We start from the raw sequence: 57,671 nt of genomic DNA, 5'->3' as shown, positions 1-57,671 counted from the left end.
AAAGGGCATAATAAAGCTGATCCCGATTCTGGTGGGCATTGCCGTGGGATACATTGTGGCCCTTGTCATGGGCATGGTCAGTTTTGATGCCGTGGTCTCGGCGCCCTGGTTTGCCATGCCCGCCTTTGTTCTACCCCAGTGGAACCTTCATGCCATCTTCTATATTATTCCCGTGGCCATTGCCCCGGCCATTGAACATTTTGGTGATATCGTGGCCATCGGCCGGGTCACAGGCAAGGATTACTTAAAAGATCCCGGCATCCAGAACACCATGCTGGGAGACGGTGTTGCCACGTCTCTGGCAGCCTTGCTGGGCGGCCCACCCAACACCACCTACTCCGAGGTCACAGGTGCGCTGACCCTGACCCGGGCGTTTAACCCGGCCATCATGACCTGGGCCGCCATCACCGCCATCCTGCTGGCCTTTATCGGTAAACTGGGGGCATTGCTGCAGACCATCCCCTCCCCTGTCATGGGCGGTATCATGCTGCTGCTGTTCGGGGCCATTGCCGTGGTAGGACTGAACACCCTTGTCCAGGCCCAGGAAGATCTTGTGGCACCGCGGAACTTGAGCATCATTGCCCTGATTCTGGTTTCCGGCATCGGGGGGATGGCCATCAAATTCGGCAATTTTGAATTGTCCGGCATCGGTCTTGCCGGTGTGCTTGGCGTTCTGCTCAATATGGTGCTGCCAAGACTTAAAGATTAGAAACCAAGCGACGTTTAAACAAAAAAACAAAACCGGCCTGCAGCGCGTTTTTTTTGCTGCAGGCCGGTTTTGTTTTTGCTGAAACCGGATAATTTTTATCTGTCATGACGTCTCCTTTTTAAACCTTTTTCCTGTTATTATTGATGGTTCTCTTAAGGCGTTATCAATAAGGCTTTTGACTTGATAATATAAAGATTGATTTTCGTTCAACGCTAACACAATTTTAGTAATTCACTGATATACATACAACATTGTTTTGACTCAAAACATAACTGATATGAGACAACCCCCATGGGCCGCAAGACCACAACGAACAATGAAACTAAAGACGCCAACAATGCGGGGCTAAAATGGGCGCCCCAGGCGCTTCGCCCTCTTGTTTCCTGTATCTTGTCTCTAGTTTTTTATAATGATATATGATTGTTAAAGGAGCGGTGGAATACGCATGCAAACGGATACGGATGTAGAGGAAACCAATTTAGAAGAAATCATTGATGTGACCACGACCAATCGCTATATCAACAGGGAGCTTTCCTGGCTCCAGTTCAACCGCAGGGTGCTTGAAGAAGCCCTGAATCCCAACCACCCCCTGATGGAACGTGTTCGTTTTCTGTCCATTTCCGCCTCCAATCTGGACGAATTTTTCATGGTCCGGGTAGCGGGTCTCAAAGCCCAGGTTAACAAAGGCGCAGCAAGTGCAAGCCCGGACAATATGACCCCATTGGAACAACTTAAAGCCATAGAAGAAGCCGTCATCAAGCTCAACGACATCACCCGGGACTGCATCAGGGGTCTGACCAGAGATCTGGAGGCAGCCAATGTTTTTGTTGTCAGGCCCGAACAGCTTACCATGGAAGACCGGGAAAACCTGCTCCTGGAATTTCAGACAAAACTGTTCCCCGTACTCAGCCCCCTTGCTGTGGACCCTGCCCATCCATTTCCCTTTATTCCCAACCTGGGCCATGGCATGATCATGGATCTTATAGATGAGGAGAGCGGGGATGCCATGTTCGCCCTTGTAATCCTTCCGTCCCAGCTCAAACGCTACATACGGATACCCGGCAAGGCCATTCGCTTTATCCGTCTGGTATCGGTAATCAGCATGTTCTATGATCACCTGTTCCCCGGATACCGGTTGACGGGATCAGGGGTTTTTCAGGTCATCCGCGATTCAGAACTTGAAATCGATGAGGCCGCTGAAGACCTTGTACGTACCTTCCAGTCCGCTTTGAACCGTCGCCGCCGGGGCAATGTAATCCGCCTGCGGGTGGATACCGGCACGCCGGACAATTTAATCACGTTTATCACGAATCAGTTTGAAATGAATCCCGAGGATGTGTTCAAATCAGATCATGTGGAGCTGTCCGCCATCAAGGAACTGATCTGCGATGACCGCCCTGATCTGATGTTTAAAAAATACCATGCCAGGTTCCCGGAGCGAATCCGGGATTTCGGCGGGGACTGCTTTGAGGCCATCTTAAAAAAGGATATTGTTGTTCACCACCCCTATGAAAGCTTTGATGTGGTGGTCCAGTTCATCCGCCAGGCCAGCCAGGACAGCAACGTGGTCTCCATCAAGCAGACGCTCTACCGCACCAGCAAGGATTCTCCCATTGTCCAGGCCCTGGTGGAAGCGGCAGAGGCGGGAATAAATGTTACCGCCATGGTTGAACTCAAGGCGCGATTTGATGAAGAGGCCAACATTGAACTGGCAAGAAAGCTGGAACTTGCCGGGGCCCAGGTGGTTTACGGCATCATTGACCTGAAGACCCATGCCAAGCTCTCCCTGGTCGTGCGCAGGGAAGACGGAAAGTTTACATCCTATGCCCACCTTGGCACAGGCAACTACCATCCCATCACGGCCAAAATTTACACCGATCTCTCCTTTTTCACCCATGATCCGAAAATCTGCTCCGAAGTGATGCAGATCTTCAACTACATGACCGGATATGCAAAGCCGGCCAGCCTTGAAATCCTGGACATTGCGCCCCTGACCCTGCGCAAACGCATCGTTGAAAATATAAAAAAAGAAATCGAGTTTGCCGAACAGGGGAAGCCTGCCCATATCTGGGCAAAAATGAATTCCCTTGTGGATCCCGAGATCATTGATACCCTTTACCAGGCATCCCAGGCAGGAGTTGGGGTGGACCTTGTCATCCGGGGCATCTGCTGCCTGCGGCCGGGCATCCCCGGCGTCAGCGAAAACATACGGGTAAAATCCATTGTGGGACGGTTTCTGGAACATTCCAGGATTGCCTGCTTTGGCAATGGTCATGAACTGCCTTCTCCCCATGCCAAGGTGTATATATCCTCAGCAGACTGGATGCCCAGGAACCTTGACCGGCGCATTGAAACCCTGGTGCCCATCCTCACCCCCACGGTCCACCGCCAGATCCTGGACCAGATTATGGTGGCCAATTTAAGGGATAATGAACAAAGCTGGATCCTGAATAATGACGGCACCTACACCCGAACCGTCCCGGGCAAAGAGGCATTTAATGCCCATAACTTCTTCATGACCAATCCCAGCCTGTCAGGCAGGGGGTCGGCCCTGCGTCCGGAATTACTGAAAACCCGGCAAAAACGGTTCCACAAAGCCGGAAAAAAGGCAAAAAAACCTTGATGTAAAAACAATGGACCGGGCAACCTATGCTACACCAACAACCCGGATAATCCGAACCTTGATTTAACCCCGGCTTGGTGTTAAAGTCCGCTGAAATGATTGATTCCAAACTCATATCCCTTCATGGCGGCCATTCAGGCCAGTTCTGCTGCCATGCCCAGGACAGCCTTGAAGACCTGATAAAAGCCTATATCAGCAAAGGCTTCAAAGCCGTGGGCATCAGTGAGCACATGCCCCCGCCCGAACACCGCTTCCTCTACCCGGATGAGCTTGAGCAAGGCCTTTCGGTCAAGGCGCTTGGGGACCGGTTTTCAAGGTATTTCCTTGAGCTGGAACGGCTCAGGCAAAAATATAAGTCAGATATCCGGATATTTAAGGGATTTGAGACCGAAACCGTTACCGGAAGCCCTGCCCAGGTGCGGTCATTGATCCGGGAATTTAATCCCGACTATATTGTGGGATCGGTCCATCATCTCAATGACAGATGTTTTGACTATTCCAGGCAGGACTATGAGGCCATTGCCAATGATTTCAACGGCTTTGATGCCATGTATATGGCCTATTTTGACACCCAGTATGAAATGATCCTGGACCTGCATCCTTTTGTTGTGGGCCATTTTGATCTGATACGCATTTACGATCCGGACTTTGAAGCACGGCTTGGCAAACCCGAAATTGGTGAGCGTATCCAGCGCAATCTTTCTATGATCAAGGATCTTGGGCTGGTGCTGGATTACAACCTGCGCCCCCTTGCCAAAGGGGAAAAAACACCTTATCTGGCCTCGACAATTCTGGCCAGGGCAAAGGCCCTGGGCATCCCTGTGGTTCCCGGAGATGACGCACACAGCAAAGAACAGGCAGGCATGTTTGTGGACAGGGCTGTTCAATCCTTAAAAAATATGGGCTTTTCCACAACCTGGCCCAGGCCCCGGTGCATGACGCCCGCCTGAATTTTTTATCCCCCGGATTTAAAACGGAGAAATCTTCAAGGAGACCCATGAAAGCCATTGTCCAACGGGTTAAAAAAGCCCGCGTTACCGTAGACAACACGATCATATCCAGCATTGGCACAGGACTTGTGGTACTTTTGGGCGTGGCCCGTGGCGACGAAGAAAAAGATGCCGAATATCTGGTGGATAAAATTATCAACTTAAGAATTTTTGAAGATGACAAGGAAAAAATGAACCGGTCTCTTGTTGATGTCAAGGGCGAGCTTCTGGTGGTCTCCCAGTTTACGATTATGGGAGACTGCCGCAGGGGACGGCGCCCCTCGTTCACGGATGCAGCACCCCTTGAGCCTGCATGCCGGCTTTACCGATTTTTTGCCTCAAGGGCAGCCTCACTGGGCGTTGCAGTCAAGAAAGGAAAATTCCAGGCCAATATGGACGTGTCATTAATCAACCAGGGGCCTGTCACCCTGATTCTGGAATCCCCCGGAAACTTAAAACCCAATGCCCAGTGATAAAAACACCATGGACCATCTCACTGTTATCCTGGTCCGTCCCCAGGGCCCCATCAATATTGGCGGGGTATGCCGGGCCATGATGAACTTCGGCTGCACCCGGCTGCGTCTTGTCAGCCCCTGCAGTGCCTATAAATCCCTTGAAGCCAAAAAAATGGCCCTGTCCGCCTTTCATATTCTTGAACAGGCGCAAATATTTGACACCCTGGAACAGGCGCTTTCCGACGTCCATTCCGCCTATGGCACCACCCGCAGGTTCGGCAAGTACAGAAAAGATTTTTTAACACCTGCCACGGCAGGGGCCAGGATACAAGCCCAGAAACAGGAACATCACAGCGCCCTGGTTATGGGACCGGAGGATACCGGCCTTGAGACAAAGGATCTGGCCCTGTGCCGGTATTTTATCACCATCCCCACCCATGACAGCTACCCGTCCATGAATCTGAGCCACGCCCTGGCTGTGCTGCTCTACGAAGCATCCCTTAAATCCGGGGCTGCAAAAAATTTCCAGGACCCCGGGGTTAAAGCCCCTGCCCGGGGAGAAGAACTGGAATCCATGTTTGCCCACATGAGAAAAACGCTTTTAGACATTGATTACCTGGACCCCCAGAACCCGGATCATCTGCTGCGGACCTATCGCAAAATTTTCTCCAACGCGGGTCTGTCATCCAGGGATATCAGAATTATCCGGGGGCTTTTAAGCCGCATTGACTGGACCGAATCCCAGCGCCGGTTAAATCAAGCAACGTAAGCCGAAAAAAAATCAGGGGGCATCGGACAGATGCAGCAAAGCGGTTTTGAAATCTTCGGGCATGGGCGCGTCAAAATAGAGGCGCACACCTGAATAAGGGTGACGAAAGGACAAGGTCCAGGAATGAAGCATCTGACGCGGCACCCCGGGGACTTTTTTCATAGATGATCGCGGCTGGTAAATGCAATCGCCGAAAAGGGGCATGCCCTGATCATAAAAATGGACGCGAATCTGATGGGTTCTGCCGGTATAGAGCCGGATATCCATAAGACACCCCGAACGAAAACGTTTAATGACACTGAACCGGGTTTTTGCGTATCTGCCGTTCTCATCCAGAACAGTCATGCGTTTGCGATGAAAAGGGTGACGGCCAATGGGGCGCTCAATCACCCCCGCATCCGGAATATTTTCTCCCCGGGCCAGGGCCAGGTAATGCTTTTCCACCCGCCTTTGCTTAAATTCCTTTTGGAGAAATTCAAGGGATTTCAGGGTTTTGGCAATGACCATCAGTCCGGAGGTATCTTTGTCCAGGCGATGAACAATACCTGGCCGGTCCCTGTCCCAGCCTTGTTCGCTGAAGCCCGGATGGTGGGCAATCAAGGCATTGACCAGGGTACCGGAATCATTCCCTGCCCCGGGATGCACCACAAGGCCTGCAGGCTTATCAATCATGAGAATATAGTCATCCTCATAGAGGATATTCAAAGGAATGGATTCCGGGAGAAGGGGTTTTCTATCCTGATGATCTGTTGAAGGGATCTCCCCTTCAACCAGGTCTTTCAGCTTAACTTTATAACCGGGGCGTTTACATCCGTGGTTCACCGTAATCACCCCCTGGGAGATCAGGTGTGCAGCCCTGGAGCGGGATATCCGGGACTGGGAATCAGCTACGGCCTGGTCAAGCCTGGCACCCGCCTGATCCGGCGAAATTTCTATCTTCAGGTGCATGAAAAAAGACAAACCCAGCATGGATTGACACCTGCCGGGTTGTTTGTGTTATCAGGATCAAGGTGTTTAGCTGAACAAATTTTCAATTTCTTTTATCATGAGCGCTTCATCAACATCCTTGGCCATGGAAAGTTCCTGGACCAGAAGATTCTGGGCAGTATCAAGAAGTTTTCTTTCGCCGAAACTCAGGTCTTTTGCAAGCTTAAGCTGGAAAAGATCCCTGAACACCTCGGCCACATCATATATGGAACCGGTTTTGATCTTATCCATGTATTCTCTGTAACGACGGTTCCAGGTCTGGTTGTCACTGGCCTGGGCCTTTTTCTGCATCACCTCGTAAACCTGGGGCACCTCGGTCTCAGGAATAACTTCCCGCAAACCTACGGATTCGACATTGGATGTAGGAATCATGATTGTCATACCGTTTTCCACGATTTTCATCATGTAGAAATTCATGGTATCCCCGTTTATTTCCTGGCTTTCGATGGATTCAATGCAGCCGACACCGTGTGCAGGATAGACCGCCATGTCGCCCTTTGAAAACGCTTTTTTGGTTGACTTGCCAGTTACTTCAGTCCTGATTGCCCCAGACCTGATTGCCCCAGATTGGATTGCTCCAGATTGTTTTGCCATTTATGCCCACCTTATTATTTTGATACAGGTTATCCATTCTCAGGCAGAGAACCATATTTAAACAATATTGTCAACTTATTAATTTATTGACAACTTTTGTAAACACGGTTCCCAGGCAAAGTAAAAAAGCGTGTTATCGGGAGGAATTAACGAGATTCATGGCCTTGACGATCCCTTTTTCCAGGATAGAGACGCAGGCGTCACAGGCGTCATCAATAACCTGATTCAGACAGGCCTGCTCGTCAGGGGCATACCGGCCCAGGACATGTCCGGTGACGGATCCTTCATTGCCAGGCCGGCCAATACCCACCCGAACCCGGACACATGCCTTCTGGCCAAAGGCATCAATGATTGAACGGATGCCGTTATGTCCCCCATGTCCCCTGCCCTGCACAATCTTTATCTTTCCAAAGGCAAGATCAATGTCATCATGGACCACAATGATATCCGCTATATCGATTTTGAAATAGGCTGCCAGCTTCTGGATGGGGATGCCGCTTCTGTTCATATACAAAAGGGGCTTGACCAGGAGAACATCCTGAAGCCCCATGCGTGTGCCGGTGTAAGCGGCATTGAACTTTTCCTTGTTCACACAGCACCCGGTCCGATCCGCCAAAGCATCAACTACATCAAAGCCAATATTATGACGGGTTTGGGAATACTGATCTCCAGGATTTCCCAAACCCGCTAATAGTCGTTTTGAGTCAGCCATGACTTATACTTTTTATATGAAAAAGTTTAACCACGGAATCACAGAAGGCACTGAAGATAAAATTCTATGATTTCCGTGTGTTCTGTGGTTAAAACGTCAAAAAGGTGTTGGATCTATTCAGCAGCGGCTTCAGCAACACCAGCTTCTTCAGCTTCACCTTCGTTATCATCCGAGCTACCCGCAGGCGGAACAATGGTGACTACGGTAAAATTGTTGTCAAAAGGAATCTCAATTTCGGTTCCCAAATCAATATCTGCCACATGAATGGAATCCCCGATTTCCAGTTTTGAAATATCGAGTTTAACACTTTCGGGGGTATCTTTGGGTTTGCAAAGCACTTCAAGCTCACGACGGATGATCTGGAGCATACCGCCTTCTTTGACGCCGGCGCAGACACCTTCGGTTTCAACCGGAACGACAATGGAGACTTTTGCATCCATATCAATTTCATGAAAATCAATATGCAGGTAACGCAGGCCAAAGGGATCCATCTGGATATCCTTGAGCATAACCATTCTGCTGGTCTCGCCTTGGATTTTCAAATCAAAAAAAAGACCCGTGGTGCCGTTATCCCTGATCACCTTATCAAAGGTGTTAACATCAATCGATACTTTTACAGGCTCAATTTTTGCGCCATAAACAATGCCCGGGATAGCTTTGTCGGCCCGTAATCTTCTGGCAGCACCCTTTCCGGTGCTCTCTCTTTTTGCGACACTTAATTCTATAAGTTCCATTTTAACCCTTTCGTACCCGCCCTTTCACAAAAAAGACAGGTTGATCAAATATATCTTTTTATACAAATAAAGAATTTACAGAATCTCCCCTGTAGCTGCGCATAATGGCCTCCCCGACAAGTTTTGCAATGGAAAGCGTCTTTATTTTGCTACAGGAACGGGCCTCTTCAGACAAGGGGACGGTATCCGTTGCAACAAGGGAGTTCAAAGATGATTGTGTTATTCTGTCAATGGCCGGACCTGATAATACCGGATGGGTACAATAGGCATGCACTTCCTTGGCACCCTTTTCCCTGATAACGCCGGCAGCCTCGGTCAGGGTCCCGGCCGTGTCCACCATATCGTCAATAACCAGGGCAATTTTGCCTTCCACATCTCCGATAATGGCCATGGCCTTGGCCTGATTGGGTGCGCTACGGCGTTTATCCACGATGGCAAGCCCGGCATTTAAGCGCTTGGCATAGGCCCTGGCCCGCTCCACACCGCCTGCGTCCGGAGACACGACAATGATGTCATCACTGAAACGGGTTTTTATATCGTCAATAATAATGGGGGCTGCGTAAAGATTATCCACAGGCACATTGAAAAACCCCTGGATCTGTCCGGCATGAAGATCCATGGTGATGACCCTGTCAACACCGGTTCTTTCAAGCAGTTCTGCAACCACCTTGGCACTGATGGGCACCCGGGGAGAGACCTTCTTGTCCTGGCGGGCATACCCGAAATAGGGAATTACAGCGGTCACCCGGGCAGCAGAGGATCGCCTGAAGGCATCAACAAGCAGCAAAAGCTCCACCAGATTGTCGTTCACAGGCTTGCACGTAGACTGAATCACGTAAACTTCCCGCCGACGTACATTTTCATGAATTTCGACCTGGGTTTCCCCGTCGCTGAACCGGTTGACTTTCAATCGCCCCAGAGGCTTGGCCAGATATTCCGATATTCTTTCTGCAAGGGGGGCATTTGAATTTCCGGCAAAAATTGACAGGCCATTCATATTAGACCTCTTTGTTTTCCAAGCATTTATAGCCCTTTAAAATTTTGGCTGGGGCGAGAGGATTCGAACCTCTGAATGCAGGGATCAAAACCCTGTGTCTTACCGCTTGACGACGCCCCAAAACTCTTTTGTTTACAGCAGCCATTCCAAAGCCCGATCCTGGAAAGAAAAATAAATTTCATATTTTCCGACCGGACCTGCGAAAGCCGTTCATAGTCCCTTTCGGCCACTTTGTGGTCCGAGTAAAGAGCAAAAAGAGACGAGCCGCTTCCAGACATATATATATTTCTTTCCAGCAACAACGCCATCTCTTTTTTTGCAGTACCGATCTCAGGGTATAAATTGCACGCCGGACCTTCAAGATCGTTATGCAAAATTTCCCTGCCATCAAGCTTTTTTCCGAATGGCAACGCATTCGAACTCGGTTTTATAGTATAGGAGGGGGTAAATGTCAATCCAAATTCTAACTTTCTGAAAACATTTACTGTTGAGGCAGGCACACCCGGATTGACAATAATCACCGACAGGTTTGGCATGAATCTGCAGGGCACAAGTTTTTCCCCAACGCCGGAGGCGAATGCCGGGGCTCCGGAAATAAAAAAAGGAACATCTGCACCCAGGGTCAGGCCCAAACGCATCAGTTCATCTGTGGACAAAGGCGTTTCGCAGAGTTCATTCAAAGCCAGGAGTACACAGGCTGCATTGGAACTGCCCCCGCCAAGTCCGCCGCATACGGGGATTTTTTTTTCAATGTGAATTGTCAGATCATGAAAAACACAATCGGCATTCCTGTCAATCATTTCAGACCTGAAAAGGGCTGCGGCCCTGCATGCCAGGTTTCTATCATCTTCCGGTACATCCGGATGGCTGCACACAGCCCTGATGCCGTTGCCTGACCGGACAATCTCCAGGCGATCCGCAAGTGTCAAAGGGACCATAAGGGAAAACAGCTCATGGTAGCCATCAGGGCGCCTGCCCGTGATATAAAGAAATAAATTGATTTTAGCAGGAGAAAGGTACACTTGCATCAGGCCTTGGCCGCCACATAGGCCATGCGCAGTTCACTGAGCAGGGCGGCAAGCAGATTTTCTTCATCCCTGGTCAGATTTCCTGAGGTTTTATTCTGGAGCATTGCAATCATATCAATGGTGTGTTTGGCGATTTCCAGATTTTTTGTTTTTTTCCCGGTGGAGGGATCCTCCACGGTTCCGAGCTGTACAAGACCGGATGAATACAAAGATAAAATAAAACTTGAAAACTCGACCCTGGGCAGTGCGTTTTCAGGGGCTGATCCACCCGTTTTCGCCTCATTCATTATAAATCCATCTCCTTGAGCCATTTTCCCTCCTTTGTGCCACAACGCAAATTTAGGGCACCCCACAAGGTATAAGACAACCATTGTCGTTATCCTGCCTGATTATAGCGTGCCAGATTATAAAAAAACCATCCTTATTTCATACATACAATTATTTCATAAAATCTTAGCACCCTTGTAACACTAATGTAATAATAAAATACTATTTTCTTTAACGTTGAATAGCCACAAACATTCCTGACAGGATGACTCCCCAGCATGATTGCAGCCATAAAACGTAACGAAAACAAAGTGTCCACGCCGTTTGACATGGCCCGGCGTCTGGATCGGATCAGCGCGGCTGTGGGCCTGGATGACCAGACCTTGGACAGTTTTGTCCGGACCCTGCCGTTCATGGCCGGGGATGCCACGGCAGGTGCTGAAAATGAATTTCAGGCAGTGGTTGCCGGGAAACGGGAAAATATCGACCTGGCCCGGGTCATTGAAACATCCAATTATTACCGGAATCTTGTGGAACAGGCCAGAACCGGAGAAACGCCCCAGCGGCGGGTCATGGCATTGGAACGTCTGCTCAAAGATAAGGATGGCCAGGATTGGGAAAATTCCTGGGTGTGGTTTCCCCGCCGGGTGCTGAACCGGTTTGCCAATCAGGTGTTTAACAAAGATCTTAAGGCGGATAAATCCATTCCCGCATCAGAATACCGCAGGGATGCCGCCTGTTTCGTGTTTGAAAAAAACGGAGAAAATCAGGTCCGGGTGCCTGTCTCCTATCTGCTCAAGCTGGCCCTGGCCGATGCGGTTGGCGATGACAATGGTGTGCCGGAACCGGTCAAAACCTGGGGCGAAAAAATGCTGGCCCATTTTTCCAATGACAACAGTTCGCCTGAGCTTTTTTCCTTTTATCCGGTAAAGTCAGATGGTTCAGGGAATTTGGGAGAGAAGCTTGCTGCCGAAACCCTGCTTCGTTTTCTTCTTACCCAGGCCCTGGTAGCCTATGCCGGGCATAAGTTTGAGATTAATGAAAACGGCCAGAAGGTAAAGATTTTTTTCTCCGCCACCCCGCCCGGGGACCAGAAACGGCTTAACGATGTTATTTCAGATGCGTTTTACCGCGAATTATTCATGAGCCCGTGCCTGTCCGGATGGGACCGGGGGGAAGATAAAAAAGAGTACATGAGTGTCTGCCACAAGGTGTTGTCCCGCAGTCAGCTCAATGCCGTGGCCCAGCTCAAGGAGGCAGGCATCATCAACTCCAACCTTGTGGTGCTCCCCAACACCTCTAATGTCAGTCTGGCCAATAACGGCACCCATATCAGTCTTGGCAGTGTCAAACTGTCCCGGTGCATGTCTGATCCGGGTTCAGGGTTTACGGCCCTGGATGAAAAATATACCGGAGATCTGGCCATAAAAATCTGGGAGCATTTTTTGCCCCTGTTTGCCACCACCTATTCGGCTGCCCCCCACAGGATTGATTTCCAGGAGTTTCACCCGGAACGGGTTTTAGGCTTTATGCCCCACGAACTGACCCATACCCATCTGCGCATGATCTGGCGGCGGTGGAAGAAAAAGGCCCATCTCAAGGTCATGGGCCAGGCCCTGACCCCCTTTGGCCCGGTGTGGCTGGACCGTCTGATTGCGAATATATTCAGGCTGAAAGGGGATTTTGTTCCGGATGGCCGGCTCATTGACTATTTTACCTCGGTGATGAGCACCTTCCAAAGCCCGGCCTTGAACGGCAGTCTGGAAAGCGAGGCAGGCCTTAAAAAAGATCTGACCGACATGGGCGTATTTGACGAGCGCATGGCCCTGTACCAGCTGGTTCGTTTGAGGAAATACCACCAGATGGGGTATTCCGGGTTTGAACACCGTTACTTCAGCGTGTTTGAAAATGTTGTCAGGGATATGGGCAAGGCTGCTGATCTGCAGATTCTGATCACGGCCCTGGCCCAGAAGTATATCTATTCCCGGCAGGTCGATCATACCATGATACCGGATTCCCCAACCGTTGAAAGTGAACGCCGCCAGATATTTTTTTGTACAGCCATTGGCATCCCCACTTTTTTTGTCAAAACCCGAACACGGAATCAGTTTTTGGCCAAAATTTTGAAAAATACCGCTAAAACCCGGCAAAGCCACAGGTATCCCGGTTACACCCGGGTGCTGGTCCGGGAATACCAGCGGGCCCTGATCACCCTGGTTCAGACCGAAGGGGCCGACCTTGTGGCGGCATTAAACTGCTCACCCGTTCTGGACGATCTTGACAACCGGGTCAATATGCCGCAGACCTATGCGGCATGGGGCCGGATCACCCAGGGTATTCTTGACAGCTCCGGAAAGCATAAGCCCATGTCCATGAATGGCTCGCTATTTAATACAAAAGCGGAAAGCTATTACGCCCAGACCCTGAGAGCGGCCCATATCAGCCAGGGATTTGACCTGCTCAGCAAGGCCTTTGAGCAGATCGACCTGTGGGCAAGATACCGGGATGCCTCCTACGGGCAGGCCCTTGGGCAGATTCTGGGAAGCCGGGATATCCTCAAGTTTTTAAAATCCATGCGCCAGGATTTCATGGACGACACCTGTGCGCCTGAAACGCTTAAGAAGTTTATTTACCTGATCGTCCTTGTGGTCAGCCGGGAGATGCAGGCCTGGCAGGAGAATTAGCACGATGAAACATCAATATATAGACCGTAAAACCAGGCAGGTCCGAACCGAAACCCTTAAGGCAGATCCTGTTATCAATGCCATTTACTCGCCAATTCGGGAAAATGCCTCCGTTTTGTTTCATCTGATGATTTCAGCCCGGATGTCCAGCCTGATCGGGGCTGTTTCCTATGATCTGCCTTTTTTCAAGCCCCCGTCCGATGCGAAACGTTTCCTGGCTGCCCAAGGCATTGATTTAAGTGAGGTGATCGGGGATCCTGCAACCCTTGATACCCTTCGAAAAGTTTTTGAACGTAAAATTCGCTATGAACAGCTTCGCCCCATGCCTGAACGGACTGATGCGGTGGTCTCACCGTCAGACTCGCGTCTTCTGGTGGGGGCCTTTTCAAAAAACTCAGCCCTTTTTATTAAAGGCAAGTTCTTTGATTTCTATGAGCTTATCGGCCGGGATAAGCCCCAGTGGCTTAACGCCTTTGACCAGGGCAGTTTTGCCCTGACCCGGCTTACCCCGGATAAATATCATTATAACCATACGCCCGTGGCAGGAACGGTATTGGATGTTTACGAAATAGACGGGCATTTTCACTCCTGCAATCCCGGGGCTGTGGTACGTGAGGTGACGCCCTACTCTAAAAACCGCCGGGTGGTCACCATCATTGATACGGATGTGCCCGGAGGCACCGGATGCGGGCTTGTGTGCATGGTGGAAGTGGTGGCCATGATGATCGGAAAAATTGTCCAGTGCTACAGTAAAAAGGGATATGAAAATCCCCAGCCTGTGGTGCCCGGACTTTTCATGGAAAAGGGGTGCCCCAAAAGCCTGTACCGCCCGGGGTCCTCCACAACCATTGTTATATTTCAAAAACAGCGTATCTGTTTTTCCAAAGACTTGCTGGAAAATCAGGTTCGCGCCGACGTGAGCAGCCGTTTCAGTGACGGGTTTGGCAGACCCCTTGCGGAAACGGACGTGGCCGTGCGGTCAGGTATCGGCCATGCTTGCCCTTGTGATGAAACCGCAACATTTGGAGATCTGTAATGACACCCTCTTTTTTTGTTATTGGGCTGGGTCTGTTCATTGGTATTGTTCTGGGATGGGGATTTAAAACCCTGCCCAAAGAAAGGTGGCAGATGGTGGCGGCTTTCCCGCTGGAAAAGCTGGACCAAAGCCAGTGGCGGGGAATGAATCTGACCTGGTACGGACTTTTGTCCGCCAATGCTTACACCTTTGGCGTGATGATGGCCGTGGTTCTGGCTGCATCGGCCGGGATGCCCATTTCTGTGCTGGTGCTGTTGACGATTCTGCTGCTGGCCGTGACCATTCCGGCGTCTAAAATTGTTGCCCGGGTTGTTGAAAAGAAAAAAGCCACCCTGACCATTGGCGGGGCCGTGTTTACCGGTGTGGTAACCGCACCCTGGATCATTATGCTGGTGAATGCCACGCTGGGAACAGCTTTCAAATTTCATATCCCCGTTGCCGTGATGATGGCCTGTTTAAGCATTGGTTATACGTTTGGAGAGTCTTTGGGGCGTCTTGCCTGCCTAAGCTTTGGCTGCTGCTATGGCAAGCCCCTGGGCCAGTGTTCCAGGCATATCCGCAAATTGTTTAAACATTTTAATGTGGTCTTTACCGGGGATACCAAAAAAGTAGCCTATGCCTCGGGTATGGCCGGTGAAAAAATGATTCCCATCCAGATGATCACCGCCGTTATTTATGCGATATCCGGCCTTGTCGGAACCTTTCTGTTTCTCCGGGGTTTTGCCGGAACAGCCCTTGTGGAAACCCTGGCAGTGACCCAGATCTGGCGGGTGGTGTCTGAATTTTTCCGGGCGGATTTCAGGGGCCAACGCAAATTTTCCATATATCAGATCATGGCCCTGGCAGCCATTGCTTATACCATCGCGCTGCTGGCCTTTTTCCCTGATCCTGAAATGTCCGTTTCCCTGGATAACGGATTTAAAGCCCTGTGGCATCCGGGTATGATTCTTTTTTTCCAGGGCATCTGGATTGTCTCTTTTCTTCATTCGGGCCGAAGCTCTGTCACTGCATCCAAAATTTCTTTTCATGTGGTCAAGGAAAATATTTAATTGATCATACACATCAGAAAATCCCATGAATTTGGAGGCATGTGTTTTCTGTGGTGCTACGACATCGTAAAGTATGTCGTATTCAAAGGCCTTCTGGAAAGCCGGGGGATTGATCCCCTGGTATTTCTATTTTTTGACATGATCACCGTACCCGGATTTATTGTGGGCTGTTCCCGCCTGATTAACGCCCTGACCGGCCAGGTCATGGCATGGCCCAAGGTGCTGGTCTGGGGGATTATTGTTCTGATCAATACCCTGCTGCCCTATGTGTATGCAGCGATTGCAGGCGGGCCGCAATTTGACACCGTGGCCTGGGTGGTGTTCTGGGCCCTGATTTTGCTGATGCTTGCAAATCTGATACGCACGATTAGAGCCGGTTTGATTGCACAAAAGCAGTGACACGGCCCAGGATTCACCTCATACTTTGTCTTTCTCCACCCTTCTGATCAGTCCTTCCTGGGCCACGCTGGCCACAAGCTTGCCGTCCCGGGTGTAGATGGAACCGTGGTTAAGTCCCCGGCCCATGGCCGCATTGGGACTGTGGATCACATGGAGCAGCCAGTCGTCCATCCGAAAATCCCTGTGGAACCAGATCGCATGATCCAGGCTTGCCACCTGCATGTCCGGGGACCAGAAGGTTTTGGCATGGGGATAAAGGGCTGTGGGGACCAGGTGAAAATCCGATGCATAGGCCAGCATGTACCTGTGGGTTGCGGCATCGTCAGGCAAAGGGCCGGTGGCCCTGAACCAGACATATTTGTCCGGTGGCATGGGAACAGGATGAAAGGGATTTACCGGATTGACGACCCGCAGTTCAATGGGATTGGGATACAACAGTTTTTTTACAATATCTTCAGGAATATTCCTGGCATAGCGTACGATCATATTGTAATCACTTTCCACGCCGTCGGGGCCTTTAACATCAGGCATGGGGTCCTGGTGGTGAAACCCCTCTTCGAATTTATGAAATGAGGCTGACATGGAAAAGATGGTCCGGCCCTTTTGTACGGCCTTGACCCGCCGGGTGGTAAACGAGTGGCCGTCCCGGGTGCGTTCCACCATATACACAATGGGGCAGGCAGCATCCCCGGCCCGAAGAAAATATCCGTGCAGGCTGTGGGCACAAAGATGGTCCGGCACTGTGCGGGATGCCGCAGATAATGCCTGGCCCAGGACCTGTCCGCCGAATACATTGCCATAGCCTAAGTCCTGGCTCTGGCCCCGAAAAATGTCCTCTTCAATTTTTTCCAGGCTGAGCAGCCCCAAAAGTTCCTTAAGTACATTTTGTCCAACACTGTCTGTCATGATATTCCCCTAAATATTTCAAACCGGTCAGGCCACCCACTATCACGGGATACACATGATTGGCATCTGCGTGCCCCTTGAATCACGTAATTGCTATGTATAATTCTTTAAAACTGCAAATACAAGAAGGTACTTTTTCCCATGTGCGCAGATGAAATTTTTTGATGAATAAAAAACGCCCGCCCGTTACCGGGCAGGCGAAAAAAGGAAAAGAACAACGCAGTTTATTGCTCTTGGCTTGACCTAACACTATTTTTATTTAAAATCAAATTCTTTTGACGTGACCGTATGTTCCATGCGCTGAATCCGGCGATCAATATTGTCAAATTTTTTTTTAATCCGCTGGATAGCCGAGGACCTTGACCGGGCATAGGCGTGATAAAATTCTTCGTCACTTTCATTTTCCAGTGGAATGACAGGCTCAAGGTTAAGCAAAACGCCTGCAACAAGATAAAGGACGCCGATAGGCCAAAATCCAGTGAATAAAAATAAAACCAATACAACAACCCGGGTCCAGAATACCGACATGTTGAAATGCTCTGCCAGGCCCCGGCAAACACCGAAGATGATGCCCCGCCTGGAACGGTAAAAGCCCTCGGCTGCGGTCAGGCGGTCCATTTTCTGGCGGAATCCGCCATGTTTTGCCCGCCCCCACATGCCTTTGCCTGCACGTTGATAACGGTTTTTATGGTATCTCATTTTTTATCCTTTCAGGCATGTTGCCAACCGCTGTTAACGGTTCTGGTGCCCACGTTCGATGAGTATGGTTTCAAGGGCCTCAACCCGTTCCTCCAGTTTTGGCAGGGCATTGTATATGTCCTGAATCATTCTTGTCTCTTCGGCCCGGGTATCTTTATCATGATTTGAAAGTCCTCCGGTTCTGGCTGTCCGGATAATACCGATAATGATGATTCCCAGGGTAATCAGGGCCAGTATTGACCCGCCGACACAGATCATTGCAATGAATACGCCGCTCATATCCCTCCTTTGACATTGTCAGGGTTAGTTCTGGGATTTTGTATCATTAATTGTTCCGGATTGGGAGGATTTCAATGCATTCAGTTCCTTTTCGATCTCCTCGTCAGCTGCCAGGTCATCAAAGGCGGTTTCAAGACTGGATCGTCTGCTGAAATCAACTAAATCAGCTTCAGCTTCCATACGCTCAATATGATTTTCCATCTCGTCAAATTTCTTGATCACTTCGGAAGAGTCTGCCCTGCGGATTTCCTGCCTGGCCCGTTTCTTATGCTGGGCCCGGATATGCCGCTGTACCAGCATGCGCTGTTTTTCCCGGGCGGATTTCAGCTTGTTTTCAAGTTCTGTAATGTCGTCTTTGTACTGATCCACCAGGACCGCAAGATCCACGAGTTCTGCGTCCACCACTTCCAAACGCTGGCTGAATCTGCGTCTTTCCATCAGGGCCTGGCGGGCCAGGTCATCCCGGCCTTTGGTCACTGCCAGTTCTGCTTTTTCGTTCCAGAACACCTCTTTTTCCCGGGTCTCCTGCCCTAAACGTTCCACTTTCTTATGATTGGCAATGGTGCCGGCACAGGATGATTTAAGCTCAATCAGGGTGTCTTCCATTTCCCGGATCATGAGCTTGATCATCTTTTCAGGATCTTCGGCCTTGTCCAGCATGGCGTTGATGTTTGAAGAGACAATGTCTCTGAAGCGTGTAAAAATACCCATTTGTATTCTCCTTTTGTAGATTTTTTGAATTCTTTTGCGCCTGTTGTTTTCAAGCTTTATCAGAGCAGAAGAGCAGAAAATGTGCCACAAGGTATGAGATTTATATTCTCTTTGCATCTCAAATGGTTATCTCTTTTGATGGTGCATTTTGGGTGGTGAAATAACCTGCAATATGGTATGGAATGCTAAGATTTAGTTTAATTGACCATAGCCGGAGGTGGTGGTGGCATATACCGATTCCATGGATAACAGCACCGGGCCTGTGAGCATGTCCGAGGCCCTGGGCCAGTCCGAAGCGTTTTTAAGTTTCCAGGAGCAGATTTCCCGGGTCGCGCCCATTGATCGGCCTGTACTGATTTTAGGAGAGCGGGGCACAGGCAAGGAACTGGCTTCCGCACGGCTTCATTTTTTATCCCGGCGCTGGCAAAAGCCTTTTGTTACGCTGAATTGCGCGGCCTTAACCGCCACCCTGATCGAATCCGAGCTTTTCGGATATGAGAAAGGTGCGTTTACCGGAGCCGGTACCCGCCGGATCGGACGGTTTGAACAGGCTGACGGCGGCACCCTGTTCCTGGATGAAATCGGAAATATTCCCATGGAAGTCCAGGAAAAAATTCTTCGGGTGGTTGAATACGGCCGGTTTGAACGGGTGGGGGCAGTTAATCCTGTCCATACCGATGTTCGCATCGTGGGGGCTGCCAATGTGGATCTGGCCCAAATGGTCCGGCTCGGCCTTTTTAAGCAGGATCTTCTGGACCGTCTCTCCTTTGAGGTGATTTATGTCCCCCCGTTGCGGGTGCGCACAGGAGATGTCATGCTGCTTGCCGATCATTTTGCCGGACGCATGGCCTTTGAACTGGGGTTTGATCAGGTGCCGCAATTTGGAAAAAAAGCGGTCCGGGACCTTGAAACCTATGCATGGCCCGGTAATGTCCGGGAATTAAAAAATGTGGTGGAACGCGCTGTGTATCGGACAAACGGCCCGGTCATTACCCGGATTGATTTTTCACCGTTTGCATCGCCCTTCGGCCCCCTGCCCGGACCTGGGACATCCTCAACCGAACTGGCTGAAAACCGGACAACTTCTCTGTCTGCTGATACAAAGGCGGTCCAGTGCACAGAAAAGTCATCTGCCCCCAGTGAAGATGCAGTTCTGCCGCTGGCACAACTGGCTGGTCTGCCGCTGAAAAAGGCAGTGCTTGCCCTTGAGCGTTTCCGCTTATCCCAGGCCCTGACCGCAACCCGGTTCAACCAGAAACAGGCCGCAGCAAACCTTGGGATATCCTATGACCAGTTCCGGGGCCTGAAAAAAAGACATGGGATGTGACCCTCCGGCAGTTTAATGTCAAAAGCCCGGGTTATTTTTATTATTTTTCATCCAGTATCGATCTTATTTTGATGGAAAGGTCTTGTTTTGAAAACGGTTTGTTTATGAAATTAAACCCCTCATCCAGTACTCCCCTGTGTGCAATGACATTGGCGGTATATCCAGACGTAAACAGGTGCTTTATATCAGGAAATAATTTTATAACAATTTTGAACAGCTCCCGCCCATTCATGGAAGGCATAACAACATCGGTCATCAATAGATGGATCGCTATCCCTGGCCGGCTGCAAATGCGTATTGCTTCATCCGGCGTATTGGCTGCCAATACATGATATCCCAGTCGCTCCAACATAATTTTTGTCATTTTTAAAATTGACGCTTCATCTTCTACAAGAAGTATTGTTTCGGACCCCTGTTGAACTGTTTCACTACTGATTACGGCATCTTCTACTCTTGGATCCTCATGCTGGGGGATGTACAATTTAAACGTAGTGCCTTCTCCAGGTTCACTATATACATGTATAAACCCTTTATTTTGTTTTATAATGCCATAAACGGTCGCCAAACCAAGACCTGTTCCCTCTCCGATTTTTTTTGTAGTGAAGAAAGGTTCGAACAAATTGTCAAGGATCTCCTCATCCATCCCGCAGCCATTGTCGCTGATTCCTATTAAAACATAATTCCCGGGCTTAAATCCCTGGTGGGCCATGCAATACTCTTCATCAAAATAAACGTTATCCGTTTCTATGGTGACCTTACCCACATCCTTTATTGCGTCCCTGGCATTTACACATAAATTGGCTAACATCTGATCAATTTGAGAAGGATCTGCCTGAACAGACCATAAATCTTTTTTAGGGGACCACGACAAATCAATATCTTCTCCGATTAACCGCTTTAACATTTTTAGCATTCCTTCAATTGCCGTATTCAAATTAATGGTTTTGGGAGAAATCGTCTGCTTTCGCGCAAAAGCCAGCAATTGTCGTGTGAGCGCTGCAGATCGCTCTGCTGCCTTTTGGATCTCTTTAACATTACAAAGAAATTGATTATTCGCCCCGAGATCTTCCATAAGCATCTCCGAATTACCTAAAATGATGCTAAGCATATTGTTAAAATCATGAGCAATACCACCCGCAAGCCTTCCAATTGATTCCAATTTCTGGGCCTGTTGAAGTTGTTTTTCAAGGTTTTCTTTTTCTAATTGCGCCGTTTCCCGGTGGGAGATGTCATTTATGATTATCAGGCCGATCTCATCAAGCGGTACCATATAAAATTCACAGGTCTTCCTTGATCTTTCTTTTGTCGTCAACTCCCATATTTGCATTTTAATTTCTTTTTTTTCTTTTTGGGCACGCTCAACGGCATTGATCCAAGACTGTTTGACTTTTTCCCGATAGATTTCGTTTGGATAGGCAATCTTCCACCATTCGTCGGCCGTTGAGACATCATTTATCGTATAACCGAACAATTCAGTGAATTTGTCATTCATGAATAAGATGTCCTGATTCTTATGGGTAATGAGCATTGGCAAAGGCGATTTTTCAATCAATCTCTTTAACCGTTTTTCAGCTTTTTCAGCTTCTTTTTCAGCTAACTTGACAGCTTTTATATGATTGATATGATTTTCATTCATGGCGTTAATGGATTGAACAAGGTGTTCCAATTCATCCTGATATTTTTGATGTTTCCGCTCTAATTTTAAAGGGATATATCGTTCTTCAAAATTTAAATTCTTTGCATAGCTGGCCATGAAGACCAGATGTCTGCCAACAAGCATATAAAAAAGGAAAAATATAAACGCTGATACAAGAAAAATTGTTATGGCCTGTGTAACAAAAATTATAGCAAGCCTGTTCAATAACCGTATGTATACGCCCTTTAAACTTGCAGTGACGATTAGAATACCTAAATCGTTATCCTGTCCCTTATAGGTGTGAACAAGCTTAAATTCATGTTGAATTATGCTATCCGGCTCAGGTTTCCCGGCCGAGCTGAAAAGTTGTTTGTCCTGCCATATTTCAAGATGCTGAATATCGGGCAGCTGCAGAATCCCATTGAGCAATATATCTGCCTGTTGTCTGTCTATGACCCACAGACTGGTACTCAGACTCTGCAGGTAGCTCGACTCAATTTGTTTAAATGTTTTTTGTATGGATTTTATATCGCTGGAATATTCAACATAAAGTTGTAGCAAAGTCCCCAGAAAGGTGACGGCTGAACTAAAAAGGAGAATAAAAACAATAAATCTGCGACCGACACTATGCTTAAATCTGACTATATTTTTATTGTATGGGAACATTATTCAATCTTTTTATAAAAAATTAAATTACGGCACGGCACTTCTCCTCAAGACATAATTTGCAAACGAATTTGATATGTTGTTTAATATTCAGACCAATCAATTATATCAAAATACTTCATTTTTAAAACGTTAATCTCTCTATTTTTTTTGATCAAAAATTGATTGAACACGTTGATCAGCTCAGGGTGCTTGGTTGTAGAGAGGGCGAAAAAGGACTTTGAATAGGGCAGACTGGGGTCAAATACAAGGGCATCAGGTTGTTTGAAAATTTCACGCAATTGGTATGAAGCTACATTTATATCAAGATAAACCGCATCAATACGCCCGAGAAGGGCTTGCGCCAACAAGCTGTCAAAATGTTGATTTGGATGGATCGTCATTTTCCCAGCTTTTATGAAATCCATGAAAGGCAGAGGCGTAAAGCCTAAAATTGCTCCTAAAGCTTGTACGTTTTCAACGCCAAGCCCCTTTCGTTCAGGGAGCACCACAGCACCAGCCAGGTATTGTTCAACCGCGTTACTGTAAACAACAGACTTTCCCTTTTTAATGTCCGTATGCCAGCGCGGGTTATCAGGATATTTGAAATCTATTTTTTTCTCAACCAACTCCGTAAATAATCGATTAACCGGCAATGCACGATATGTGAAACGAATACCTGCATACTGGGCAAAAAGGTTAAACAGTTCACGTGCAAAACCACCATATTCAGAGTTCTCTATCGTGTAATGCGGAAGATATTCAATATTTTCAACGCCGACAATATAGGTATCTGTTTTATTCCCGGCAAAGGAAGGATCTGTCATCAAGAATATAAAAATAAAAACAATCGTGACATGTAACATATCGTATTTTTTCATAATCAACACAGATTTGCCTTATTTTTCATTCTTAAGAGAATTTTCATCGGTATAAAAAAAACATCAGAACATGAAATTCTCTTGAATTATTTTTGGAGCGTAGAGCGTTATAAATCATTGCCATCTTACAAAATCAAGTTTAAAAAAACAACCGGATCAAAAAGTAATCAGCACACAATCCCCAAAAAAATGAATCAAGCTGTCACTGGCCGGGGCTCTGCTTTTAGATCTTCTATTTCCATGTCACAGTTGCCAAAACGTCGGGGTTCACCCGGAATGATCTCCAATAAAATCTATCCCTATCCATACGAAAAAACAATAAAAAACTAAGGGTTTACCCGATATACATCTATTCAGCTAAATGATACAAGGCAAGTGAGTCAGAGCTAAGTTATATTTTTATTTCAAGCTGTTCTATCTAAAACGAATAGGCATAATCTGCCTGTAACCATAATTAGCCTATTCTGTTTGATTAACTAAACATAACATTTTTTCTACAAAGGAGGAGTTATGGCTGCTTGTAAAGATGTAAAATTTGTAATCACCAACGATAGAGCCCAAGAGATCAAAATTCTTAAAGCTCAATATTATGACACAGAAAGAGAAAAATGGCGAACCGAGGACTTTGGGCCTTGGAAGATAGCTTCAAAAACTACGGATTCATCAACTGAAAATCTCGAGTATGTTAAAAATCAAGAGGTAAAAATAAAGATTGAATGGAAATATAATACTGGTGGAATGCATTGGAGCGATGCGCACACCACAGAACCACAAGTCATACCAAAGTGCTCTGGAGGGCAAACCGTCAAATTCATAATAACATAATAGAAAACTGGGGTTGTCCAGAACCATATTTGATTTGACGATTTCCTGACATGGAGTAAGGCTAAAGCCGACAGCACTATTGAGATCTCGAACGACAATGTCACTATGAATAACCGTATAATACAACCAGTAGGGTAGAATGATGTAATGGGATATTAATGCCCTATGTTGACGGGCGTTAATATCCCATCCCGCATAATCTGGGTGTCTAAGCCCGCTGTATTCAATTGCTTTCTTTTAGGCATGTTACATCCACTGCTTCAGAAAAAGGCATTGCAGCTAATTTTGAAGTTATATAAACGTCTCAGGAAGAAATATGGAACAAAGAGACGCATCCACGGTAAAAAAAATTGTGGCAATACTTATCACCAAACACGAAAAAGGATACAAAAATGACCTGTATGCTGAAGAAGATGCTGTGCGCAAGCAGATGCGCCGAAATGCTCGAATCCACGCAAATCGAATTCGAAGCGCCAACTGGAGAGTATTATTTCAACTACTATGAACCGGTGGACTGGTTGGAGACCCCCGCGGCCATCGTTCAGGGCACCAATGCAGCCCTTGTTGGTGAGACTAATGGAAACATCATTGTAGCCTTCAGGGGAACCTTAAGTTCCTTCGGAACCTTAGAAGACATATTTTGCTCAATCGCGGACTGGCTTGAAGATTTTAATATTCAATTGGTTCCACATCATGGTGTTGATGGCAAAGTACACCAGGGCTTCCTTAATGCGGTGCAAACGATTTATGATGGCATCATTAACGAGATAGAAAAGCTTGGCTCAGATAAACCCGTTTATATTACGGGCCACAGTAAAGGTGCTGCCATGGCCGTTGTCTTCGCAGCCCTTTGGCATGCAGACAACCGTCCAGCCCCTAAAGGGCTAAATGTATTTGCAGCCCCGCGCAGTGGCGACAAGGAGTTTATTGCCAAGTTCCCGTATACGATTGTTCCATTCCAATACATTTATGACGTCGTGCCTTATCTGCCGCCCTTTGGTCCTATAACCAATGACATTATTGATCTGGTTGAACGCTTATGTGACATGGACAAGGAGTCCCTTATTGCAAAACTCCAGAAGGATTATGAATACGGTGCTTATCAAACCATTCAGCTCATCAAAGAGAATGAGCAAATCCACGAAATTTCTGGAAACAATATTTTCGAGGAGGTCATTGATGTCGTCGAAATGGCGTGGCACGATATCACGGATGTGACCCAAATTAGCGATCAGCACTCCTTAGACAAAGGAAAAGGCGGGTATTACGGCGCTCAGTATAAATAAAATCGTTTCCATACCGGCCTCAGAAAACTTTGCACGAATTCCAGAGACATGATACCGAATTCAGTAAAATCAAATATCATGTCCCTGGAAAGACCATGATCTCCAAATTTGGAGAAAGAAAATCCGGTTCATTCTAAAACCCGTTCAACCGCCCCACAAATAAACCGGGATCTATCAAGCCCGTCCTGTTTTTTTACATACTCATTCACCCGGTCCAGCAGATCTACTGGCACCATGACGTTAATTCGTTTTTTAGGACGATATTCGTCCATGGCTTTTTCTGACGGCACCACAGGGAAAACAAGCTCTCCCTGCTTCGCCTCTTTTTTAATTTCAGCATAACCCCTTGGGGCTTCATATTCCCGACCCTTGCGGCCCAGAACCATCATGGCACTTAATGCGTCCACAGCCATTACAAGAGACTCCTCAACAGTATCTCCGCAGGTGTTCACGGAAGGGGCATCGGGGAACCGGACGGACCAGCCGTCGTCATCCGGTGAAAAAATTGCGTAATAAATATCCATTGGCACCTCCTTTACTTGTCTGCTTGTTTTATAATGCCTTTTGCCGTGCCTTCTTTTATCTCGGCATGCCGGGGAACTGTGAATCTGTAACCGTTTTTGCTTTCCCATACTTCATGGGAGCCGCCCTGGCGAATCATGATGGCTCCTTTTTCTTTGATGGCTTTCAGCAGTTTTTCTTTCTTCATTCATTCCCCCTTTGCTTGAATTTAATTTACATCTATGTGTAAATATCCTCAAGTGATTTTTTACGTGCGTGTGTATTTTTTTATAAAAGCTTTTTTTAAAAAATAGCAGGAATTCAGAGCATCAAAAAATGTACAATAAATGCTGCCTGTTGTAAAAACAGTACAAATTATTTTTCCGGTTAAAGTTTAAGTTGCTTTTCTCACGTCAAAATATGATTCTGTGAAAAACACTCAATATCCCTATTTTAATAAGGAGGTGTCGTCTTCAGAAAAAGCAAAACAAAATCATCGAGGACAGTCGAGAAGAAGCAAAGAAGAAGGAAAGCAGCATTCAGAAAAAAAACAAATAACAATCATACCGGCAAATCCGTTGATTCGCAGGCAGGAAGCGATTAAAGAAGTTCGTTGGATAAGGCTTTGACGAATTTTATAATATCGCAAAACCCTGAAAAGAATGGGTCGTCGGAAAACAGGACGATGTTGTTTTCATCACCCCTTTGGCCGGTCTGACAGACAACCGGGTGCAGGCCAATTCGCGTGGGACCAAAGCGGGCGTATTGGTCTCAGCCGCAGTATTGCAACCGAAATGGCCCGCCTTGGCATTCGTATCAACGTTGTGGCACCAGATTAATTGGATGCCGGGCAGGGGCCTTTCAATTCGCCGGTCATATATTCAGTCAAATCCGACACGCCACCATCTGGATCTTCAATAATGGTATGCAGATAGCCTTCCATGGTGTTCCCGTTAAAAATCATTTCAATCCGGGTTTCAAGAAGTTTGCCGTTTTCATCTTTGCAGGTCCGGGTAACCACCACCTGTTGCCCGTCATATTCGGTATCGGAATACTCGCACCGGTTTCCCTTTGAAGGATCAACCGGAACCGGCTGGGACTGGGACAGGCAGCAGGAAAACACATTGGGTTTATTTTCAGAACCGTCTCCGGCTGAATCCGGTTCAATTAATATTTCCCAGGATCCTTCCTGAATATCCATATCTGACCAGGCACAGGTTACCAGAACCAGGCTCAGCAGCGCCCCGAAAAACAACAATGCAAATTTTTTCATACATCCTCCTGAATTAACATTTTAATCATATGGCCCTGGCAAGACTCAGGGCCTTCAGGCAATAAAGCAAAAATAGTGCCGTTTCAACACAGCAATTAACGCTACCCTGTCACCCAGGAAAACCAAAATTATTATGGGTATGCACCTGATAATATCAGGACAATCCATGTCCGGTTTTTTAAAAAAACGGACAGTCAGAGACCTGAATAATAACCCCGAATGGCTCCATCGTCTTATTATCACAACATCAAACAGATGGCACTTAAGTTGCTTATACGCCCATGGAACCCAGACCGGTTTTTTAACCGGTTTTTATCTTGAAACCGATTCTGGAGTATTTTTATGGTTATGCCTTGTGCAATCTGCGCAAGCCTTGGCAAATCATGCTGCAAAGGATACCAGATTTACCTGACACCCGGAGATATTTCCCGTATTTCCGATTATTTGAAAGCATCTGATTTTTATACTGTCGAGCCCCCGGTACTAACGGATATAGAACCGGATTATGACCCGTTGTGGCTACCCATGATCATGTCAGAAGACCATCAGGTCCGGGTATTAAAAAGAGGGGCGGATAAACAGTGCTACCTGGCCACAGACAGGGGATGCCTGCTTCCCCTGAACCGGCGGCCATTGATCTGCAGACTTTTTCCATACGATTTTAAAGAAACCTGCATCCTGGGGATAGACGCATCCTGCCCCATTTCAAAAGACCGGAACTGGCAGACGGTGCTGGACCGGATGGACATGACCGAAGCCAAAGCAAATTTATGGCGGGATCTTTTATATGAGGAGATCCGGGGCAAGAACGATCCGGTTGGCTCCCCCTTATCCTGTGAAAACGGATAACATCGTTAAACGCCTGCCACAGGCTTTATTTAGCAGGAAAGGGACGGCGGGATTTGGAAATTTGAAATTCCGGTACCAGCGTAAGGACCGCTGATTATAAAATTTGCGGTCCTGATGCTTTAAATCGTCTGGCCTGGGCAATCAGGGAGGGTGCCCAGCAGGTGGTGCCAAGGGCATGGATGTGGGTGTAGGTGCCAAAGGTATTGTCTTTGAAAAATCCGTCCTTTTTTTCAAGAATCCCCTTGCCCCGGGTCATTTTAAATGCCATGGCAGTATCACCATAATCAATGGACAGCACTTTGGAGTACCGGAATTCATGGCCGCGCAACACTTCGCCTCTGGCATAAAAGGGATTTTCATTCACCACCTCGACTTCAGTATAGCCATGACCCTGGGGCTGTTTGGAAAGCCCAAACCGTAAAGGCAGAATTCCGGCCATGGTGTAAACTACATCATCAAGACAAATGCTCTCGCCAAGAAATATCAGGCCGCCGCACTCGGCATAAATGGGAAGGCCTTTACGGGACAGGGCTTTTAAATTATCCCTGAATGCCTGATTGGCAGACAGCTGGGCTGCATGGGTTTCAGGAAAGCCGCCGCCCATGTAGATGGCGTCAACATCGGGGATGTCGGACTGGGATAAAGGGCTGATGAATTTAATCCGGGCCCCCAGATTTTTTAAGGCTTCAAGATTATCCGGATAATAGAACTGAAATGCGGAATCCCGGACAACACCAATGGTAACATTGGGGGGTCCATTGAAGTTATTCGTTGCCGCCTTTGGTTTTTTCTCCGTATTAACGCTCGGAATAGCGTCCTGGCGTGCGTTGTCAACAACCGGCAGGCCATGCCCCTTATACGAAATGACCCGCCGAAACAGTTCATCCGTATCAATATTATCCAAGGCCACCTGCCTTGCCCGGGCCAGGGACGCATCGCTTTCTTCGTGTTCTTCGGAAGTAACAAGTCCCATATGACGTTCAGGAAAATCTTCCTGCTTAAGCTTTGGCAATGCACCGAGAACCGGGATATTGCAAAAGCGTTCAATATTTGCCCGAACTTTTCCCTCGTGACGCTTTCCTGCCAGACGGTTAAGGATAACCCCGCAAATATTGATATCCGGGTCAAACTGCATGCAGCCCATGAGTACAGCAGCCATGGTTCGGGTGGATTTGGTGCAGTCCAGCACCAGTACCACCGGCAGATCCAGCAGCTTGGCAAGTTCGCTTGTGGAGGTGGTCCCATTCATGTCAATACCGTCGTAAAGGCCGCGGTTGCCCTCGACCATGGCAATATCACAGGATTGAGAATGGGCAAGATAAGAGGCTTGTACGACCGACTGGGCGCACAGATAGGTATCAAGATTATAGCAGGGGCGACCGGCTGCCCGTGATAGCCAGCCGGCGTCAATATAGTCAGGGCCTTTCTTAAACGGGGCCACTGTTATATTCCGGGCTCTCCATGCGGCAGTTATCCCAAGGGATATTATTGTCTTGCCTGAACCACCCCTGAGTCCGGCAATCACAACTCCAGGGATTTTTTCCCTACTGGCGATCATGGAATAAGCAATTAAATTCTATTCTTCGCCTTCGGAGGAATGCTGGATTCCAGCACCCTTAAGACCATACATGGTTGTGGATCCAGATGACCAGAATTCAAGGATTTCGTTTTCAACCATTTTGTTAACAACTTTTTTAATTTCCCGGGGTTTGTCATCGGGGAAAATTTTGTAAAAGTCTTTAATGTAGAATTTGGTTTTGCTGCCTGCCTTTTTTTCAAGCCAGTCAACAACGGCTTTCTGGGCTGCCTCTTTATCATTGAGAAGGTCGCTGCTCATGTTAGACTCCTTTGGTTTTAAAGGGATAGACCGGAGAACAAAATGTGCCCCGGTCCATCCAATATTAAATAATGTTCAAATACGTGTCAGGTATCCTGACTAGAATTTGAACTGAGTGGACTGACGCCAGCTCATGTATGCCTGCTGACGGAAATCGTCAATCAGGTGGTGGGTGAAGTCAAGTTCACAAGCACTAAAGAATTTTTCCCATCCAATTCTTTCTGCCCAGTCGCCCAGACGTTCGTATTTGTTGGCACCGTTTGAATAGGCGTTAACAATCTTTTTGATGGCCTCGGTCATGGACGGCCAGCGGGGCATTTCGTTGGGCAGGAAGGCCACAACAACCTTGGAGAACTTGGGATCGGAAATACGGTTGGACACCTTACCACCAGCCATGAGAACAATACCGTCACCTTCGGTGTCGGCAAGGGGCATGGAGGGGCACATGGTGTAACAGTTACCGCAGTACATACAACGTTCGCTTTTAACCTCAACTGATTTTACTTCAGTACCGTTGGGCAGGGTCACCTTGGCAGGTTTAATGGCTGCGGTGGGGCAGGCAGAAACGGCCAGGGGAATTTCGCAAACCTTGTCCAGGTATTCATGATCAAGCATTGGCGGTTTTCTGTGATACCCGAGGATGGCGATATCAGAGCAGTGAACCGCACCACACATGTTCAGGCAGCATGCCATGGAAACACGGAGCTGGGCCGGCATTTTCATCTGCTGAAAATCATCAAACAGGGCGTCCATGGTGACCTTTACAGTACCGGAGGCATCTGTTGCCGGGGTGTGGCAGTGAATCCAGCCCTGGGTGTGAACGATATTGGTGATACCGGCACCTGTACCGCCGATGGGGAACTTCAAGGAACCACCAGGGAACTTTCTGGAAGCCAGATCGTTCTTCAAAGGCTCTACTTTATCCTTGGAATCAACCATGAACTCAATGTTGTTACGGGTGGTGAACCGAACATACCCGTCGCAATGTTTGTCCGCAATATCGCAGATTTCATTGATGTGCGAGGTGGACATCAGGCGGCATCCGCCAACCCTTACGGTGTATACTTCATCTCCGGACTCGCCAACGTGTACCAGTACGCCGGGCTCAAGGATTTCATGATGAGACCATTTGCCTTTATTGTTTGCGATAACAGGAGGATAAAATTCGTTGTAGTCTCTGGGACCGATGTCGGTGATCCTGTTTTCCATCGGTTTCCCGGGATCATACCCTGTAGAAATAAATGCCATTATGATTCTCCCTATTTTATCTTAAGTGATGTTTTCTGTATTCTTCAACGTCACGCTCCCAGCCACCAGTCACTTCGTCTTCTTTCCAGAAGATGTAGGGGTTGGTTCTCGGATAGGCAACATGCTGGGGCATCGCTTCAATGCCGGTCACTTCCAGAAGTTTCTGGAAGCCCTGACGCATGATCAGCTCGCCAAGACGTTCACGGTTCTTGCCCTCTTCCATCCACCAATCCCAGACATTTTCAATAACTTCTGTAATTTCTTCGTAATCATTGTCAGGATTAACTTCAATAAAAGGAACAAGCAGAGAACCCATCTGGGCACCATCAAGGATCGGCGCTTTGGCACCACAGAGAATGGACAGGCCAGTCTCTTTACCCACCTTAAGGGCTCTGGGCATAACATTGATACAGTGCATGCAGCGGGTGCAGTTGGCATTGTCAATGGTCAGTTTTTTGTTTTCGAACTTCATGCAGCCTGTGGGGCAAAGTCCGGTAACTTCCTTTTCAATGTCAAAGGGGCCCCAGTCTTTACCTTTATGGGCACCGGCATTGGCAGGATAAGCAGGATCATTTTCAACATATTTGTTAACCGCGTCCTGATCAATGCGGATGTCGTCTTTCCAGGTACCGATGAAGGACATATCGGAACGTGCGATGGAGGCAACACAGCAGTTGGGACAGCCGTCAAATTTAAATTTAAACTTGTAGGGGAAAGCCGGACGATGCAGCTCATCCTGATACTCGTTGGTCAGGAAATGGCAAAGTGCGCTGGTGTCGTAACAGGCATATTCACATCTGGACTGGCCAAGGCAGTCAGCCGGAGTTCTTAAGTTGGAACCGGAACCGCCCAGATCCTGGTTGAAGTCATGTGTCAGTGTCCAGAACACTTCTTCAAGCTGGGGAGTGGTGGTACCCAGAAGAATGATATCGCCGGTGGCGCCATGCATATTGGTAACTCCGGAACCTCTGAAGTCCCACAGATCCGTCAGTTTTCTCAAGTATTCTGTGCTGTAGTACTTACCGCAGGGCTGATTTACGCGCATGGTGTGAAAATGTTCAACACCGGGGAACAGTTTGGGCTGGTCGCAGTAACGGCCGATAACGCCGCCGCCGTAACCGAATACACCAACGATCCCGCCGTGTTTCCAGTGGGTACGTCCATGTTTGTAAGAAAGTTCCAAAACACCAAGAAGATCGTCTACGCAATCCTGGGGGATCTGAAATTCAACGCCTTTTTCGTTTTTGGCTCTGACTTCTGCCTGCTGTTTCAGGTCAGAAACAAAGCTAGGCCACGGGCCGGATTCCAGCTCGTCCAGTAAAGGAGTTTCATGCTTCGCCATTTACTTACCTCCGTTAAAAGTTGATTTACATGCAACAATGAAAAGATTTTTCCAACTTTCCATCAATATTCTTTTTTCCTATCATTTCAAAACGTTAGTGAGAAATAAACGTTTTGAATCATACATTATAAGCAAAATAACATAGCTGATATAGAATTTATACGTCCGCATGTCAATAAAAACCTGTCATCGCAGGTGTGATTATGCGTTCCGGTGAGGGGCAAGCTCATCCAGCAGTGCCGGGTTGACTTCAAAACCTAAATCCACGGCAATATCGCAATGCTCAATGGCCCGTTTATAATCTTCAAGTTCAAGATAGGCCACGGCCAGGTTGTTATGGGCAACGGGGAATTTAGGTTCCACGGACAGGGCCTGGAGGTTGGCCTTGATCCCCTCTTCAATCAACCCTTTCATGAAATAGGCAGTGCCCAGAGTCGTATAGGCCTGAATAAAATTCTTATTGTGGATAATGGCTTTTTTTAAATTTTTAATTGCCTTGTCCACTTTTTCCTCATCTTCCTTGGCATCCTCGCCGTTCACCAGCTGCAGCAGAACAAAGGCCATATTCCCATAGCCTTCGGCAAAGCCGGCCCGGGCCTTGGTGGCCTGCTGGTTGAACCGGAAACATCCCTCAAGGTCACCACGCTGCAGACACAGGCCACCAAGTTGCACATAGGCCTCGGCCAGGCTGGGGCTGCACTCAATGGCGTCATGAAGCACGTTTTCTGCTTCGGCAAACTCCTGCTTGCCAATCAGTGCAACAGCCAGATTATAGTGGGTTGTGCCGCATTCGGCGTTTTGGAGCAGTGCTTGTCTGAGTCTCGCGATCTGCTCGTCTGCATTTTGGGGCAGGTTTTTGGAATCGGCCATTTATGTCTCCTTTGGCTCTTTTATGACTTTATCATTGTGTTTAAACAAAAATTTTATATAATAAATTTTTTCGTTCGGGTGTCAAGGTCTTTCAGGGAAACTTAAAAACACCTGCCCTGTAAAAAAATTGACACAACGTCTTTTTTGGCAAATTGTTTTATCCGCGCATACCGCGCAAATAACCATCAGGAGTTTGTAAGTTATGGAACAAGGATGCTATACCGCACTTATCACCCCGTTCACCCCGGCAGGAGATCTGGACCGGGACGGCCTGTCCGCACTCATTGATTTCCAGATTGAAAACCGGATTTCCGGAATTCTTGCCACCGGCACCACCGGTGAAAGCCCCACATTCAAATGGGAAGAACATAATCAGGTGATTGATCTGACTGCCAAACAGACCAGGGGCAAGTGCAAATGCATCGCCGGCACCGGCTCAAACAACACGACTGAAGCCTTAAACGGCACGTCCCATGCTGCAGAACAGGGCGTGGACAGTGTGCTTCTGGTGGATCCCTATTACAATGGACCGTCCTCCCTTGAAATCAGGCGGGAATATTACGAGGTGGTGGCAAGGGAAACCCCGGGCCTGGATATCATTCCTTATATTATACCGGGCCGTACCGGTGCACAGATGCTGCCCCAGGATCTTGCCATACTTGCGGACAACTATGCCAATGTGACCAGTGTCAAGGAAGCCACCGGCGATATAGACAACATGAAGCTGACCAGAAAACTTTGCGGGGACAGTTTCAATATCTTTTCCGGGGACGACGCCCTGGTCTGCCGCATCATGGCAGACGAACAGATCCGGGCCTGCGGTGCCATTTCAGTCATGTCAAATATTGCACCGGCATCCATGACCCAAATGGTTGAACTGCTTAACCAGGGCAAAAGAGAAGAGGCCATTGCCATTCAGACCGCATTGTCTCCGTTGCTGGATATTGTGGTGATCACCACTGAAGAAGCCAGCAAATACGGGCTTGTCAAGTGCCGGGCCAGAAATCCTTTGCCCCTGAAAACCATGATGCAGATCCTTGGCATGCCGGCCGGCCCCTGCCGCCCCCCCCTGGGAAAAATGACCCAAAAAGGATTTGATATGGCGCTTTCTGCTTTAAAAAAAGTGCAGGCAGACAATCCTGAAATTTTGGCGCCGATTGCCTCGTTTTTTAATCTGGATATTGATGCCCGCCTTAATGATTCGGCAGCCCATGAAGCATTATGGTATAACTACTAAACAGTCAATGTCATAAAGTTAAGAAACTTTTCAGATTAAAACCACGAAGTTCACGAAGAACACGAAGTTTAGTTCTCTAATATCTTCTATCTTCGTGAACTTCGTGTTCTTCGTGGTAAAATAAAATCTGAATGCTTAAGTTTATGGCATTGACTAAACAGTACCCCCCCAAAAAATCAAATAAACAGGCGCGCCGCAAAAGGATTTCTGCGGCGCGCCTGTCTGCTTTACGGATTGCCGTAAGGGCACATTATTCTTCAGCGGCAGTAGTATCCCCGCTTTTTTCTTTCGGATTAAACATCTCCTCTCCGGTATGAAAAAAAGTGGTTTTCAGCCATTCAAATCCGAACTGAAGCAGTTTCACATCATCCTCTTTAATCTGGGCCACCCGTTCTTCAGGGATCTTGTACCGGGTCAGAAAAGAGGATTCAAACACGAACCGCTTAAACTTATCCAGATTATAGCACACCATGAAAAACATCTGTTTGGCCTGTTCAGACAGCTGCATGCTGGGCGGCAAAGATTTTTTACGGACCATGAGATCCAGCCAGCCTTCATTGACCTCGTCACGCAGATCAACCCCCTGGTCTTCACGCCATTCCCCTACGGTCCATTCGTCTGTTTCATCAAAGCCTTTGCAATGGGCTTCCTTGATCATGAAAAAGAACTCATCCTTTTCACCCTGCTCCCCGGAGTAGCTCAAAGATCCCACGCCAAGGGGGTAGTACCGGCAGGTGGTGGGACGGTCTTCATAAATCACACACCCTTCCTTGTCCTGGACAAACGGGCAGGACCGGCGCTCATCATCAAGGAGTTTGAGGGTCACCACAGGCATGTCTGCTTTTTCAAGAAGCTGGGGGGTGGTAAATATGGCCAGAAATTTTTCCGAATCCACGTCCAGTTTTTTGCGCATGGTTAAAATATCATAGGGGGTGAGCATGATATCAATCCCCCTGCAGCAGTCGGTAAAACAGGAGACACCTTTATGGCATTTGAATTTAAACCGGCTTCTAAGACTAAGCTGCTCCGGCGGAATTTCCGCTTGGGGCTGTGTTTCATCTGTCTGATTTTCAGCGTTCATTCACTATTTCCTCGTCAATTAATAACACGCAGTGTAAAGGTCAAATACCATACTTGAAATAGGCAATAATGTCAATCGGATAGCCTGGAACCTCCGGCGAACGTATTCCCAAGCCTGCAGGATAGTTGATTTTGGGTTTGACACGGCAGCCCCTCTTAATCTAAAAACAACGTAGTTTGAACATAAAAAACTTCGACTGAAATAACCGTTCAAACACGAACAACATATTCGGGTCTGTTCTGACAGGCCCTGCCCCGAACACCAGGGAGAATTTCAGTATCAAGCATTCAAGGAGTCATTATGAAAGTGAAAAAAGCGGTATTTCCGGTAGCAGGTCTTGGCACCCGTTTCATCCCGGCCACCAAAGCCATGGCCAAGGAGATGCTGACCGTGGTGGACAAACCCATTATCCAGTATGCTGTTGAAGAGGCGTTTGCCGCCGGCATTGAACAGATTATCTTTGTCACGGGCCGGGGGAAAAAGGCTCTGGAAGACCACTTTGACCGCAGTTATGAATTAGAAACCATGCTCAAAACCAAGGGAAAAACAGACCTGCTGCGGCAGGTCAATGAACTGGTTCCAAAAACCGGTACCATTGTCTACACCCGCCAGCATGATCCTCTGGGACTTGGCCATGCCATCTGGTGCGCCAGGGATATTGTGGGGGACGAACCCTTTGCCGTGGTTCTGGCCGATGATATGATCCAGACCCCGGGCAAGCCGGTGCTCACCAAAATGGTGGAAAAATTTGAACGGTTCCGCGCCTCCATTGCCGCTGTCATGGAAGTGGAAAAGGACCAGACCGATAAATACGGCATTCTGGATGCAAGCCCGCTGGAAGAGGATATGATAAGAATCAGTGACATGGTGGAAAAACCCAAACCCGAAGAGGCCCCGTCCAACCTGGCCATTGTGGGCCGGTACATCCTCACGCCCAAAATCTGGGAATACCTCGGAAAAAAACAGGCCGGTGCCGGCGGTGAAATTCAGCTCACAGATGCCATGAAAGGGCTTTTAACCGAACAGCCGATCTTTGGATATAAATTCAAAGGAACCCGGTTTGATTGCGGGGACAAGGTCGGGTTTCAAATGGCCAATCTTTCCTTTGCCCTTGAACGACCGGAAATGCGCGGCAAACTTCTCGACTTCGTAAAAACCATCAAAACTGATTCATAAGGGATCCAGGAAAAAAAGACCGGATTTTCAGCCGTTTTTATACCGTGAATACAAAGCCATCACCCGTTGTATATAGGTCTGGGTCTCTTCATAGGGCGGAATTGCCTTGTACTTGTCCACGGTCGATGGGCCGGCGTTATAGGCCGCAAGCGCGAGCGCAAGTTTCTCATTATACCGGATGAGCATCCGCTTGAGATACCGGGTGCCGCCCATGATATTCTGGAACGGATCAAAGGGGTTTGAGATATTCAGGGAGGCATCGTTCCGGGGCATGATCTGCATGAGCCCACGGGCCCCTTTGCCGGACACGGCATTGGGGTTAAAACTGGACTCCGCATGGATCACGGCCTTGATCAATGCGTGGTCCACACCAAAGGCACCGGCGGCCTTGAGAATAATATTGTCGTAGAGATCAGGCCCGGCCTTGAATCTTCTTATCCGGGCCTGTACACTGTTCTTCCCTTTTTCCTTAAGAAAAAGGGTATAGCCTTGGGTGGTGGGCGTATTGGTAAAATACATCACACCATCCGCGTCAATATACCGGTATATATCCCCCTGGGCTGTGCAGGGGAATATCAGACACAGACCTGTGAAAAGCAAAAATGCCGCCCAACGGTGCGGAATCTTTACAGCTCTATTTTTTTTTGCGCTTCTCAACCCGGTCCCTGTACGCCTTTAATGCAAGTTTTTCCGGAAACTTAGGGTTGGCCACGTATCGCCCGGTATTTTCAAGAAAGGTTTTTACCAGATTTTCCAGCACAGCATCTTTTTCATGATCCATGATCATGTTACGTTCCAGCCGGTATCGATATTCAACGGGCGATCCCAATGTATCCAAAATATCGTGAAAGTCAGTATCAGACAGCGGTTCAGATGCAAACAATGACGTTTCCACAGGAATCTTCATTGTCGCGGTCATCCTCACCACCCAGGCATCTGCCCCGATTTTTCTCGAATCGTCAAAAATTTCAAGGCAGTGGCCATGGTCAAAATCTATTTTTTTATAAGGTGTCCGTTCCATTTTTTAATTTTTTATTAGCCTGTTATTATTATATTTTTTGACAGAATTTAAAATAATTCCAGCTGAATATCCTTGTCTTTTTGTTTTTTAACCTGCTTTTTTCCCTTTTCATACCGGGCCAGTTCCTTTTCTATATCATCAATAAAAAAGGACCGGATTCTTTGCTGGCCCCGGCCGAATATGCGTCTTTTTCGTGCATATGTCAAATAGAGCATCTCCTTTGCCCGGGTCATGGCCACGTAAAAAAGGCGACGTTCTTCATCCGGGTCTTCCACGGTTTTCCCATCCCGGGCAAAGGGGATCGAGCCGTTTTCGCATCCTGTAAGAAAAACCACTGGGAATTCAAGGCCCTTGGCCGCATGTATGGTCATCAAAGAGACCTTTTCAACCCCTTTGTCCAGAAAATCAGGATCCTGGTCCAGCCTCAGGGCGTCCAGAAGATCACAGGCAGAGGGATACCGGTCTGCCAGTATCTTGAGCCGCTGCCATGCCGGTGCCAGTTTTTCATCGGTCTGGCCCAGGGCCTTGATGTCCAGCCAGCCCCCCAGGGTATCAAGAAGCGCTGACGTGTCCAGGGGTGCTGAAAGCGCTGCCATCCCGGGTAAAAATTGTGCAAACTGCTGCCGGTCTGCGTCACTGCCGCGACCAAGAAAAATCCGCACCAGGGCCAACACCTCTTTTATGCCGGCCATGTCCACCCAGTGTTCCCGGTCCGCCGTCTGAAAAGGGATACCGGCCTTCTCAAAGGCCCGGGCAAATGCCTGGGCCTGCTGCCGGGTGCGGTAGAGAACGGCAAAGTCGGAAAAGGCATATTCCCTGTCTGTTTCGAGGTCCGGGCCCGTGCCCTTGTCCATGGACAGAAAAGAGAGCCCCCCGACGCCTTTTTCAATGATCTTTCCCACGGTAACTGCCTCGGCACTTTCGCTGGCCGTTTCATTGATCGAAATCTTTTGTGTGCTGTCAAGGCTTGCATAAATTTTACGTGCCTCATTTCCGGGGTCTCCGCTGGTGCAAATCACCTGGAAAGAGGCGTCCAGAATGGTCTGGGTGGACCGGTAATTCCGGCGCAGGCGGATCTGTTCGCACCCGGGGAAATCCTGTTCAAACCGCCTGAAAAACCGGCTGTCCGATCCCCTGAATCCGTAGATGGACTGATCAGGGTCACCAATCACGAAAATGTGACTGTTTTGTGCAAGAAGCCGCACCAGCCTGTACTGGCCCAGGTTCAGGTCCTGGTACTCATCCACAAAAATAAATTTATACCGGTGACGCACCTGTTCAAGCAGGGCCGCATCCCTGGAAAAAAGCCTGAAACAGATGAAAATCAAATCTTCAAAATCTGCCAGACCGCGTTCCTGAAGCATCTGGTCATAGGTTTGGTACACCCCGGGCCAGACCGGATCAAAGCCGTCTTTACTGCTGCTTGCGGCGTCACCCAAGGTGTCATCGTAAGGTTCCTTGAATTGCTGCTTTTGCCGGCTGATCCAGGCATCCAGTTTTGACACTGTTTTTTGGGGTACCTTTTTTTCGCCCGTCACGGCTTTGAAGGCCAGTCCCAGCATCTCAAAGCGCAGGTCATCCTCCATCAGCCCTCGCTTGAAATCTGAATACTGCTTAAGCAGTTTAAGACAGAATCCGTGAAAGGTGGCTGCTGTCACAAATTGCCCGCCCTGGGGAATAAAGGATTCAATCCGGCCGGCAAGTTCGCCTGCCGCCTTATTTGTAAAGGTCAAGGCCAGGATGTTTTCAGGGGCGGACCGGTTTTCCCGGAGCAGCCAGGCAATTCTGGCCGTAAGGGTACGGGTTTTCCCCGTGCCCGGCCCGGCCTGGATCACCACGGCCCGGGATTCGGATTTAACCGCCCTCTCCTGCTCCGGGTTCAGCCCGTCCAGGATATGTCCGGGGGCAACGGATGCCGCGGTCTCTTTTTTTTCAGGTGACGGCAATGCCGCATCTTTGCTTTGGGGCGTTTGACGGCAAAGCGGTGCATTGACCGTTGTTTTTGCTTTTTTACGGGGCAAAGGGCCGGTGAACAGGCTTTTTTCACCCTGGATATGCGCTTTTTCCTCCGGGGTAAAAATATTGACCTTTCCATACTCACCGTCAAACCCGGGGTCAATGTGAATATCCCCGTCTCTCATCTTTTGTATGGCCCGGGCAAGTAATGGCACACCGGCACCTTCAATGATTTCCGGTGAAAGCTGTGTGAGTATGGCAAGTTCCGGCCCCAGGGCATTAATCGCCTTATCATATTGGGTTTTCACCTTTTTGGTATTGGGACCCACCCCAAAAATCTGGGATAAAATATCTGCCAGGGGCACCACATAGGAATGGGGATGCCGGTTTTCAGGTTTAAACCCGTCCGGCCTGTCAGCCAGTTCCCGGACCCGGTAAAGCACGCCCAGGGTCAACGGTTTCCCGCATTGGGGACAAATTCCGCCCAAAGCCGCAGTTTCATCGGGATTGAGACACACCCCGCATTTGCGGTGGCCGTCATAGTGGTATTTTCCCTGGTGGGGATACATATCCAGGGTGCCTTTGTAGGCTGTAAGATCATGGGTTTCAAGGGCACGCCGCACCGCGCCAAAGGCCAGATCCGTATCAAACACCGAAGCGTTGCGGCCCAGAAATCCAGGGGAATGGGCGTCTGAGTTGGATATCAGCCGGACCCTGTCCAGATTTTTCACCCGCCAGTTCATGGGCGGATCCGATGACAAGCCAGTCTCACAGGCAAAGATATGGGAACTTAAATCACCAAAGCATTCCTCAATGGTATCAAATCCGGACTTGGACCCGAACATGGAAAACCAGGGTGTCCAGATATGGGCCGGGACAAAAAAGCCCTGGTCAGATGTTTCCAGCATGATCTCCAGCAGATTTCTTGCATCCAGCCCGAGAATGGGGCGGCCATCGGATTTGATATTGCCGATGGCATCCAGGCGGGCATTGAACTTCTTTGCCGTGTCCAGATCCGGCATATAGACCAGGTTATGGTTTTTGCGGACTTTTTCGTCCTTCTTATATATATTGGAGATCTCAGCCTGGAGGATAAAACGCACAGGTCCTTTGCACGGGGCCGGCACATCGGCGTCAATCTGCCTTGCAATCTCATTTTTTAATGCAAACAGCCCGGGTTCGGCAGGCACAAGCTTTGTCTCGATCTCCTGGATCCAGGCAGGATGGGTAAAATCCCCTGTGCCCACCAGGGTAATGCCTTTAACCTGGGCGTTGAGGTAAATATGCTCCAGGTCCAGATTTTTGGCCGTGGCCCGGGAATATTTTGAATGGATATGCAGATCTGCTATATATTTCATTGAACCTTGTCCGTGGAAAATTAATTGAGTGTCAGGCTATTATGTACATGATTTGCCCTTAATTTAAAAGTATAGGAATTTCTATTTCCGAACACCTAAAACCTAAAACTTAACACCTAAAACCTAACAACCCGTCCGAAGAGCAATAATTTAAAACCCAAATTCTGATAATACCGGATACAGGCAACCCAATTCAAATGGAGCGTAATAATGGACAATATAACCAAAGAACGGATCAGGGCCTGGACGCCTTTGGGGCGCCCGGCCTTAAGCATTGCAGCCACAGAACATCCCGAGCAAAAAAGGTTCGAGGCGTTTGCCCGGCAATGGCAGGAGATATCGGCTTCCATATCCTGGACAGACAGCAGTCAACCTGCGGACCTGCCCGGTTTTTTCCTGAAAAACAATATTCTATATTCAGCCCTGCCCCTGGAACGTGAACTGCCACCTTTTTTAAAAAGCCTGGACGCCCTTGACAAACCTGGTCCGGATGATGGTATCCAGAAAATCTTGAACCATATCGACGTGCCCTGCCGGCTGACCCTGTATATTGCCCTGCAATGCCCCCATTGCCCGGGGATGGTTGAGCGGCTCATCCCCCTGGCAGGTGCCTGTGAAAAAATCCATCTTCACATCATTGACGGATCCCTGTTCCCTGAAAAAGCCCGGAAAGACAAGGTAATGTCCGCCCCCTGCCTGATTCTGGATGATGATACCCGATGGACCGGGGCAGTGGCAGAAGAAGAAATTGTGGACATGATCGTCAACAAGGAGAGCATGGACCTGGATACCATGGCCCTGAAAACCATACTGGAGGATGGCCGGGCAGCGTGGATCACCGAGCGGATGCTCGGGTCCAACCGGTTGTTCAAAGGATTTTCCGGACTTCTTCTCCACGAAACCTGGTCCGTGCGTTTAGGCGCCATGGTGGTGGTGGAAGCCCTTGCCGAAAAAGCACCCGCCCTGTGCGCTGACCTGGAAAAAATTTTAATTGATGCATTCAGCACCCAAGATATGCCTGTTCAGGGAGATATTCTGTATACACTAGGTGAAATCGGCACCCCGGATACCCGGGACTGGATTGCTGCCCAGAAGGAGACCCTGTCCCACACAGATCTCAAGGATGCGGCAGATGAAGCGATTCAATCCATTAAGGACAGATTTTGAATATGGCGGTCTTTCATCAACGGCAAAGGCCAGTCGTTGGCCACTGCAATGAAACTAAAGACACCGACAATACGGGGCTAAAATGGGGGCCCAGGCGCCTCGCCCTCTTGTTTTTTGTCCCTTGTCTCCGGTTTCATATAAAAACTTGCTTTAAACCCTTTGTGCTGGTAAACAGGCAAAAAAAGTCTGTGGCCTGAGTGTAAATTTTATCAAAGCAATGAAGGTTTTATTATAGGAGAGACAGGTATGCCCAAAGCATGTGATTTAAAAAAAGGCCAGGTGGTAGACATCAGCGGTGAACCGTATCTGGTTAAACATATTGATGTAAGAACCCCGTCGGCAAGGGGCGCTGTCACCCTTTACAAGGTCAGGTTCAGCAGTATCAAGACCCGGCAGAAATATGAAGCCTCATACAAAGGCAATGATATGCTCAATGATGTGGACCTTCAACGAAAATCTGTCCAGTACATCTATCCGGACGGGGACCTGCATGTGTTCATGGACAGTGTGGAATATGCCCAGTATATGATTGCCCAAGACAGCATTGAAGACGAGCTGGTCTGGCTCACCGACGGCATGGAAGATATTGTGGGCATGTTCATTGACGGCGATCTGGTGGCCATTGAAATTCCCGCGTCCCTTGTTTTTGAAATCACACAAACCGCTCCGGGCGTCAAAGGGGCCAGCGCTACGGCCCGGACAAAACCTGCCACCCTTTCCAACGGGATTGAAATCCAGGTGCCTGAATATCTTGAAAACGGAGAGATGGTCAAGGTCAACACCGAAACCAGAAAATATATATCCAGGGCCTGATCCTTTCAACACCAGGTTTTGCCGGGCAGGCTAATGGAGGTGTTCACATTTTGAAAAATACCGGGACAGCATCGGCTCAAGTTTTTTTCGGGACAGGCTCAGATTACCCTGGCGGAAAAAGTGAACGCCGCCGCAGTTAAAGCCTTGGGGCGGGGGGATTATTTCCAGGTCAAGGTTGGATGCCAGCATGGCGGATATGGTTGTGAAAAGAACGGGGGATTTGCAGAATACTGCAATCCCCCGTGAAAATTCAGGGATGCGCTGGGTGTTCATGGTCATCAGAATATCTGCCTGCATTTCCCTTGCATAGGTTTCAATGCCGCTGGCAAGGCCCATGTCCCTTTCCATCCATTGTTCAAGAGCCAAAGGCACCGATGCAACGGTGCAGGTTACCTTGTTGAATTGGAATGTCTTGCAGTCCCGTCTGAGCAGGTCCCTTGTGTCCATATCCCGGATGTCTGATTTAGCGGCACGGATGCCCTGGTAAAAACCGTCGGTGTCCAGGCCGGCGATGGGCTGCAGATGCTTTGCCACGGCATGGTCCCTGGGGGTTGCCCGCCCGGCCTTGGGGTCAAGATTGACCGTGTCGATCAGAATGGCCCCGAGCAAAAGGGCGGCCAGATTTCCGGGAATTCCCCTTGCAGTGCCTCCCCCGCTACCTCCCCCGCTGCCATTGATCAGGTCTTGGCCCACCAGGGTGGCACAGGAACCCACAGGTTCAATCCGGCGCAGGGCCTTGGGGTACAGGTTCAAGTCTTCATGGTGATCCATGATGAGCCTGACTTTTTTTTCGTGTTTTGAAAACCCGTTTGCCAGCCGGTTATGGTCCACCAGGGCCAGCGCCCTGGCACGGGACATGAGTGTATTCAATGGCAGGACATCGTCCTGAAAAAAAAGATTTTCAGCATCAATGCCAGTTTGCGAGAGCACCCACCGGCTTTCAGTTTTCAGGCGGAAATCGTCTCTTTTAATGGGAATCAAAGGCAGGGCTGAACAGGACTTTCTGCCGTTTCCCAGCACCCAGGCAAGACCAATGGCCGATACCACGGAATCCAGGTCTGCCGCCTCGTTGCCGAAAACCAGCATGTCAATATCGTGGGTTTGAGCCCTGGACTTGGCATCAGCCAAAAACCGGTTCACCGGATCTGTTTTATTATTCTCCATGGGGCCTGCCCACAATTTTTTCCAGGATTGGCATGGGCACAGGCACATTGACCTGTGCGGCGATCTGGAGAAAAGCATCCAGAAGCGCCTCTTCAGGTACGGGGTGGTAAAAGGGCATACCCAGAATCTCTTTGATTGTCAGATTCGCCCCCATGGCCCAGGCCAGAAGATGGGCCATGTGCTCGCCGGCCGGGGCCATAATTTCTGCACCCAGCAACCGGCCCTTTTGGGGGTCGGCATAAATTCTGGCCCTTCCGGCGGCTTTTCCAAGTATCATTCTGGCCCGTCCAAGTTCTTCCCAGGACGCTTCGCCCACCACAAAATCAATGCCTTTTTCCGTCAGGGCCTTGTGGGACAGGCCTGCAATAGCGATATCCGGCGAAGAAAAGGTGATCTGCAGCGGCGTGCGTTTTTTAAATCGGGCCATGGCCCCGGCACAGGCGTTGTAGCCTGCGATGGTGCCGTCATCGGCAGCTTCATGGAGAATGGGCCTGAGCCCGTTCACATCCCCGGCCAGAAATACGGGCAGGTTCCCCACCTGAAGGGTTTCAGGGTCAAAGACCGGCATCCCTTTGGCATCCAGGTCAACCTTTAGGTTTTCAAGGTTTAAATCGTGAAACACGGGCCGTCTGCCCGTGGCTATCAGCACCCGGTCCACGGACCAGCGTTTGCTGCCGCATCCCACGTCCAGTCCGGTTTCGGTCCTGCCCAGGATTTCAGCGGTGCCAAGTTCTATGTGCATCTCCTTGGAAAAATGGTCAAAGGCATATTCGGCAAGTTTGGGGTCGGTCAGGCCGCCTGCGGTTTTACGGCGGCTGACGGCGGTCACCTGGACCCCTAGCCGGTGCAGGGCCTGTCCCAGCTCAATACCGATGGCACCCAAACCAAACACAGCCATGGTTTGGGGCAGGGTTTCAAGTTCAAAAAACTGGTCCGTGTCAATGATAAATGCTTTAAACGGCAGCCATGGATCAGGTATAAAGGGCTTTGAGCCGGTGGCAATGATGATGCGTTTGGCCCGGATGGTCTGGTCCCCTAAATCCAGGGTATTGGGGTCCAGAAATCTGGCCCGTTTCCGAATCACCTTATCCATGAACCCGGACATCTCCCGGATCACGCCCCCTGAAAATTCATCCCGCATGGACCGGACCCGTGCCATGATCCGTTTATAATCCAGAACCAGACCCCGGGCGCCGCGAATACCATATTCATCAAAAAAACTGCACTTGTGAAAGTCATCGGCCACGGCAATCAATGCTTTGGAGGGCATGCACCCCACCCTTGCACAAGTGGTTCCCAAGGGTCCGTCATCTATAAGCACGTAGTTGTCTGTGTGTTTTACCACCTCTTCCTGGGCCGTCAGTCCGGCTGTGCCTGCCCCGATAATGGCCACATCGTATTCCCTGGTCATAAGCAACTCCTCATTCATCGGCCTTGGGCGGGATCACCATCAAAGTGGCACTGCTTCTGGAAATATCTTTTCCCGTCTCATCTGTGACCCGGCAGTCTACAATGACAAGGGTCCGGCCCCGTTTGAACACCGTGGCTTCGGCGATCAGACGGCCCTTGGACGCCATGGACAGAAAGTTGTTTTTCAGTTCAATGGTTGTCAGGTTTTCACCTGGTGCCAGGGTGCTCATCACCGCATGGGCGGCTGCTTCACTGGACAGGGCAATGCCTAAACCGCCTTGCATGATCCCGGCGCCCTGGAGAAATTCAGGCCGGATTTCCATGCTGAACCGGGCATATCCTTTTTCAACCGCCTCAACCTTTATCTGTAAAAAATCCAGAAAAGGGTTGTTGACCGGTTCTCCTGCTGTCAGCTGTTTCAGGTATAAGGGGTAGTCAAACATAGAGGGTCTCCTTTTATTCACTTTATTCGGATGGCTGCGCATTGTAGAGTAAAATGCCTGCTTTTTAAACACATTTATTGAACCAAAAGCAAGGAGCGTTTCAGGCTTCACCATCACGGCCTTGTGGTTTTATTGTAACCCTATTGTAATAAAAAATTGTGGTGTTATATTTGCCGGTTGTCTTTTTAATTTAAGGAGGCGTTATGCATACGCTATTAATTGTTGTTTTTGTTCTGGCTTATTCGGCCATTGCTTTTGAACACCCGCTCCGGGTAAACAAGTCGGCTTCCGCCCTGCTGGGTGCCGGCATCATGTGGACCATTTACGCGGTTTCCACAGGCGACCACCATCTGGTAACCCAACAGCTCAATGAAAACCTTGCGTCCACTGCCCAGATTATTTTTTTTCTGCTCGGGGCCATGACCATTGTTGAACTGGTGGATGCCCATGACGGATTTGAGGTGATCACATCCCGGATTACCACCACCAGCCAAAGTGTTCTGATCGTGCTCATCGGTCTTGTCACGTTCTTTCTCAGCGCCATGCTGGATAACCTGACCACCACCATTGTCATGGTGTCATTGACCAAAAAACTTTTGGACAATCATGATGACCGGCTGATTTTTGCAGGGGTCATTGTGATTGCCGCCAATGCCGGCGGGGCCTGGTCGCCCATTGGTGATGTGACCACAACCATGCTCTGGATCGGCGGCCAGATCTCTTCGCTCGGGGTCGTTAAATCGGTCTTCCTGGCCTCTGTTGCCAATCTTGTTATCCCGTTGATTGTTGTCAGTTTTATGCTGCGGGGCAAGCAGGTGGGAAAAAAGGCAGAACCGGCCGGGTCCAGAACAACCACAAACTTCGAACGTAACCTGATGTTCACTGTCGGATTAGGATCATTGGTCATGGTGCCGGTATTCAAGGAGACAACCCATTTACCGCCCTTTATGGGGATTCTTTGCGGTCTTGGGGTACTCTGGCTGATTGGCGAGCTTATCCACAGGTATAAGTCTGACGAGGAAAAACAGCCCCTGACCATGGTGCATGCCCTGGCCAAAATCGATATGGCGTCTATTCTCTTTTTCATCGGTATCCTGTTGGCGGTGGCAACCCTGGAAGATTCTCACATCCTGTCCGCCCTGGCGATCTGGCTGAATCAAAACATTGGTGAGCAGAGTATTATTGTTGCGGTGATCGGTGTTATGAGTTCGATTATCGACAATGTGCCCCTGGTGGCAGCGTCAATGGGGATGTATGATGTCCATCAGTTTACCACAGACAATTTCTTGTGGACCTTCCTGGCCTTCTGTGCAGGAACCGGCGGCTCTTTGCTGATCATTGGTTCGGCTGCCGGGGTGGCTGCCATGGGTCTGGAGAAAATTAATTTTTTCTGGTATGTGAAAAAAATCAGCGGATTGGCGGTGCTTGGCTATATTGCCGGTATCCTGGTCTTTCTGGTTCAGTTTAAGCTGCGCCACGGCTGATCATTAAAACTTACAACATACCGTGGTATAACGACCATGGGCCGACCTGACATATCACCTGCCATGCTTCGGCCCACAACGAACAATGAAACTAAAAACGCCGACAATGCGGGCTAAAATGGGCGTCCCAGGCGCTTCGCTCTCTTGTTTCCTGTATCTTGTTTCTAGTTTCATATAAAATCTTATCGAACAGGAGATGTTCCACTGAAAAAATATGCAAGGAAATAGTGTAAGATGTCATGAGCAAAGGGACGATAACGCGTGAAAAAAAATCTGGATTTTTTTCACCAGGCAACCATGCGGATCTGCAGCAGCCTGGATATTGATACGGTCTTGAAAATGACCTATGACTTTTTGCAGACACATATCCCCTGCGACGCTATTTCCGTGCAGACCTGTAATCCCGGCACCCGGAAGCTGTCAATGGTCGCTGCCCGCTATTCCCCCCATTTCATCCATAGGCCGTCAATCATTCCCCTTTCCATGGAGGCGGCCCAATTCATTGAACTGGGAAGGCAAAAAGTGGTAACGCGGTATCATCATCCCGGGGAACATATTATGGCCCGTTATGTTTGGGAGGGCATGGGTGAAAAAGATATGTCCGAAATGGTGCTCAGTCTCAAAATTGACAAAACATGGATCGGTGCCGTCAGCGTGATGGTTAAAGGATTTGAGCGGTATACCCGGGAACACGAACGCCTGCTGGCCCTGCTCCACGATCCCTTTGCCGTTGCCCTAGGCAATGCCCTTCGCCACCAGGAGGTGATGCATCTTAAAAATCTGCTTTCCGATGATAATCAGTATCTTAGCCAGCAGCTGCATAAAATTTCAGGGGATGAGATTGTCGGTGCTGAATCCGGGCTAAAGCAGGTCATGGAAATGGTCGGCCAGGTCGCACCGCTGAACAGTCAGGTTCTGCTTCTTGGGGAAACCGGTGTGGGTAAGGAAGTTATTGCCAATGCCATCCACTTTTCATCGCCCAGGGCCAGCGGTCCATTGATTAAAGTCAATTGCGGAGCCATCCCGAAAAACCTTGTGGATAGTGAGCTTTTCGGCCATGAAAAGGGCGCATTTACCGGAGCTTCAGCCCTGAAGCGGGGGCGGTTTGAACGTGCCGATAAAGGGACCCTGTTTCTGGATGAAATCGGGGAACTGCCACTGGCTGCCCAGGTTCGGCTGCTGAGGGTGCTGCAGACAAAAGAGATTGAGCGGGTGGGGGGCAGTGCCCCCATTCCTCTGGATATCCGTATCATTGCCGCCACAAATCGGGATCTGGAAGAGATGGTCTGCCTAGGGCAGTTTCGGGAAGATCTATGGTTCAGGTTAAATGTGTTTCCCATTACCATCCCGCCGCTCAGACAACGCCCGGATGATTTGCCCGCCCTGGTGTCCCACTTCATCCAAAGAAAAGCACGGGAGATGAAAACCCGGTACATACCGGTACCGGAGCCCGGTGATATCGAAAACCTGAAATCCTATGCGTGGCCCGGCAATGTCCGGGAACTTGAAAATTTGGTTGAACGGGCTATTATTGAAAATACAACCCGGTCACCGGGCCAGCCCCTGAAATTATCACTCTCTCTTTTAATTGATCCCGGTGATGCACTGCCTGTTTTGTCCCGGCCGGACAGCCTGGCCCTGAATCAGGTTGTTGAGGCCCATATCCGGCATGTCCTTGAGTTAACCCACGGTAAAATCCAGGGCAGTGACGGGGCAGCGGCGCTGATGGAAATCCATCCGAGCACCTTGCGGAACAAAATGAAAAAACTGGGCATACCATACGGAAGAAAAAACACGAACTGACCAGCCGGGAGTTCTTATTATGGATCAAAAAGAATTTGATGTGTTGCTTGATGCGACAAAAATGATTTGTGGTCATCTGGAAAAAACAGTCCTTGTTTCAGGATGCCGGCGGTTTTTACGGCAACATATGCCGGTGGATGGCATTTCCCTGGGTTTTATAAGCCTTAAAAATGAAACAATTCTTCAAATGAATGATATCATTGCGCCGGATCAGGCCCCGCTGACACGTGGCGTCTGTCTGGGCAAAAAGAGTATAAACACCGTTTCCACCCTTGACGATGCCTCTCCGGCGATTATCAGGTCCGGGCCGGATAGAAATGATCCTGTAAACGAATTGTTCCTGCAGGCCGCACCTCTACCAGGATGCTCGGGTATGGTCATGAAGATTAAGGCGGACAACGATAAAACCGGCATTGTCTTTGTATTTTCCCAAGCCGGGTACCGTTATACCTTGCAGGATGCTGAAATATTTTCTTTGTGCAGCCGGCTGCTTGATTTCACCAATCCAGGATCCGGCACAGGACCTGTCTTTGACTGCACATCGGTTCCGGAAGAAAAAAATTTTTTTTCCGATCTGGATATTATCGGCAAAAATACCGGACTAAAGCCTGTCATGGTGCGGGTCCGGCAGGTGGCCGGATTTAACAGCCCTGTGCTGCTGCTCGGCGAAACAGGATCCGGAAAGGAGGTCATTGCCAATGCCATCCATTACGGGTCGCCCCGGGCCGGTTCCCCTTTTGTTAAAGTAAACTGCGGCGCCATCCCCGAAGATCTTGTGGACAGTGAACTGTTCGGGCATGAAAAAGGGTCGTTTACCGGTGCCATCTGCCGGAGAAAAGGGAAATTTGAACAGGCCGATACCGGCACCCTGTTCCTTGATGAAGTAGGAGAGCTTCCGTTGCCGGTCCAGGTGCGGCTGCTCAGGGCCATTCAAACCGGCGAGATCTGCCGGGTGGGTTCAGAGCACCCCGTGAACGTTGATATCCGTATTATCTGCGCCACCCACCGAGATCTCAGACAGATGGTGGCCCAAGGGGCATTCCGGGATGATCTCTGGTTCCGGCTGGCTGTTTTTCTCATCCATATTCCGCCTTTAAGACATAGGCCCCAGGACATTGAGAGCCTGGTCAGGTATTTTGTGCGTAAAATGGCTGTGGAAATGAATCTTGGCCATATCCCGGAAATCAGCCCTAAAGGACTGGCCCGGCTCCAGGAGCAGCCGTGGCCGGGCAATGTGCGAGAGCTGAAAAACATTGTGGAAAGGACACTTATCCGGCGTGGCAGGGAGTTGGACAGGAAAACAATGCTTGATTTTGATGCCCTTCCCTTAACTGCGGCACCTTTTTCACAGGATCGGATCGCGCAAGTTTGTAAAAACCACGGGCTCAAATCCCTTGATCATGTGATGGCCAGTCATATCCGCAATGTTCTTTGCCATACCCAGGGCCGGATTGAAGGCCCCAAAGGGGCGGCGGCCATTCTTGCACTCCATCCCAGCACACTGAGAAGCCGGATGAAAAAGCTGGGAATACCGTCATTTCAAAACTGAAATAAACAACTCGCCTGTCCAAAATACCGTATTTGGCATTTTTACCCCTCGAAATCTCGCGGGGTTGATTTGGGTGCAAAATAAAACTTTTTAATATCAATGTGTTATTGTTTGGCATGTTTATGGCTTGCAATTATACGGGCGTGTCTGGCCGCTATGCACTCCATGGGGAGGATGACGGGGCAGACACTAATATTTTATTTTTTTTTAAAAGGAGAAAAAAATGAAAAAACAAATCGTGGGCCTGTTATCCGCCATGGTGTTTTTGTGTGCAGGAACAGCCATTGCTTCGGACTGGAATTTTTACGGATCTGCCCGGGTATCAACGTTCTGGGAAGACAGCGATCTGAAAGACCAGGTCGACTTTAGCGAGGGTTTGCAAAGCAATGCGAGGATCGGGGCCAAGGTAAAGGTCAGCGATGAACTGACCGGCCGTTTTGAATATGGCACTTCTGGTGGAAACGCCAACATCCGCCTGCTTTACGGTGCCTGGGACTTTGGTGCTGGCACATTAACTGTCGGTCAGGATTACACCCCCATGTACCTTCCCGTGTCCTGTCAGGTATGGAACGACGACAATGGACTGCATGGCTATGGCGACCCCTACCCCGGACGTCATCCTCAGATCAAACTGAAGTTTGACGAATTCCAGATTGCTGCGATCTCTACAAATACAACATATTATACTGTAGGCGGCGGTACTTCAAGTGCCAACACCCAGGTGGTGATCCCCAGAATCGAAGTTTCCTACGGCATCAATATGGGAGGCAATGCAGGCATTGATATTGCTGCAGGTTACACCACGTTTGAATACAATGATAACGAAGATGTTGATTCCTATGTCATCATGATCAGGAGCACCGCGCAGATTGCCGGTTTTAAGCTGGGGACGGTTGTTTTCTACGGCCAGAACGCCGGTAACATGATTGCCTGCAACACCTCAGGAACGGATTATGGCAAAGGCTATGCCGCAATCAATACCGGAACAGGCCAGGTTGATGACGTGGAAAACTTTGGCGCAGAAATCGTGGTCGGATACACCTTCGATGAGATGTTCGCCATTGAAGCCGGCTTTGGTTCTATGCAAAACGAATATGATAGCGCCTCTAGCGGCGACGGCCTCTTTGCCTACTATCTGCAAGCGCCCATTACCCTGGCACCGGGCGTCACCATTACACCGGAAATCGGTTTGATTGACTACTATGAAGACACCCAGGATCAAATCACCTACTTTGGTGCCAAATGGCAGATTAACTTCTAAACGTCATATAGCACCACGACGCGTCGTTTCGGTTTTTTATCCCACCTGATCACCCCGTGGACTTCCCGATTGACGCGCCTGCAAGGCGTACCGGCAACGGCTTGGCGGTACGCCTTTATTTTTTTCTATTTTATGTCAGGACCGAAACAATGATCAAGGTCTGAAGTTTTATTAGGACCTGATTAAAAAAAACGAGAAAAAAGTTGTAAACAGCTTTTTTTTTTGATAGAGGAGGATGGTGAATTTTTAACAAACCATGGGTGAAAAAATTTAATGCGGCAATTAGATTTACCCTTAAACCTTAAGAGCAAGCTTTCCATATTCGATATGGACATCCATTTGGGTTTCAACACCAACTCCGTCCATAGCGACTATGTTTGGAAAACATTGACAAGCACGTTTAGATCTCTTAACCACATGCCCCAATTTAATCCGGTTTTAAACCGAGGATAAGGAAATTATGGCAAAAGGAAAATCCATCGAACACATTATTGACAAGAGCTGGTGCAAGGGGTGCGGCATTTGCGTTCACTTCTGCCCCAAACAGGTTCTGGAACTGAACAGCGATGAAAAAGCTGTGGCAGCCCGCCCTGAAGACTGCATTGGATGCAAGCTTTGCGAACTTCGGTGCCCTGATCTGGCAATTCAAATTATAGTAAAGGAAGGGGAATAAATAATGACTCAAAATATCCAATTTATTCCAGGAAGCGATGCCTGTATTGAAGGCGCCCTTTATGCCGGGTGTGACTTTTTTGCAGGTTATCCCATCACTCCGTCTTCAGAAGTTGCAGAGGGTTTAGCTGCGGCGCTTCCCAAAAGAGGTGGCAAATTCATCCAGATGGAAGACGAAATCGCCTCCATGGCCTGCATTATCGGTGCAGCCCTTGCCGGGAAAAAGGTCATGACCGCAACCTCCGGCCCGGGATTTTCCTTAAAGCAGGAAGGTATCGGATACGCCTGTATGACTGAAACCCCCTGTGTTATCGCCAATATCCAGAGAGGCGGGCCATCCACAGGTAACCCCACCCATGTAGCCCAGGGCGACACGATGCAGGCCAGATGGGGCTCCCATGGAGATCACAGCATTATTGCCATGACCGCTTCCAACCTTCAGGATGTATTTAAAATCACGGTTGAAGCATTTAATCTCGCTGAACAATACCGGACGCCCGTTATTCTTATGTTTGACGAGGCCACCCAGCATTTGAGAGAGAAAGTGGTCATTCCCGAACCCGGCGAGATCGAAGTTATCGATAGAATCAGAACCAAGATTCCCGTAGGTGAACAATACTATCCCTATCTTACCGATGCAAACGGCCAGCGTCCCATGTCCGATTTCGGTGCAGGCCATCGTTTCCACGTGACCGGCCTTCATCATAACATCATGGGATTTCCCGACGTCAGTCCCGCAAATGTTGACGCCCTGATCCACCACCTGGTCGATAAAATCGAAAATAAAGCCAACGAGCTTGCCAGGTACAAAGAGTACTACATGGATGATGCTGACTATGTCATCGTTGCCTATGGCACGACAACCAGATCCGCCATCCAGGCTGCCGAAGACTATCGGAATCAGTTGGGCATCAAGGTCGGCGTGTTAGAACTTCAGACCGTATGGCCCTTTGCAGGTGACATTGTCAGAGAAAAATGTGCCAATGCCAAGGCCGTGATTGTAGCTGAAATGAATATGGGTCAAATTGTTAATGAGGTAAAACGTGTTGTGGCTCAGCCAGAAAAGGTTTTCTTCTCTAACCGGGTTGACAACCAAATCATCAAGCCATCTGACATTAAAGCTGCTTTGAGAATGATCACAGGAAAGGGGGTATAGCATGAGCGATACAGAATTTGATGTAAAAAAATATATCCGGGCTCAATTTTTCCCCCAGATGTGGTGTCCCGGATGTGGACACGGAACTGTCATGGGTGCCCTGCTTCGGGCCATTCATGATCTGGGATTAGACAACAATGACGTCTCCGTAATCTCCGGCATCGGTTGTTCTTCAAGAATCTCCGGGTATCTGGATTTCAATACGGCGCATACCATGCACGGAAGAGCTCTTCCCACTGCCACAGGCGTTAAGCTTGCCAACCCCAACCTGAAAGTTATTGTCCCCTTTGGCGACGGTGACTCCACGGCCATCGGCGGCAACCACTTTATCCATGCCTGCAGAAGAAATATCGATATAACGGCCATCGTTATGAACAACCGCATTTACGGCATGACCGGCGGACAGTACTCACCCATGTCCGGCTGTGGTGTAAAAGCAAGTACAGCCCCCTATGGCGTTCCCGATCGTTCCTTTGATCTGATGGAGCTGGCCAAAGGCGCTGGTGCAACTTTTGTGGCGAGAACTACCGTTTACCATGCCAAAGAAGCCCAGAATACAATCAAAAAAGCCATTGAACACAAAGGTTTTTCAGTGGTTGAAATTCTATCCATGTGCCCAACCCAGTTCGGCAGAAAAAATAAGGCCGGTGAGGCACCCCAGATGATGGAATGGTACAAGGACAATACCGTACCCATGGGTTCCAAAAAACTGGCAGATAATCCGGATCTTATTCAACGCGGCGTTTTTGTTGATGAAGTAGCACCCGAATATTGCGAAACTTACCAAGAAAACGTCATTGACAAGGTAATGAAGAAAGGATAGGCATAATGGAATCAACAGGAATTGTTTTTACAGCTTCTGGCGGACAAGGGGTCATCACTACAGCCATTATCCTTGCCAGATCTGCTACCATCTTTGAGGGCAAAAACGCTATTCAGTCCCAGAGCTACGGTGCTGCTGCCCGGGGCGGTGCTACCCGTGCCGACATTTTAATTTCAGCAGGCAATATTTATTACCCCAAGGTTGAAGAGGCTGACGTTTTTGTCGCCCTGATGCAGGAAGGCTATAATAAATATGCTTCCCTGATTAAACCGGGTGGCCTCATGATCATTGACCCAAGGTATGTTAAACCTGGCAATATTAATGCCAAGATCCTAGCATTGCCCATGTATGACACAGTTGTTAAAGAAATCGGAAAACCGATTGTTTACAGTGTCTGTGTACTTGGGGCTCTGATCGGTGCGACAGGCATCTGTAAACCCGAATCAGCTATAAGCGTTATTCAGGACGCCATGCCCGCAGCTTTCTTTGATATGAACAAGAAAGCGCTGGAAATTGGCATCACCCTGGGGAAAGAGGCAGCTTAAAACCCAATCGACAGATTGAACTTTAAGTTAGTCAACTCGAACAAAGAAAAGGCCGATCCACGACGTCATGTGTGAGATCGGCCTTTTTTATGCCAGGGTATGCGACATGAAAATGTGCAAAAGGGTGGGTTTCACCAATTTTTTCAGGCTGACCCGAAACAAATTACCTTTGATTCAGATAGGCTATATTGTCCTGTCCTTTGATAAATTTTCCGGGAATACATCCGGAACCCGTACCAGAATTAATTCATTTCCGCAAAAAGGGCAGAACAGGCTGGCGACATTATTCTCATCCATGATGGATTCTGATTTGAATGTCATTTCAAAGGAATTTGCCCCAGGGAACGAACAATTATGATTAACGCAACTATAAGATAAATCCATAATATCCTCCTTTTCTTGACTTTCTTACAGGTACATTTTATACCTTAGCCGGATTTAATTCATGGTACAAGAACAAAAAAATTTAAACCTGTGTAGATAACAGCGAAAAGCCCTGGGGGCGTTTTATTTGTCAGCCAATCCAAATTCCTGCTTCATTTAAGGCCTGGGAGATTCTATGAAAACCCATCAACTGCTGATTTTAGGGGCCGTGGTTTTGAGTGTGGCAATATTTCCGGCACAAGCCTTACCCCAATGTATTCAACCCCTTGAAAACGGATACATAAACTGGACAACCGGCCTTGTCACCGCCACAGGCCATGCCGCCCCTGAGATCAATGCCGAAGGAAAGGCGATGGCCATGCCGGGATCTGCCAGGGCCTGCGCCATCCGGAATCTGATCGCCGTTCTCAAGCAGATGAAAATTTCAAATGATCTGACGGTTGGGGAATACGCATCTACCCATGATGCCATTCTTGCCGGGATTGAGAAGATAGCCCAGGATGCCCGGATTCGCCGTCAACTGTATACCTCTGCCCTGGATGTGGAAGTCCGGGTGGAGGCCCCATTCTATGGCGGGTTTCTTCAACTGGTACTCCCGGACCATATCCGGCAGATCTCCAAGATCCGCAGAGAATTGAACCAGGGTACGGCTGAACCGGTTAAAAACACACCTTCAGCAGTTGCCGGCACCAGACCATATACCGGACTGATTGTGGATGCAAGGACGTTGAATCTTGAGCTTGTCCTTTATCCTACCATTGTCAGTGAACAGGGCCGGGAAATCTATTCATCTGTTTTTGTAAGCCGGGAATTTGCCGTGCAGAACGGGGTTTGCGCCTATTTATGCGACATGGACCAGGCCCTTGCGTCTGACAGGGTCGGACTAAATCCCCTGGTGGTCAAGGCGTTAAGAAAAACCGGAGACAGAACCGATGCCATTGTGATGAGCATGGCAGACGCCAAAACCCTGGACAGGGCAACCGAACGCCACATCTTTTTAAAGGAGTGCCGGGTGATTGTCCTCGTGAAGCCGCCGGTTCAAAAAGAGGTCAGGACGGCCCAATAAGGGCATTGTCAATCAGCCTTGATTTTCCCACCTGCACGGCCAGGGCCACAAGCGTTTCTGCCTGGATGATTTCCACCGGCTCAAGGGTCCGGGGATGGCACACTTCAATGTAATCAACCCGGGTGTGGTCAAATGAGAGAATAAAAGTTTCCATCTCCCTGACAAGATCCGGCACAGACCGGACGCCCTGGGCAACCCTTTGTTTTAAAAGGCTGATGGCCCGGGAAAGACAGACGGCTGAAGCGCGCTGCGCCGTCGTAAGATAGGCATTTCTGGAACTCATGGCCAATCCGTCTTCCTCCCTGATAATCTCTCCGCCGATGATCCGGATATTGAAATCCAGATCCTTCACCATCTGCCTGATAATGGCAAGCTGCTGGAAATCTTTTTTTCCGAAAATCGCCACATCGGGCATGACAATGTTGAACAGTTTGGTCACCACCGTGGCCACTCCCCCGAAATGGACCGGGCGGGACCTGCCGCACAGGTATTGGGGAAGATGGTCCAAAAAGACATGGGTCTGGTAGTCAGGCCCGTACATCTGGCTTTTATCCGGAAGGAAAACCGCTGTCACCCCTGCCTTCTGCGCCAGATCGAGATCATTCGCGGTATTGCTGGGATAGGCGTCCAGGTCTTCATCGGGACTAAACTGGGTGGGATTGACAAAAATACTCAGGACCAGTTCATCACTTAAAGGCCTGCCTATGTCAAGCAGCGAAACATGTCCTTTGTGGAGGTATCCCATGGTGGGAACGAAACTGATGGTCTTTCCCTGTCTTTTTTTGTCAGCAGACCAGGCCTGCATATCTGCCTTTGTTTTTAAAATATCCATTATCTGTCAAGCTCCTCTTTTACGGCAATGCCCATATCCAATATGGTGTAGGGCTTTTTAATAAAGGCACCTGCACCCAGAGACTGGGCTTTTAATACATCTTCTGATTCCGAATGTCCATTT

Annotated in this window: 55 protein-coding genes, 1 tRNA gene and 1 pseudogene (2 of these 57 running past the window's edge); 26 read left to right on the top strand and 31 right to left on the bottom strand. The window is 48.8% G+C overall.

The window, feature by feature from the left end:
• The 5 genes from Q366_RS01260 to Q366_RS01240 form a co-directional block, all read left to right on the top strand.
• Positions 1-709: the 3' portion of a uracil-xanthine permease family protein gene (locus Q366_RS01260; RefSeq protein WP_035235585.1), read on the top strand. It extends 524 nt beyond the left edge of the window; the window shows 709 of its 1,233 coding nt (coding positions 525-1,233); the start codon falls outside the window, past its left edge; it ends in the stop codon at positions 707-709.
• A 445-nt stretch (positions 710-1,154) separates the two neighbouring features.
• Positions 1,155-3,332, top strand: coding sequence for an RNA degradosome polyphosphate kinase (locus Q366_RS01255; RefSeq protein WP_035235584.1), 2,178 nt, complete (start codon positions 1,155-1,157; stop codon positions 3,330-3,332).
• Positions 3,333-3,427: 95 nt separating this feature from the next.
• Positions 3,428-4,282: a histidinol-phosphatase gene (locus Q366_RS01250; RefSeq protein ID WP_035235779.1), complete on the top strand. Its 855-nt coding sequence runs from the start codon at positions 3,428-3,430 to the stop codon at positions 4,280-4,282.
• 47 nt (positions 4,283-4,329) lie between these two features.
• Positions 4,330-4,794, top strand: a complete 465-nt coding sequence (gene dtd, locus Q366_RS01245) for a D-aminoacyl-tRNA deacylase (protein ID WP_035235583.1) — start codon at positions 4,330-4,332, stop codon at positions 4,792-4,794.
• Positions 4,784-5,545, top strand: coding sequence for an RNA methyltransferase (locus tag Q366_RS01240; protein ID WP_035235582.1), 762 nt, complete (start codon positions 4,784-4,786; stop codon positions 5,543-5,545). Before dtd ends, Q366_RS01240 begins: the two co-directional genes overlap by 11 nt.
• A gap of 12 nt (positions 5,546-5,557) precedes the next feature.
• Here Q366_RS01240 and Q366_RS01235 read toward each other — a convergent pair whose 3' ends face one another.
• The 8 genes and pseudogenes from Q366_RS01235 to Q366_RS01195 form a co-directional block, all read right to left on the bottom strand.
• A complete protein-coding gene (locus Q366_RS01235) occupies positions 5,558-6,514 on the bottom strand; it encodes an RluA family pseudouridine synthase (protein ID WP_245619839.1) in 957 nt (318 codons plus the stop codon).
• A 45-nt stretch (positions 6,515-6,559) separates the two neighbouring features.
• On the bottom strand, positions 6,560-7,126 hold the full coding sequence (locus Q366_RS01230; RefSeq protein ID WP_035235581.1) for a CarD family transcriptional regulator: 567 nt from the start codon (positions 7,124-7,126) through the stop codon (positions 6,560-6,562).
• A gap of 133 nt (positions 7,127-7,259) precedes the next feature.
• Positions 7,260-7,838 carry an aminoacyl-tRNA hydrolase gene (gene pth, locus Q366_RS20655; RefSeq protein WP_084691651.1) on the bottom strand — a complete coding sequence of 193 codons (579 nt, stop codon included), beginning with the start codon at positions 7,836-7,838 and terminating at the stop codon, positions 7,260-7,262.
• Positions 7,839-7,951: 113 nt separating this feature from the next.
• The gene (locus Q366_RS01215; RefSeq protein ID WP_035235578.1) at positions 7,952-8,572 is read right to left on the bottom strand and encodes a 50S ribosomal protein L25/general stress protein Ctc; all 621 of its coding nucleotides are present in this window, start codon (positions 8,570-8,572) and stop codon (positions 7,952-7,954) included.
• A 58-nt stretch (positions 8,573-8,630) separates the two neighbouring features.
• Entirely contained in the window at positions 8,631-9,569 is a 939-nt protein-coding gene (locus Q366_RS01210) for a ribose-phosphate diphosphokinase (protein WP_035235577.1), read from the bottom strand.
• A 45-nt stretch (positions 9,570-9,614) separates the two neighbouring features.
• A tRNA-Gln gene (locus tag Q366_RS01205) sits at positions 9,615-9,689 on the bottom strand.
• Positions 9,690-9,778: 89 nt separating this feature from the next.
• A pseudogene (gene ispE, locus Q366_RS19970) lies at positions 9,779-10,597 on the bottom strand (4-(cytidine 5'-diphospho)-2-C-methyl-D-erythritol kinase); the annotation flags it as partial.
• Positions 10,597-10,884: a DUF1844 domain-containing protein gene (locus Q366_RS01195; protein WP_051957746.1), complete on the bottom strand. Its 288-nt coding sequence runs from the start codon at positions 10,882-10,884 to the stop codon at positions 10,597-10,599. The gene Q366_RS01195 and the pseudogene ispE, both read right to left, overlap by 1 nt.
• 258 nt (positions 10,885-11,142) lie before the next feature.
• On the opposite strand from Q366_RS01195, the gene Q366_RS01190 reads away from it, so the two are divergent.
• The 4 genes from Q366_RS01190 to Q366_RS01175 are packed head-to-tail and all read left to right on the top strand — an operon-like array spanning position 11,143 to position 16,032.
• A complete protein-coding gene (locus tag Q366_RS01190) occupies positions 11,143-13,548 on the top strand; it encodes a hypothetical protein (protein WP_035235574.1) in 2,406 nt (801 codons plus the stop codon).
• A 4-nt stretch (positions 13,549-13,552) separates the two neighbouring features.
• Complete coding sequence (locus Q366_RS01185) at positions 13,553-14,584, top strand: phosphatidylserine decarboxylase (RefSeq protein WP_035235573.1); 1,032 nt, start codon at positions 13,553-13,555, stop codon at positions 14,582-14,584.
• Positions 14,584-15,633 carry a prolipoprotein diacylglyceryl transferase family protein gene (locus Q366_RS01180; RefSeq protein WP_035235572.1) on the top strand — a complete coding sequence of 350 codons (1,050 nt, stop codon included), beginning with the start codon at positions 14,584-14,586 and terminating at the stop codon, positions 15,631-15,633. The genes Q366_RS01185 and Q366_RS01180 overlap by 1 nt, the downstream gene beginning before the upstream one ends.
• Positions 15,634-16,032 carry a hypothetical protein gene (locus Q366_RS01175; RefSeq protein WP_245619838.1) on the top strand — a complete coding sequence of 133 codons (399 nt, stop codon included), beginning with the start codon at positions 15,634-15,636 and terminating at the stop codon, positions 16,030-16,032.
• Between the two features lie 18 nt (positions 16,033-16,050).
• Here Q366_RS01175 and tesB read toward each other — a convergent pair whose 3' ends face one another.
• The 4 genes from tesB to pspA all read right to left on the bottom strand — a co-directional run bounded on the left by tesB (position 16,051) and on the right by pspA (position 18,627).
• Positions 16,051-16,938 carry an acyl-CoA thioesterase II gene (gene tesB / locus Q366_RS01170; protein WP_035235571.1) on the bottom strand — a complete coding sequence of 296 codons (888 nt, stop codon included), beginning with the start codon at positions 16,936-16,938 and terminating at the stop codon, positions 16,051-16,053.
• 255 nt (positions 16,939-17,193) lie between these two features.
• The gene (gene pspC, locus Q366_RS01165) at positions 17,194-17,637 is read right to left on the bottom strand and encodes an envelope stress response membrane protein PspC (protein ID WP_035235570.1); all 444 of its coding nucleotides are present in this window, start codon (positions 17,635-17,637) and stop codon (positions 17,194-17,196) included.
• Between the two features lie 33 nt (positions 17,638-17,670).
• Entirely contained in the window at positions 17,671-17,916 is a 246-nt protein-coding gene (locus tag Q366_RS01160) for a phage-shock protein (RefSeq protein ID WP_035235569.1), read from the bottom strand.
• A 24-nt stretch (positions 17,917-17,940) separates the two neighbouring features.
• A complete protein-coding gene (pspA, locus tag Q366_RS01155) occupies positions 17,941-18,627 on the bottom strand; it encodes a phage shock protein PspA (RefSeq protein ID WP_035235568.1) in 687 nt (228 codons plus the stop codon).
• Positions 18,628-18,850: 223 nt separating this feature from the next.
• Between pspA and pspF the strand changes: the two genes are divergently transcribed.
• Complete coding sequence (gene pspF, locus Q366_RS01150; protein WP_156968080.1) at positions 18,851-19,954, top strand: phage shock protein operon transcriptional activator; 1,104 nt, start codon at positions 18,851-18,853, stop codon at positions 19,952-19,954.
• A 40-nt stretch (positions 19,955-19,994) separates the two neighbouring features.
• Here the strand turns inward: pspF and Q366_RS19965 are convergent, their stop codons facing one another.
• Positions 19,995-22,256, bottom strand: a complete 2,262-nt coding sequence (locus Q366_RS19965) for a hybrid sensor histidine kinase/response regulator (RefSeq protein WP_051957745.1) — start codon at positions 22,254-22,256, stop codon at positions 19,995-19,997.
• 83 nt (positions 22,257-22,339) lie between these two features.
• The gene (locus Q366_RS01140; RefSeq protein WP_051957744.1) at positions 22,340-23,116 is read right to left on the bottom strand and encodes a substrate-binding periplasmic protein; all 777 of its coding nucleotides are present in this window, start codon (positions 23,114-23,116) and stop codon (positions 22,340-22,342) included.
• 510 nt (positions 23,117-23,626) lie between these two features.
• On the opposite strand from Q366_RS01140, the gene Q366_RS01135 reads away from it, so the two are divergent.
• Positions 23,627-23,941, top strand: coding sequence for a hypothetical protein (locus Q366_RS01135; RefSeq protein WP_035235567.1), 315 nt, complete (start codon positions 23,627-23,629; stop codon positions 23,939-23,941).
• Between the two features lie 392 nt (positions 23,942-24,333).
• Positions 24,334-25,227 carry a lipase family protein gene (locus Q366_RS01125; protein WP_035235565.1) on the top strand — a complete coding sequence of 298 codons (894 nt, stop codon included), beginning with the start codon at positions 24,334-24,336 and terminating at the stop codon, positions 25,225-25,227.
• Between the two features lie 128 nt (positions 25,228-25,355).
• Here the strand turns inward: Q366_RS01125 and Q366_RS01120 are convergent, their stop codons facing one another.
• The 3 genes from Q366_RS01120 to Q366_RS01115 form a co-directional block, all read right to left on the bottom strand.
• Entirely contained in the window at positions 25,356-25,751 is a 396-nt protein-coding gene (locus Q366_RS01120) for a type II toxin-antitoxin system HicB family antitoxin (RefSeq protein ID WP_035235564.1), read from the bottom strand.
• 11 nt (positions 25,752-25,762) lie between these two features.
• Positions 25,763-25,936, bottom strand: a complete 174-nt coding sequence (locus tag Q366_RS20650) for a type II toxin-antitoxin system HicA family toxin (RefSeq protein ID WP_084691649.1) — start codon at positions 25,934-25,936, stop codon at positions 25,763-25,765.
• Positions 25,937-26,563: 627 nt separating this feature from the next.
• Positions 26,564-27,001 (bottom strand): DUF3617 domain-containing protein, encoded by a 438-nt coding sequence (locus Q366_RS01115; RefSeq protein WP_035235563.1) that lies wholly within the window; start codon positions 26,999-27,001, stop codon positions 26,564-26,566.
• 342 nt (positions 27,002-27,343) lie between these two features.
• Between Q366_RS01115 and Q366_RS19960 the strand changes: the two genes are divergently transcribed.
• A complete protein-coding gene (locus Q366_RS19960; RefSeq protein WP_051957743.1) occupies positions 27,344-27,850 on the top strand; it encodes a YkgJ family cysteine cluster protein in 507 nt (168 codons plus the stop codon).
• A 94-nt stretch (positions 27,851-27,944) separates the two neighbouring features.
• On the opposite strand, the gene Q366_RS01105 is transcribed toward Q366_RS19960, so the two are convergent.
• From Q366_RS01105 to Q366_RS01085, 5 genes are all read right to left on the bottom strand, one after another.
• On the bottom strand, positions 27,945-29,408 hold the full coding sequence (locus Q366_RS01105; RefSeq protein WP_035235562.1) for a cobyrinic acid a,c-diamide synthase CobB: 1,464 nt from the start codon (positions 29,406-29,408) through the stop codon (positions 27,945-27,947).
• 18 nt (positions 29,409-29,426) lie between these two features.
• Positions 29,427-29,687, bottom strand: a complete 261-nt coding sequence (locus Q366_RS01100; protein ID WP_035235561.1) for a dissimilatory sulfite reductase D family protein — start codon at positions 29,685-29,687, stop codon at positions 29,427-29,429.
• Positions 29,688-29,786: 99 nt separating this feature from the next.
• On the bottom strand, positions 29,787-30,935 hold the full coding sequence (gene dsrB / locus Q366_RS01095; RefSeq protein ID WP_035235560.1) for a dissimilatory-type sulfite reductase subunit beta: 1,149 nt from the start codon (positions 30,933-30,935) through the stop codon (positions 29,787-29,789).
• 16 nt (positions 30,936-30,951) lie between these two features.
• Complete coding sequence (gene dsrA, locus Q366_RS01090) at positions 30,952-32,277, bottom strand: dissimilatory-type sulfite reductase subunit alpha (protein WP_035235559.1); 1,326 nt, start codon at positions 32,275-32,277, stop codon at positions 30,952-30,954.
• Between the two features lie 201 nt (positions 32,278-32,478).
• Positions 32,479-33,147 carry a tetratricopeptide repeat protein gene (locus Q366_RS01085; RefSeq protein WP_035235555.1) on the bottom strand — a complete coding sequence of 223 codons (669 nt, stop codon included), beginning with the start codon at positions 33,145-33,147 and terminating at the stop codon, positions 32,479-32,481.
• A gap of 202 nt (positions 33,148-33,349) precedes the next feature.
• On the opposite strand from Q366_RS01085, the gene dapA reads away from it, so the two are divergent.
• A complete protein-coding gene (gene dapA, locus Q366_RS01080; protein ID WP_035235553.1) occupies positions 33,350-34,384 on the top strand; it encodes a 4-hydroxy-tetrahydrodipicolinate synthase in 1,035 nt (344 codons plus the stop codon).
• A gap of 250 nt (positions 34,385-34,634) precedes the next feature.
• On the opposite strand, the gene Q366_RS01075 is transcribed toward dapA, so the two are convergent.
• On the bottom strand, positions 34,635-35,465 hold the full coding sequence (locus tag Q366_RS01075; RefSeq protein WP_035235552.1) for a YkgJ family cysteine cluster protein: 831 nt from the start codon (positions 35,463-35,465) through the stop codon (positions 34,635-34,637).
• A gap of 300 nt (positions 35,466-35,765) precedes the next feature.
• On the opposite strand from Q366_RS01075, the gene galU reads away from it, so the two are divergent.
• Positions 35,766-36,641: a UTP--glucose-1-phosphate uridylyltransferase GalU gene (galU, locus tag Q366_RS01070; RefSeq protein ID WP_035235550.1), complete on the top strand. Its 876-nt coding sequence runs from the start codon at positions 35,766-35,768 to the stop codon at positions 36,639-36,641.
• 27 nt (positions 36,642-36,668) lie between these two features.
• Here the strand turns inward: galU and Q366_RS01065 are convergent, their stop codons facing one another.
• Genes Q366_RS01065 through Q366_RS01055 form a run of 3 tightly spaced genes read right to left on the bottom strand, consistent with a single transcriptional unit; the run spans position 36,669 to position 40,976 of the window.
• The gene (locus Q366_RS01065) at positions 36,669-37,241 is read right to left on the bottom strand and encodes a lytic transglycosylase domain-containing protein (RefSeq protein WP_245619837.1); all 573 of its coding nucleotides are present in this window, start codon (positions 37,239-37,241) and stop codon (positions 36,669-36,671) included.
• A gap of 34 nt (positions 37,242-37,275) precedes the next feature.
• A complete protein-coding gene (locus Q366_RS01060) occupies positions 37,276-37,662 on the bottom strand; it encodes a hypothetical protein (protein ID WP_035235546.1) in 387 nt (128 codons plus the stop codon).
• Positions 37,663-37,709: 47 nt separating this feature from the next.
• Positions 37,710-40,976, bottom strand: coding sequence for a UvrD-helicase domain-containing protein (locus tag Q366_RS01055; protein ID WP_035235545.1), 3,267 nt, complete (start codon positions 40,974-40,976; stop codon positions 37,710-37,712).
• Positions 40,977-41,186: 210 nt separating this feature from the next.
• Between Q366_RS01055 and Q366_RS01050 the strand changes: the two genes are divergently transcribed.
• Positions 41,187-42,143, top strand: a complete 957-nt coding sequence (locus Q366_RS01050) for a thioredoxin family protein (protein WP_035235543.1) — start codon at positions 41,187-41,189, stop codon at positions 42,141-42,143.
• Between the two features lie 246 nt (positions 42,144-42,389).
• Positions 42,390-42,956: an elongation factor P-like protein EfpL gene (gene efpL, locus Q366_RS01040; RefSeq protein WP_035235540.1), complete on the top strand. Its 567-nt coding sequence runs from the start codon at positions 42,390-42,392 to the stop codon at positions 42,954-42,956.
• Positions 42,957-42,986: 30 nt separating this feature from the next.
• Here efpL and Q366_RS01035 read toward each other — a convergent pair whose 3' ends face one another.
• From Q366_RS01035 to Q366_RS01025, 3 genes are read right to left on the bottom strand one after another with little or no spacing between them, the layout of a single operon-like run.
• Complete coding sequence (locus Q366_RS01035; RefSeq protein ID WP_035235538.1) at positions 42,987-44,120, bottom strand: DHHA2 domain-containing protein; 1,134 nt, start codon at positions 44,118-44,120, stop codon at positions 42,987-42,989.
• Complete coding sequence (locus Q366_RS01030; RefSeq protein WP_035235536.1) at positions 44,110-45,531, bottom strand: dihydrolipoyl dehydrogenase; 1,422 nt, start codon at positions 45,529-45,531, stop codon at positions 44,110-44,112. The genes Q366_RS01035 and Q366_RS01030 overlap by 11 nt, the downstream gene beginning before the upstream one ends.
• 10 nt (positions 45,532-45,541) lie before the next feature.
• Positions 45,542-45,973 (bottom strand): PaaI family thioesterase, encoded by a 432-nt coding sequence (locus tag Q366_RS01025; protein ID WP_035235535.1) that lies wholly within the window; start codon positions 45,971-45,973, stop codon positions 45,542-45,544.
• A gap of 203 nt (positions 45,974-46,176) precedes the next feature.
• Between Q366_RS01025 and nhaD the strand changes: the two genes are divergently transcribed.
• From nhaD to Q366_RS00975, 9 genes are all read left to right on the top strand, one after another.
• Positions 46,177-47,457: a sodium:proton antiporter NhaD gene (gene nhaD / locus Q366_RS01020; RefSeq protein ID WP_035235533.1), complete on the top strand. Its 1,281-nt coding sequence runs from the start codon at positions 46,177-46,179 to the stop codon at positions 47,455-47,457.
• Between the two features lie 261 nt (positions 47,458-47,718).
• Positions 47,719-49,260 (top strand): sigma-54 interaction domain-containing protein, encoded by a 1,542-nt coding sequence (locus Q366_RS01015; RefSeq protein ID WP_035235532.1) that lies wholly within the window; start codon positions 47,719-47,721, stop codon positions 49,258-49,260.
• A gap of 19 nt (positions 49,261-49,279) precedes the next feature.
• Positions 49,280-50,809 (top strand): sigma-54 interaction domain-containing protein, encoded by a 1,530-nt coding sequence (locus Q366_RS01010; protein WP_035235530.1) that lies wholly within the window; start codon positions 49,280-49,282, stop codon positions 50,807-50,809.
• A gap of 223 nt (positions 50,810-51,032) precedes the next feature.
• Positions 51,033-52,070 (top strand): hypothetical protein, encoded by a 1,038-nt coding sequence (locus Q366_RS01005; RefSeq protein ID WP_035235529.1) that lies wholly within the window; start codon positions 51,033-51,035, stop codon positions 52,068-52,070.
• A 460-nt stretch (positions 52,071-52,530) separates the two neighbouring features.
• Positions 52,531-52,743, top strand: coding sequence for a 4Fe-4S dicluster domain-containing protein (locus Q366_RS01000; protein ID WP_035235527.1), 213 nt, complete (start codon positions 52,531-52,533; stop codon positions 52,741-52,743).
• A gap of 3 nt (positions 52,744-52,746) precedes the next feature.
• Positions 52,747-53,898, top strand: a complete 1,152-nt coding sequence (locus tag Q366_RS00995; RefSeq protein WP_035235525.1) for a 2-oxoacid:acceptor oxidoreductase subunit alpha — start codon at positions 52,747-52,749, stop codon at positions 53,896-53,898.
• 1 nt (position 53,899) lies between these two features.
• Positions 53,900-54,721 carry a 2-oxoacid:ferredoxin oxidoreductase subunit beta gene (locus Q366_RS00990; protein ID WP_035235524.1) on the top strand — a complete coding sequence of 274 codons (822 nt, stop codon included), beginning with the start codon at positions 53,900-53,902 and terminating at the stop codon, positions 54,719-54,721.
• A 5-nt stretch (positions 54,722-54,726) separates the two neighbouring features.
• Positions 54,727-55,266: a 2-oxoacid:acceptor oxidoreductase family protein gene (locus Q366_RS00985; RefSeq protein WP_035235522.1), complete on the top strand. Its 540-nt coding sequence runs from the start codon at positions 54,727-54,729 to the stop codon at positions 55,264-55,266.
• Between the two features lie 559 nt (positions 55,267-55,825).
• Positions 55,826-56,716, top strand: coding sequence for a hypothetical protein (locus tag Q366_RS00975; RefSeq protein ID WP_035235519.1), 891 nt, complete (start codon positions 55,826-55,828; stop codon positions 56,714-56,716).
• Here the strand turns inward: Q366_RS00975 and panC are convergent.
• Entirely contained in the window at positions 56,700-57,548 is an 849-nt protein-coding gene (gene panC / locus Q366_RS00970) for a pantoate--beta-alanine ligase (RefSeq protein ID WP_035235518.1), read from the bottom strand. The genes Q366_RS00975 and panC overlap by 17 nt on opposite strands.
• On the bottom strand, positions 57,548-57,671 hold the final stretch of the coding sequence (locus tag Q366_RS00965) for a hybrid sensor histidine kinase/response regulator (protein ID WP_035235515.1). The gene runs 1,628 nt beyond the window's last position; the window shows 124 of its 1,752 coding nt (coding positions 1,629-1,752); the start codon falls outside the window, past its right edge — the gene reads right to left on this strand; it ends in the stop codon at positions 57,548-57,550. The genes panC and Q366_RS00965 overlap by 1 nt, the downstream gene beginning before the upstream one ends.

This window comes from Desulfobacter vibrioformis DSM 8776 (assembly GCF_000745975.1).
Lineage (GTDB): Bacteria > Desulfobacterota > Desulfobacteria > Desulfobacterales > Desulfobacteraceae > Desulfobacter > Desulfobacter vibrioformis.
This window is presented reverse-complemented; position numbering and strand designations above follow the sequence as displayed.

Excerpts from the sequence above, each read along its gene's own strand:
- Q366_RS01255 (WP_035235584.1), top strand. The coding sequence starts at position 1,155 with ATGCAAACGGATACGGATGTAGAGGAAACCAATTTAGAAGAAATCATT.
- Q366_RS01250 (WP_035235779.1), top strand. The coding sequence starts at position 3,428 with ATGATTGATTCCAAACTCATATCCCTTCATGGCGGCCATTCAGGCCAG.
- dtd (WP_035235583.1), top strand. The coding sequence starts at position 4,330 with ATGAAAGCCATTGTCCAACGGGTTAAAAAAGCCCGCGTTACCGTAGAC.
- Q366_RS01240 (WP_035235582.1), top strand. The coding sequence starts at position 4,784 with ATGCCCAGTGATAAAAACACCATGGACCATCTCACTGTTATCCTGGTC.
- Q366_RS01235 (WP_245619839.1), bottom strand. The coding sequence starts at position 6,514 with ATGCTGGGTTTGTCTTTTTTCATGCACCTGAAGATAGAAATTTCGCCG.
- Q366_RS01230 (WP_035235581.1), bottom strand. The coding sequence starts at position 7,126 with ATGGCAAAACAATCTGGAGCAATCCAATCTGGGGCAATCAGGTCTGGG.
- pth (WP_084691651.1), bottom strand. The coding sequence starts at position 7,838 with ATGGCTGACTCAAAACGACTATTAGCGGGTTTGGGAAATCCTGGAGAT.
- Q366_RS01215 (WP_035235578.1), bottom strand. The coding sequence starts at position 8,572 with ATGGAACTTATAGAATTAAGTGTCGCAAAAAGAGAGAGCACCGGAAAG.
- Q366_RS01210 (WP_035235577.1), bottom strand. The coding sequence starts at position 9,569 with ATGAATGGCCTGTCAATTTTTGCCGGAAATTCAAATGCCCCCCTTGCA.
- Q366_RS01195 (WP_051957746.1), bottom strand. The coding sequence starts at position 10,884 with ATGAATGAGGCGAAAACGGGTGGATCAGCCCCTGAAAACGCACTGCCC.
- Q366_RS01190 (WP_035235574.1), top strand. The coding sequence starts at position 11,143 with ATGATTGCAGCCATAAAACGTAACGAAAACAAAGTGTCCACGCCGTTT.
- Q366_RS01185 (WP_035235573.1), top strand. The coding sequence starts at position 13,553 with ATGAAACATCAATATATAGACCGTAAAACCAGGCAGGTCCGAACCGAA.
- Q366_RS01180 (WP_035235572.1), top strand. The coding sequence starts at position 14,584 with ATGACACCCTCTTTTTTTGTTATTGGGCTGGGTCTGTTCATTGGTATT.
- tesB (WP_035235571.1), bottom strand. The coding sequence starts at position 16,938 with ATGACAGACAGTGTTGGACAAAATGTACTTAAGGAACTTTTGGGGCTG.
- pspC (WP_035235570.1), bottom strand. The coding sequence starts at position 17,637 with ATGAGATACCATAAAAACCGTTATCAACGTGCAGGCAAAGGCATGTGG.
- Q366_RS01160 (WP_035235569.1), bottom strand. The coding sequence starts at position 17,916 with ATGAGCGGCGTATTCATTGCAATGATCTGTGTCGGCGGGTCAATACTG.
- pspA (WP_035235568.1), bottom strand. The coding sequence starts at position 18,627 with ATGGGTATTTTTACACGCTTCAGAGACATTGTCTCTTCAAACATCAAC.
- Q366_RS19965 (WP_051957745.1), bottom strand. The coding sequence starts at position 22,256 with ATGTTCCCATACAATAAAAATATAGTCAGATTTAAGCATAGTGTCGGT.
- Q366_RS01140 (WP_051957744.1), bottom strand. The coding sequence starts at position 23,116 with ATGAAAAAATACGATATGTTACATGTCACGATTGTTTTTATTTTTATA.
- Q366_RS01135 (WP_035235567.1), top strand. The coding sequence starts at position 23,627 with ATGGCTGCTTGTAAAGATGTAAAATTTGTAATCACCAACGATAGAGCC.
- Q366_RS01125 (WP_035235565.1), top strand. The coding sequence starts at position 24,334 with ATGACCTGTATGCTGAAGAAGATGCTGTGCGCAAGCAGATGCGCCGAA.
- Q366_RS01120 (WP_035235564.1), bottom strand. The coding sequence starts at position 25,751 with ATGGATATTTATTACGCAATTTTTTCACCGGATGACGACGGCTGGTCC.
- Q366_RS20650 (WP_084691649.1), bottom strand. The coding sequence starts at position 25,936 with ATGAAGAAAGAAAAACTGCTGAAAGCCATCAAAGAAAAAGGAGCCATC.
- Q366_RS01115 (WP_035235563.1), bottom strand. The coding sequence starts at position 27,001 with ATGAAAAAATTTGCATTGTTGTTTTTCGGGGCGCTGCTGAGCCTGGTT.
- Q366_RS19960 (WP_051957743.1), top strand. The coding sequence starts at position 27,344 with ATGGTTATGCCTTGTGCAATCTGCGCAAGCCTTGGCAAATCATGCTGC.
- Q366_RS01105 (WP_035235562.1), bottom strand. The coding sequence starts at position 29,408 with ATGATCGCCAGTAGGGAAAAAATCCCTGGAGTTGTGATTGCCGGACTC.
- Q366_RS01100 (WP_035235561.1), bottom strand. The coding sequence starts at position 29,687 with ATGAGCAGCGACCTTCTCAATGATAAAGAGGCAGCCCAGAAAGCCGTT.
- dsrB (WP_035235560.1), bottom strand. The coding sequence starts at position 30,935 with ATGGCATTTATTTCTACAGGGTATGATCCCGGGAAACCGATGGAAAAC.
- dsrA (WP_035235559.1), bottom strand. The coding sequence starts at position 32,277 with ATGGCGAAGCATGAAACTCCTTTACTGGACGAGCTGGAATCCGGCCCG.
- Q366_RS01085 (WP_035235555.1), bottom strand. The coding sequence starts at position 33,147 with ATGGCCGATTCCAAAAACCTGCCCCAAAATGCAGACGAGCAGATCGCG.
- dapA (WP_035235553.1), top strand. The coding sequence starts at position 33,350 with ATGGAACAAGGATGCTATACCGCACTTATCACCCCGTTCACCCCGGCA.
- Q366_RS01075 (WP_035235552.1), bottom strand. The coding sequence starts at position 35,465 with ATGAACGCTGAAAATCAGACAGATGAAACACAGCCCCAAGCGGAAATT.
- galU (WP_035235550.1), top strand. The coding sequence starts at position 35,766 with ATGAAAGTGAAAAAAGCGGTATTTCCGGTAGCAGGTCTTGGCACCCGT.
- Q366_RS01060 (WP_035235546.1), bottom strand. The coding sequence starts at position 37,662 with ATGGAACGGACACCTTATAAAAAAATAGATTTTGACCATGGCCACTGC.
- Q366_RS01055 (WP_035235545.1), bottom strand. The coding sequence starts at position 40,976 with ATGAAATATATAGCAGATCTGCATATCCATTCAAAATATTCCCGGGCC.
- Q366_RS01050 (WP_035235543.1), top strand. The coding sequence starts at position 41,187 with ATGGACAATATAACCAAAGAACGGATCAGGGCCTGGACGCCTTTGGGG.
- efpL (WP_035235540.1), top strand. The coding sequence starts at position 42,390 with ATGCCCAAAGCATGTGATTTAAAAAAAGGCCAGGTGGTAGACATCAGC.
- Q366_RS01035 (WP_035235538.1), bottom strand. The coding sequence starts at position 44,120 with ATGGAGAATAATAAAACAGATCCGGTGAACCGGTTTTTGGCTGATGCC.
- Q366_RS01030 (WP_035235536.1), bottom strand. The coding sequence starts at position 45,531 with ATGACCAGGGAATACGATGTGGCCATTATCGGGGCAGGCACAGCCGGA.
- Q366_RS01025 (WP_035235535.1), bottom strand. The coding sequence starts at position 45,973 with ATGTTTGACTACCCCTTATACCTGAAACAGCTGACAGCAGGAGAACCG.
- nhaD (WP_035235533.1), top strand. The coding sequence starts at position 46,177 with ATGCATACGCTATTAATTGTTGTTTTTGTTCTGGCTTATTCGGCCATT.
- Q366_RS01010 (WP_035235530.1), top strand. The coding sequence starts at position 49,280 with ATGGATCAAAAAGAATTTGATGTGTTGCTTGATGCGACAAAAATGATT.
- Q366_RS01005 (WP_035235529.1), top strand. The coding sequence starts at position 51,033 with ATGAAAAAACAAATCGTGGGCCTGTTATCCGCCATGGTGTTTTTGTGT.
- Q366_RS01000 (WP_035235527.1), top strand. The coding sequence starts at position 52,531 with ATGGCAAAAGGAAAATCCATCGAACACATTATTGACAAGAGCTGGTGC.
- Q366_RS00995 (WP_035235525.1), top strand. The coding sequence starts at position 52,747 with ATGACTCAAAATATCCAATTTATTCCAGGAAGCGATGCCTGTATTGAA.
- Q366_RS00990 (WP_035235524.1), top strand. The coding sequence starts at position 53,900 with ATGAGCGATACAGAATTTGATGTAAAAAAATATATCCGGGCTCAATTT.
- Q366_RS00985 (WP_035235522.1), top strand. The coding sequence starts at position 54,727 with ATGGAATCAACAGGAATTGTTTTTACAGCTTCTGGCGGACAAGGGGTC.
- Q366_RS00975 (WP_035235519.1), top strand. The coding sequence starts at position 55,826 with ATGAAAACCCATCAACTGCTGATTTTAGGGGCCGTGGTTTTGAGTGTG.
- panC (WP_035235518.1), bottom strand. The coding sequence starts at position 57,548 with ATGGATATTTTAAAAACAAAGGCAGATATGCAGGCCTGGTCTGCTGAC.